Source organism: Neobacillus sp. S1115 (genome assembly GCF_055385565.1).
This window is the reverse complement of record NZ_AP038275.1, coordinates 2656104-2713774: the sequence shown is the minus strand read 5'-3', so window position 1 is coordinate 2713774 and position 57671 is coordinate 2656104. Positions and strand designations below refer to the sequence as shown.

The window sequence follows — 57671 nt, the reverse complement described above, 5'->3', positions numbered from 1 at the left end:
TTTGCCTCAACAAAATCCCTCACTTCAAATTGGAATTGTTTAATGAGATAAGTTATCGAATGTATGCGCTTACATAATATGAGACAAACCGGGGGATTAGACTATGCTCATAGTAAAAACTTATTAAATGGAGACCCCCAAAAAAAGCAACGGACTAATCCATTGCTTTTTTGGGGTCCCATATTTTTATTTTGCCGCTGCCTTTGCCGCCTCCAAAGCAGCTTCATAATTCGGATGGTTGGTCACTTCAGAAAGATACTCTACATACGTAACAATATTTTCAGCATTTACTACGAAAACAGCGCGGCTGTTTAAACGAAGTTCCTTTATATACGTTCCATAAGCTGTACTGAATGACATTTCAAAATGATCAGACAATGTCTGGACGCCGCTGATACCGGCAGCCCCGCACCACCTGCTTTGGGCAAACGGAAGGTCGGCGCTGATGGTCAATACCACAACATTGTCGCCCAATTCAGACGCCGCTTCATTAAAGCGCCTCGTCTGCTGGTCGCAAACTCCCGTATCAAGTGAAGGTACCACACTGATCAGCCGGACCTTTCCATTTGAATCAGCAAGAGTAACAGGCGAGCGGTCATTTGCCAAAACCGTAAAGTCAGGTGCTTGATCACCTACTTTAATTTCTGGGCCAAGCAAGGTTACAGGATTACCCGCCAATGTTGCGGTTCGAGTCTGTTCTTGAATCATTTCTTGTTCTCCCCCTTTAACACACTACACATCTATCTATAAATCAGCTGCCACGATAAGTGCTATAGCCGCCCGGTGCCACTAACAGTGGAACATGATAATGGGAACTCGTGTCAGCAATTCCAAACCTAATCGGAACTTTATCTAAAAAAGGCGTTTCACCAACTCCCACACTTTGTTCCCGAAAGTAATCCGCTACATAAAAGACTAATTCATATTCCCCTGATTCTACCTGTCCTTCAGCAAGCAACGGGGCATCCACCCTGCCATCGCTGTTTGTAGAAACTGTCTTTATAAGTGACCGCTCAGGTCCTAACCGCCAAAGTTCTATTTTTAAATTTTTTGCTGGAAGGCCCTTGGATATATCAAGGACATGTGTGGTTAATTTTCCACTCATGCTTCTACACTTTCTGTTGGAAATTCTAAGCCTTCATTTACAAGATCTTGGCGGTTAACGACAAATCCCTGGAAGCCGTATGGAGGTCTTGGTTCTGTGAACACCGCACCCTCCGAATCCGGAATCTCCACAATTGTTTCCCATGTACGGTTATTTGATAAAAATTGAACTTCAGCAAGCTGTGGGAAACGCTGTAATACACGGCAGCCAACTCGATAAATTAAATCTTGGATTGATAAGGTTTCAGCTTCATGGAAGACAGATGCTGCAATATCACGGACTTGTTCAGCAGGTACATAAACAGCAGGATTATCAGAAACAGCATCCTCTTTATCATTATAGCGGTAGAAAATATCAAGATAGATATAAAGCGGACGGTCCTTAGCTTCTGGAAGAGTTGTGTACTCATCTTGGATGAAGCCATAGAAGGAGCTGCCGGTTACCTTAATTAAGTGAAGATTTTTAATGCCGCTCTCTTGCTTCACAAGCTGATTACCTTGTTCAGTCCGTGCAACTTTGACAGTTGTTGTAATTAATTCATTTCTTGAGTGACGATAAACTAACGGGCTTGCCTCCAGTCCATTTTGTCCTGCCACTTGGACTGTTTCAAAAGGAACTTCATCTGCGGTGATTTCTACGGATGTTATGTGTGAATACGTATTAAGGAAGCGATTACAAACAAATTTTAAAAATCCTTCAAAGGTTGGTCCATGATACTGCGCTGCTTGACGAAGAATGAAATTTTTCATGGAATCCGTAGCGACGACACAGCTGTTATCGGCTTTTGTGAAAGAGTGAAGGAAGTCTCCCTCAAGGGCAATTTTGGCATTCATTCCAAAAATAACATTGTTGCGGCCAGTAAAATTGGACTCCGGAATTGTCTTGATTCCTTCTAGCGGGGTTTGATACGTACGAAAAACAAAAACATCACCTTTACCATAATAGCAAACTCTCTCTTGTGAACTCATTTAAATTCCTCCCTAAAATTTTATTATTTTAACCCTGAATCGCCGAAGTGCTGCTCCTGCGTTTCAAGATATAGGAACCAAAAATGATACAAACTTTAAGCCGTCAAGTCTTTTACTTGATGATAAAATTCTCTAGGCGGAAGAAGGCGATTTTATAAATCTGGGTGAGTGCTTCCTGCAGTTCCTCTGCCGGATCATTATTCACCCGTTCCTTCATATTGCCTCGAATCGTGTCTTTCGTTTGTCCTTTTACTGCCATGATGAATGGGAATTGAAATTTTGATGTGTATTCATTGTTGAGGGATAAAAATTCTTCATGTTCTTCTTTGGTGAGCTGATCTAGGCCTGCACTTGCCTGTTCCTTGACTGAGGCGTCGGCCATTTGAACCCTTGCCGCGAGATCTGGATGCGCCCTTAACAAGGCGAGCTTTTCTTCCATTTTTGATTCCTTTACCGTTTCCACCATCGCTTGATGAAGATCACCGACAGACTGGAATGGACGGTTCAACCAGGCCCGTTCTGCAACCCATGGCGAATGTTCAAACACCCAGCCAAGAACTTCTGTGAACGCCGGCTGATCTAAACTATTAAGCGTTTCCAGCTTCATAGTCATTCTGCTTCCTTCCTTTCTTCTCTATAACCCTTCCAAAAAGACTTGTGTAAATTACTCTCACACCTTGCTATTGGATTAACTTTATTTTACCTTCGATAATGGGGGAGGTCATTAGCCATAAGTGACAAATATCACGCTAATGGAGTGTGCTTTGTGCACACTGAATTATAAACGATCTTCCCCAACCAATTAAAATAAACGAATTGTGCGCAATGCACATCATAAAGTAAACTACTATTAAACAACTAAAAAAGGAGGGAACGTTTCCATTGAAGTTGACTTTAGCAGAAGCATTAACAATTCCACTACTTCAGCAATGTGAAATGATAGCTGGTAACCAAGGGCTTGGCCGGTCCATTATGTCAGTAAATAGTTTTGATGCACCAGATGTGATGAGATGGTTAAAGACTGGGGATTTAGTATTAACAACGGGATATATTTTTTTAAATAATGAACAAGCGTTAACTAATTTAGTGTATGATTTGGCAGAAAGAAATTGTGCCGGATTAGGGATAAAAACTGCTCACTTTCCAAACTCCCTGCCTCAAGATATGATCCTGGCCGCGAACAAGATGGCATTTCCTATTTTTAGAATCCCTAACGAATTATCAATTGCCGACCTAATCCAAACCATATTGCGTGAATTACTAACACAACAAACGAAAACTGGAACAAACCTTCAAAAGTTAGCCGTTAATGACAGTCATGATTTTTCAACTTATTCCGTGCTTCAGCATATTCCAAAAGAAATTCTTAAAGAATACTATTCTGCCTTTTTATCACCATTAATTTCTCACGATCAAGAAAATCATACGGATTTTTTAAATACCCTCGAAGTTTATCTTAATTGCGGCGCAAAGACAACCGAGGCCGCGCAAACAATCGGCGTTCATCGAAACACCATCCACCAGCGAATCGGCAAAATAAAAGAACTTCTCGGTAGTGACCTTGACAATGGTAAAACAAATTTCAGATTACAATTAGCTATTAAGATGTTTCATTTAAATAAATATTAAAAAGGGCCCAACTAGGGCCCTTTAATTAAATATTAATAATGAGTTGACCTGATCTGTGATTCCGAATAACCAGGCAACATTCCCAGCAATCTAGCAATTCGCATCGCCAGCAGCAGGCGAAATTGAACCTGATTATCTGTTAAATCCAATCCCAATAATTCCTCAATCCGTACAATCCTGAATTTTACGGTGTTTCTGTGGACAAAAAGGCGATTAGCCGTGTCTAACAGTTTCCCGCCGCATTCCAAATAGGCTTCTAAAGTAAACAGCATATTGGATCCGTTTTCCTGATCATACTCTAAAAGAGATTCCAGGATACTTTGAAAATAATTTTTCAAGGCATGTTCCGGTAATTGCTGCAGTAATCCCTCTGGTGCATAGTTCCTATATTCAAAAACGGTATCCTTTACTTCCTTTGAAAGTTTTTTCCCTAACGAAATGGCCTCCACTGCCTCCTTATAGCTTCGTCCAACCGTCCCCAGCCCGGCACAAGGTAAACCAACACCTATCTGGACCTGGTGTTTAGGAAATTTTATATGTATTTGATTTGCCAAGAAATTGGCTGATTTTCTCGCAAGATTCGCTAACTCATGTGACTTATTCGCCGTTACCGATACCAGCACCGCAAATCCCTGTGGAAGAGGAATACTAATTAATCTAGCATTTGCCTTCTTCTCCGCCGCACTGACTAGTTGGGAAAAAACAGAGTGAATCATTTTCTGTTCCTCACCACTTAAATATAAAAGGACAAAGTGGTTATCATGCCTTATGTTAAGCTCATCAGCAATCAAACGGACCATCTCTTCTTCCGTTTTTTCTCCCGTCAGCAATATTTTAAAAGCCTCATCCTTATCACATGATTGCCGTTGTTCATCTTGAAGAATCTCTTTTGTAATGGATAAAAGAGAATCAGACAAGACATTTTCATAGGGGAGCTCGATCAAAGGCAGACCTAAGCGATCTGCCTCCTCAAGCATACAAGCAGGAATTTCCGTCAAATAACGTTTTACTTTAATGGCCAAGCCCGCGCAGTTACGTTTGGCCAGGTCATTGAGCAATTTTATTTGAGTCGCTTGATGATCTTTAAAGACATAACCGGTTGTCAGGAGCAAATCACCCTGTTTTAACCAAGAGGTATCTGGCTCATCCATGATACTGACAGAACGAATGTTGCGGTTTAACCCACGGATCCCTGCCACTACACGACATCCGGGAATCAGCCTTGTCTTTAAAATATCAGATACTGTAAATGCCATTGCTCAACGCCTCCATTCAAAAGAATAGTTTTAATGGGACTCCTTTGCAGCAGCCATTTCTGCATTTTCAATCCCATGACCGGCATGACTTGCCTTCGATGATGTACCATTTAAAATCATATTCAAGACAACCAGGACAAGTGAACCCATTACTACCCCGTTCCCTAACAGTAAGCGGGCAGTACTCGGTAAATCAACGAAAGCACCAGGGACCCCTTTAATCGCTAAGCCAATTCCTACTCCTACAGCAACAATGAGTTGATTAGCTGGAGAAGCCAAATCTTCCTTCGCAATTATTTTCAGGGCCGCGGAAATCAACATCCCAAACATTGGAACCATGGCCCCTCCAAGCACAGCTGGAGGAATCATCGTTGTTAAAGCACCGACCTTTGGCACAAGCCCCAGCACAATCAGGATACCGCCAGCGGCAGTCAATACCCTTAAATTGGTTACCTTTGTCAAAAGAACAAGACCGACGTTTTGCGAGAAGGTCGAATGGTTAAAGGAATTGAGGAATCCGCTGATAAATCCTCCAAGACCTTCAGCACGCAATCCCCGTTTAATATCATCTGATTTAATGTCTCTTCCTGTGATATCACCAAGAGCGAAAAATACACCAATACTTTCAATTGCAATAATAAAGGTGATAATGGTCATCGTAATGATTGATGAAGTATCGAATGTTGGTACACCGAAATAAAATGGCTGAGGCACATTAAACCATTTTGCTTCTAAAAAGACGTTAAAATTAACCATTCCGAAAAAGCTTGCAACAATCGTACCGATTACCATCGCTAAAAGAATGGAGATAACTTTAATAAATCCCTTAAACATGGTGTTGAATAATAAAAAGCATAATAACGTAAAAAGTGCTATCAGCAAGTGCTTTGGATCACCAAACGTTTTAGAGCCCGCCCCGCCTGCAGCATTGTTCATAGCTACTGGCATCAACGAAATACCGATAATTAGAATAACCGAACCAGATACGATTGGAGGGAAAAACCTTACCAGTTTCCCTATGAACGGCGCACACAGGGCCACGAGCAATCCTGCTACAATAACGGCCCCAAAAACCCCCGTTATCCCATGAATTTTCCCTATCGCAATGGCCGGTTCAACATTAATGAAGGAAACTGCCATAAGAGCCGGCAATTTGATCCCGATATGCTTCCCGCCCATAACCTGGAGCAAGGTTGCAATGCCACATGCCAATAAGTCAAAGGAAATTAGATATACAAGTTGTGCCTGTGTCAGACCTAATGCACCAGCAACAATAATTGGTACTGCCACTGCTCCGCCATACATAACGGCAATATGCTGGAATCCTAATGCCAGCGTTTTCCCTGTTCCTAATCTTTCCATCTATATTCCTCCCAAATTCCAAAAAGTTTATTGGTGGTGAAGCCGCTTCTGTTCATTCATGAAGAGTTAGAGTGGTGTTGGCAAAAAACGCCTATTCTGAATATGAATAATATTCAGATAATTTTCTTCATACAGGGATGAATGTGTCTATATAGAAGCTAGTTCTATTGTGGGATGGTTTCAGTGTTTTCTTGTGGCAATATTTCTCCATTTCGATAAACAATTGATCCTTTTACGATGGTGATTCTATTTTTCCCCCTAAACGTTTTTCCAATATAGGGAGAATGGGCATGGCGGTAAAAAAGGTCATCTGCTTTCAACGTAAAGGATTCATTTAAACTAATCAATGCCAAATCGGCATCGCTTCCCTCGGCTACTGCCCCTTTTTGCGGGTAGAGGCCAAATCGTTTCGCAGGGTTGGTGGCCATGGAGGCTGCAATCTTTTGCAAGGATATGTTTCTTTTCCAATATCCTTCTTCCAATAGAACGGATAAACTAGTCTGCGCACCGCTTATTCCCCCCCATGCTGCAAACATATTGCCGTCTTTCGAACTCTTCATTTCCGGCGGGGCAGGAGAATGGTCAGAGCCAATTACATCAATCTCACCGTTCGCAAGCGCTTTCCATAATGCCTCTACTTCTTCTGAGCTCCTTAATGGCGGTGCGCATTTTGCGATTGGTCCCAGCCTCGCGAAATCATCATTAGTAAGTGATAAATAATGCGGGCATGTTTCAACTGTTACATCAATTCCCTTTTTCTTCGCTTCTGTTATTAATTCCACGACTTTACTGCTGCTTGCATGAACAATGTGGACCTTGCATCCGGTCAATTCAGCATAGGATAACAGCCTTCTGACAGCCTCCATTTCCGATATAATCGGACGGGATTCGCAGTAATCCAGGGCCGAAAGCTTTCCTTCTTTAATCTTACCTGCAGCTAGTAACTCCGTCATAACAGTGCTTTCTGCATGGACAGCCAAGATCGATCCAAGTCTTGCGATTTCACCCATTCCTGCCATTAGCGTGGCATCATCCGAATGATGAAATTCGTCAATTCCGCTTGGTGACATAAAGGCTTTAAATCCAATTACACCGAATTGAATCAGTTCCTCGAGCAATTGTACATTTTCCGGAACGAGGCCTCCCCAGAGCCGGAAATCTGTGACAGATTTCTTAATCGCTTGCTCCTGCTTTAATCGGAAACCGTAAGCATCAATCGTTGGAGGGTTGCTGTTCAATGGCATATCAAAATATGTTGTCACTCCTCCCGCCGCAAGACTTTTACTTCCGGTCAAGATGCCCTCCCAGTCCGTTCTTCCAGGTTCATTAAAATGGACATGAGTGTCAATTAATCCAGGAAAAATGTGAAGACCGTTCGCATCTATTTCCTCTTTAGCTTTCCCTTCTATCGGAATATCTCTTGTTATTTTAATTATTTTTCCATTCTTGATCCCAATTTCACCTGTAAAACATTCTTCAGGACCAACAACCATTCCATTACGGATAATTAGATCATATAATAGCATAATAGACTAATAACCCTTCCTCTCTAAACCAAGGTCCGCATAGTGAAAACGCTGCCATTAATATTAATTCTTTGTTAAACCATTAATTCCTCCCGTATTTTCTTATAAATTTAGAAAAGTTCTTATTAAAGAACCTTTTTATTTCATCCTCTCCCGAAAATGTATGAATACGGGAGAGGAATCATTCCCAATAAAATAGATGGATTTAGAGCCGTGCCCATGCTTGGATTAAGGTTCGTTTCGACTGTGCAATAATCGCATCGGAATCCTCATTTCCAACCGGTTTTACCTCAAATGCGACCACATTTCTAGACCCTTCCCCGATGTAACCTATTTCTAATAGCATTCTTAAATATTCCGTTAATTCCTCGACGTCATTCTCACTTCCCGGGTAGCCGAATCGAGGATGCTGATCACCATAGGCAGGATCATTTTTATCCTTAATATAGCAATTTCCGATATGAGCGTGATTAATATAATCACGGGCAATGGTTAAGGCATCCTTTGAGGTTTCCCGCTGCATCGGAAGATGGCTCAAATCCAGCATTAAGCCAAAGCTTGGGTCTACTTTTCTTACTTCCTTCGCAATTTCAACCGCCAAATGATTTGGTCCAATTAGGCATTTTTTATCGGTTTCATCATCAAAGGTTTCTAATGAGAGTACTAGATTACCCTTCTGTCTAGCATACTGGGATAATTCAATTATCGATTCAGTAAGCAATTGGAGGGCTCTATCCATATCCTGATCTGGTTTAGGACCGCTTAAGAATCCTAATTTCGAAGCATTTAACTCATAGGCTTGATCAATCCCGGCCTTGACAAGATCAATTGCCGCCTTCCGTTTTTCCGGGTCAAACGAGTTCAAATCGCCTTTATTGCTAAGCAGGATCGGCTGGGCACCAAAACCAACGGCCATCCGCCCGGATTTCAATAAGGAAGCAACCTTTTGTCTTTCTGCAGGATCATTGACCCTTGTCACTTCAATTCCTGAAAAAAAGTCATCCGTGACGATTTTCCGAACTGTGTCTGAAATTTCCCCCTCACCCTTCATGGCTTCTGGATAGGCCATAAAGTGAACAATACCAACCTGCATAAAATGTTGAAGATCTGTTTTCATATGCAATACCGGAATAAATCCGGAACTTCCCCCTTCCCCAAAGGAAAAAAGAGTCCACTGCTCTTTTTTCCTTTTTTAATAGATTGATTATTTGTTAGAATATTCAAAGCCAGTTAAGCTACCGTTATTGGAGAACCCGCAAACTGCCGTTGGGTCGACAACCACTTCAATCAAATATGGTTTGCCGCTGTCCACCGCTCGCTGCAATGCTGGTTTAATGTCATCATAGTGGGTAACAAGTTCCCCGCGGACGCCCATTCCGGCAGCGGTTTTCACAAAATCAATACCGCGCTCTTCATTGTCGCAGAGTTCATTTTTGTAAATCAGGTCTGTAGAGATATCGCGCTCATCATAAAACCAATTTTGTTGCTGGCGAATCAATCCAAGTAATGAATTATTCATAACGAATACGATTACCGGAATATCATGCTTAGCGGCAGTGGCAAGATCCTGCAGGGACATTCCTAGACTTCCGTCGCCAAGAATATTGACGCTTTGGCGCTCTGGGAAGGCAAGCTTCGCTGCCATAGCAGCCCCTAATCCCCAACCCATCGTACCTGCACCACCTGTTAATAAATAGCTGCGTGGAACATAAGTTTCAAACAACTGACAGGACCAAATTTGGCTGATTCCGCAGTCATGCGATGCAAAAGCATCACGGTCTAAGAATTCGCGAAGCTCTTTCAGGGCGCGTTCCGGACGAATCGGAAGTGTATCATAATCTTGTTTACGGGCATACTTCTTTCTTTCCTCAGTTAAATCAAGCTTCTTAATGCCTGGCTCAACCGCTGCCGCGATGCCCACATCCAAAGATTTATAAACCTCAGTTAAGCCCGCCATAAAGGATTTCACATCGGAAACGATTCCAAGCTCCGTCTGTACGGTTTTGCCAAGTTCTTTAGGATCCAGGTTAATGTGGATAATTTTTGCATCGCGCTTAAAAATATCCACTGCGCCGGTGCTGCGGTCTGCAAAACGGCCGCCTAAATTAATGATTAGATCCGAATTTAAGATGGTCATATTTCCGTATGGTGTATCTAGCATTGTACCCATTCTTCCGGCAAACAGCGGATGATCGTTCGGGAAAGTATCCATGCCCATACCAGTTGTAACTACAGGGATTTGCAAGGTTTCTGCCAGTTCCTTTAACTCTTCCGTGGCATTTGCAAGGTTTACTCCGCCTCCGGAAATTAGAACAGGTTTTTTGGCATCCTTTAATAGGTTTAGAACTTCATAGAGTTCCTCCTTTGATGCAGAAGGCAGTACCTCTGGTTCATCCACAAACTCATCCCAATCAACTTCAAGTTCAACCTTTTGCGTATTGATAGGAAGGTCAATTAAGACCGGACCCTTTCTTCCGGTTGTTGCAGTGGTCCATGCTTCATGAATCATTTTTGCTGCGTCTTTGCCGTCCGTTAATTGGTAGACTGCTTTACAGACCGGCTTCGCCATTTCACAAATTGGTGCTTCCTGGAACTGCATTGTTCCAATAAGTGTAGATTTTTGCTGTCCTGTAAATGCAATCATTGGGATGGAATCCATCCATGCTCCATATAGTCCAGTCAGGAAGTTTGTTCCCCCAGGACCAGAAGTGGCCGCACATACACCAACCTTGCCAGTTGCCCGAGAATAGCCATCTGCCATGAACGCTGCGGTTTGCTCGTGGCGGACAACATAAGATTTTATGTTTGTCTTCTCACGAATCGCATCATACAATGGAAGAATCGCAGCCCCTGGTACACCATATAATTGTTCCACGCCTTTTCGAACTAGATAAGCTGCAATTGCTTCAGCAGCGGTCATTTTTTGTTTTGCCATGTTAATCCCCCAGTTCACTGTCTATTTTTTTAAATATTTCCGTAATCGTGTTTTTCTGACCTACATTCCCTGGAAACACAATATAAGTTGTATTTTTCATTCTCGCTTCTTCACCTGTGAGTAAAACAGGAACCCCTGCAGCAGCCTGGCCGAGTATTTTAGCCTTCTTGATTCCTAAACCGCTCGTGGCAATATCACTGGAGGTGATTCCCCCTTTTGCCATAATAAATTTTGGTTTTACCGTTAAGGAGTGGACTAATTCTACTAGAGCTTGGGAGATGATTTGACTATACTGTAAATTCTCCTCCTTGCTTACCGCTTTGATGACAGTTCTGCTTGTATAAAGGACTGTATTGTCACCATTTTTAATGGAGGCTTCTAGTAATTGGGCGGCCCTTTGGATTTCGTCTTTTCTTTGGTCCTTTTCTAAAATCATTTCCACATTCAATTCAATTGGTCTTATATGAACCTCCGAAACTAAGTCGGAAAGCTGCTCTGTGGTCAATTTAGTATGGGAGCCTACTACCAGTAATCCGCCAAAATTCTTACCGTCAGATCCTCGAGCCATTTCCTTTGCTTCAAGATATGGTTTATGAGAAAACCCACCTAATGACTTTACTAAGGAGGCGGCGGTCCTAAACAGGAAGTGCTTCCCTCCTTCAATGGCCTTTAACAGCGCCAGAGAAACGACATCCAAATCCTGATAATTGATGGCGTTCACCACAATTGGCACATTGCCGGAAGCTTTATCTAAAATTGAAAAAACTTGATCGACACCGCCGCAGCGAATATCTTCAATGGAAATGGATAATACCTGGTCCGAAGTAAACTGTCCTTCCGATTTCTCCTGTACATAATCCGGCAGATAAGCCGTTGAGTAGCCAAATACTGCATCCTTGGCGAATTCTGTATTGTTCACCGGAACTAGATTTTGATTGACCAAAAGATAATGAGTATTATCGACAGTATATCGATTCCCTTCGAAAAAGGCTGGTATGATAAGGTGCCCATCAATGTTCCAGTCCAGCTTTTCGGTCAGTGCTTTTTCCAAAACGGAAATTTCTAATGGATAATGGCCGCGTAAAGTTGAGTCGCTCCGGCTGATGATCGTGAAGGATACATTCAATTCCTTTGACACCACCGCTAAGTTTTCAATAATTTCCGTATTGATTCTGGCGGCTTTTTCCGGCTCATAGCTTCTTGTATTCGTTAAAATATAGAGAACTTGTGTATCCTCCTCGAGGCCTTTACGAATCCAGCGTTTATCCCAATCTGTGATAACGAAAACATCATGGACTGTCTGGACTCCAGTTGGGTCATCATCTAGAACAATTAGCTTATGATTTAATTCTTTAAGCTTGGAAAAGATGGTTTTCCTTAACGGGGTTTCCCCCTGTAAGGTGGAAGAATTGCTGATTATTTCTTGAAAGATCATATCGGTTTTGGTTGTCAAGGCCGACGCCACCTCCTAGGTCTATTTGATTAATGCTGAATCGACCAGTTTTTCCGCAGTTGCAGTAATGCGCGCCGCTCTTAGTTCAAAGAAATCCAAAAGCTCATGCATTTTACCGGATACTCCGAAGCGGTCCTGTGTGCCAATCCGTTTTAATGGCACTGGGCAATGTTCGGAAAGTACCTCCGCCACAGCGCTTCCTAATCCACCGATTATGGAATGCTCTTCTATTGTTACGACCCTCTTTGTCTTAGCAGCAGAGGTCGCAATCGCTTCAACATCAATTGGTTTAATGGTGTGGATGTGCAGGACATCTGCTTGAATCCCTTTTTTGCCAAGCGCTTCGGCTGCCTTAAAAGTTTCATCAAGCATGATTCCTGTACTGATTAAAGTGACATCGTTCCCGTCACGGTATTTTATTGCTTTTCCGATTTGGAAACGGTCTTCTTTTTTCGTGACAATTGGAACAGGCAGCTTCCCAACCCGTAAGTAAACCGGACCTTCATGGTAATATGCTGCTTCTACCGCCTTTTCCATTTCCAGGGAATCAGCTGGAACAATCACCGTCATTCTTGGTAAGGACCGCATAAGCGAAATATCTTCAAGCGGCAGGTGTGTCGCTCCTTCCTGTGCAGCCGATGTTCCGGCATTGTGGCCGACAATTTTCACATTATTGTTCGAGTAGCATACTGAAATCCGCATTTGGTCATAGGCACGGCCTGTTAAAAAGTTGGCGTAAGCATTGGCAAAGGGGATTTTCCCACCAATGGCCAATCCAGCTGCCGTCCCGACTAAGTCGCATTCAGATATCCCGACATTAAAGAATCGGTTTGGAAATTGATCCTTGAAAAAATTTGTCATATTGGATTTAGCACAGTCTGCATCAAGTACAACCAAATCTTCATGTTGATGTCCAAGTCTTATTAATGCTTCGCTAAAGCCTTCGCGTGGTGCTTTTTGTACTGCCATTTAAACCAACTCCTTTAGTGCCAATTCTAGTTCCTCATCATTTGGAGCTAACCCGTGCCACTTGTGGGTATTCTCCATAAATGAGATTCCTTTTCCCTTCACCGTGTGCGCCAGAATGGCCGTCGGCTTTCCTTTCACCGTCTTCGCCTGTTCGAACGCTGAATGGACGTCTTCAAGGTTATGACCGTCAATTTCGATCACATGCCAGCCGAATGCTTCCCACTTGGCTTTGAAATCCTTCATGCCTTTTATGTTTTCTACGTAATCATCCAGTTGGATTTTGTTCCAGTCGATAATCGCGCAAACATTATCCAAATTAAAGTGGGCTGTTGTCATTGCTGCTTCCCAAACTTGCCCTTCCTGTGACTCTCCATCACCAATCATCACGTAGGCTCTTCTTGGCTTGCCATCAAGTTTGGCAGCCATTGCTACTCCGTTCGCTAATGACAGCCCCTGCCCTAGTGAACCAGATGATGCATCGACCCCTGGGATATGCTCACCGCATGGGTGGCCATGAAGGCGGCCGTCCACATCTCGGAAGGTCATCAGTTCTTCAACTGGGAAGAACCCTTTTTCGGCCAAAACCGAATAATAAACTGGTGTACAGTGCCCCTTGGATAAGAAGAATACATCCCTTTCCTCCCAATCAGGCTCATTTGGGTCGACATTCATATGTTCAAAAAATAAATCTGTTAATAATTCGGTTGCTGATAAAGATCCACCTGGATGCCCACTACCCGCATGATGGGTCATTTTGACAATATGACGGCGGATTGTTTTCGTTAATTCCTGTAAATATTCTTTACGGTTAGATTCAAGCTGCATTATTCCTTCCTCCTTTGTTGCTTATTATGAAACACAGTTTCTTTTAATGTGCAAAAAAATAATTATGCCATCTTTTTTGGACCACTCTTCCTGTTCGTTGCTTATTAGGAAACGCCGTTTCAGTTAATACTTAAAAAAAAGAGCAATTAATTATTTTAACACATCTCAACTTAACGTTGCTTATTATGAAACCGCGTTTCTAATATGTTTTATTTAAAGAAATCATAACATCGCTTTCAAATGTTTTCAATAACCTTTTTATGAATTTTCTAATTATTTTTTCGACAAAAAATGTCATGTTTCTCGCAAAACCATGTCTTCTCACGTTTATTTAAAAAGACATGCTCGCCTGGAGTCATGTCTTTATTTCACTTATTCTCCTTTATACCCAAGGCGTCTTGAAATCGATGAACCGACTTCAATTAACTTGTCCTTTAGTTCATCCAGCCTAGCTTCCGTCATTCTCATGGAAGGACCGGAAATACTTACGGCACCAATCACATTTCCAAGATGATTAAAGATTGGCGCAGCCATACAAGTAACACCGGGTTCATTTTCTTCCCGCTCTACTCCATAGCCCTTTTTACGGATTTTTTCCAGAATATCCAATAATTCGTCTTGGTCCGTTATCGTGTTGTCTGTGTGTTTTGGCAGCCCTTTTTCCTCGATCATATCCATGACCTCTTCAGTCGGCAAATATGCCAATAAAACTTTCCCAGCACTGGTGCAATGCATAGGAACACGTCTGCCAACCTGCGAGTGCATTCGCAATGTTTCACTGCCCTCTAATTTTTCAATATAGACCGCTTCTTTTTGTGAATAAATGATTAAATGAATCACTTCATTTGATAGATCTACCAATTCTTGCAAAAATGGCTTTGCTTCTTTTCGGATATCAATGGAATCTAACAGCTTGGCGCTCAATTCCAAATATTTATAACCTAATTTATACTTCTTCGTATCTGGGTCCTGTTCAATGTAGCCGTGGGAGGCAAGGGTGGCTAAAATCCGAAATATAGAACTTTTATTTAATCCTAATTTTTCGGCCAGCTCCGTTACACCTAAACCGCCCTTCTGTGAACTGACATAGTTAACAATGGTTAAGGCTCTATCAATTGATTGTACCATGTTCCGACCCCTCTATCTTTGCTATTAATATTTATAAGGAGAATCAAATGCTGTACTTTTCATAGAATCTATTCTGTTCTCATTATATCACTATATTTTTAAACGAAGAAAGGATATTCTCAAATGAAGAATACCCTTTCAATATCCCTATTATTGTTGAGTTAATAAATCATATAAAGCTAATGTGACAATTTTGGTCGATTTTAACAGATCATCCACCTTAATATGCTCGTCAGCACGATGTCCATTAGCCTCAAGGAGTGTACGCGGACCGGCTCCAAAGAGGACGACAGGAATGCCTGCTTCATAAAAATGACGGGCATCCGTATATAATGGCACTCCGTTCACCGGCAGTTCTCCACCCATAATTGTTGTCCAGTTAGTAGAAATTGATTGTACTAAAGGAGAATCAACTGGGACCGGCCCGAAAGCGCGCGCCAGCAGAATTTGATTGATGTATGCCTCCACCCCTGCATAGCTTTCCAGTGCTTCAGCGATGACGTTACGAATTTCAAGCTCAGCAACCTGAGGATTTTCCTCTGGAATAAGCCGTCTGTCAATGCGGATGGTCGCCTCATCTGGTACCACGTTTGTATTAATGCCGCCAGAAATTAACCCTACTACTAGATTAGGAGAATCGATTCCAGAGACATTTGATTTAATTTTTGAAAAACCTTTTCTGTATTCGTATAATGCACTTAATACGCCGGTCATGGCTTCAAGGGCATCGTGGCCATATTGCGGTTCAGCAGCATGGGCAGATTTCCCCTTCAATTTTACCTCCAGATGAAGACAGCCGTTATGGGCATTCACCAACGAATAAGTGAATCCTGGGCAAATTGCCATATCCGGGTTAATTAGTCCTTTATCAAGCAGCCATTTTGGCCCAATGTCACCGCCAGTTTCTTCATCGAAAGTGAACGCAAGAGAAATTTTGCCCTTTAGGTTAGCCTGCAGCTTTCTTAAAGCTAGAACAGCAAATGTATAGGAAGCAATGTCCGATTTTGACACAGCAACGCCGCGGCCATACATTTTTCCATCGACCACGTTACCGCCATACGGATCTTGGGTCCAGCCAAGTCCCGGTGGCACTACGTCGCCATGAGAATTTAGGGTAATTTCAGGACCTTCGCCGCTTCCGAACGTGGAGTATGCGACCACATTGGATGCTCTAATCATTCCAACTGCCTTCACTTTTTCTTCTTCTACTTCATTAAGTGATACGTTTTCCAATCCAAAGCCATCGAGGCGCTTATAGATATGTTCAGCAATTGCTTGGCAATCTCCTGGGGGATTATCAGAAGGGATTGAAACAAGCTCTTGCAAAAACTTAATTAGTTCAGCCTGGTTTTCCTCAATATAATTGATTAATTGCTGCTTCTCTGCACTTAATGTGTTTGTTTTCAATTTACTTTCTCCTTTTCCATATTTGAATTTTTAACTGTTAATTGGATCACAGTATCCAGCAAGACTTTGGCACCCATTTCAATGTCTTTTACGGCTGCGAATTCAGCAGGGTTATGGCTGATTCCTTCTTTGCAGCGGACGAATATCATTCCTACCTTTGTAAGATCTGCCATCGCCATGGCGTCATGACCTGCTCCGCTTATTAAAGAAATGGTCCTCATCCCATTTGAGAGAATAGACGATTCAATGGCAGCGATAATGTTTGCGTCACATAGTGTAGGATCGGTTTCCATTATTTTTTCAACCTGGAAAGAGAGATTGCGTTTCTGGCAGATGGTGTTCGCGGCATGAAGAATTTCGTCAATCACCCTTGATTTTCGGACTGCATCGGTATCACGAATATCAAGCGTTCCTGTCACTTCCCCTGGGATGACATTGCTTGCCCCCGGATTTACCTGAAGCTTTCCGACAGTTGCGACAATCGGCGCGTTTTCTTTAGCTAATTTTTCTATTGCTAAAATGATTTCTGCCGCTCCAGAAAGAGCATCCCTGCGAAGGTCGAGGGGCACGGTTCCCGCATGACCAGCAAAACCGGTAACTTTAAAAGAAAACCTGGAGGCACCGGCTATTCCGGTTACCACTCCACATGGAAGGCCTTCTTTTTCTAGTACAGGACCTTGTTCAATATGAAGTTCTATGTAACCAAGAACATCATTTGCATGTCTTGCCGCTGATTTGTATTGATACGGTTCTAAGCCCAATTCCTCAAGAGAACTTGCCAGGGTGATACCTGTTTCATCTGTAAGCTCTAATGTTTGTGGAGAAAAGGTTCCGGCGATGGCTTTGCTTCCAAGGAAGGTGGAGTGAAATCTGACCCCCTCTTCATCGCTAAAGCCGATGACCTCGATTGGGTGGTCCAGCCGTGTGTCATTTTCATAAAGTACCTGAACAATTTCGATTCCGGCAATAACACCTAACATCCCGTCATATTTTCCACCGTTAATAACGGTATCAAGATGGGAACCAATCATTAACGCTGGTGCGTTTGGTTTTGCACCTTCGTAGCGGCCAATTATATTATTGAGATTGTCGACACGAACCTTCATGCCGGCATCACTCATCCATTTTTTCACCAAATCTTGGCCTCTTTGAAACTCTTTTGTAAATGATAGTCTCGTTACCCCATTTTTTGTTTCAGAGATTTCAGCTAATTCCTCCAGCCTTTGTGATATTCTTTGGCCACAAATCTGTCCTTTTTTTATCTCCAAACAAATCACCCCTTGTCTGGTTAATTTTCGTTGCTTATTACAAAACCTCGTTTCATATTGTTCGTGATTTTATTTTATCATCACAAAATTAAAATAGCAAGATTTTTCAGATAACTAATTTTATATAAAAATTGTGCTTTAAATGTTAATATTATTATTCTATTTGATTCAATAATTTCCCTTTTGCTACAGAAAAATGGGGTTATTTTACTGTTGAGAACTATCAAACTTTTAGGCAAAAAAACACCGCCATCATCGACAGCGGCATTAATTTATGCAATTTTCGTTTCAAAAACCAATAGCTTAAGTTTTTTTCTGGCCCGGTAGATCTTTGTTTTTACCGTATTAGGGTTCAATTGGAGTACATTTGCGATTTCCTCTTCTTTTAAACCTTTTGTATACTTAAGCATCAGTAACTCCTGCTGCTCATATGGCAGTGTCCCAATTGCCTCATTGATCTCTTCAAAAAGCAAACCTGTCTCTACTTCCTGCTCTACATTCTGTTTTGTTTCTTTGCCCATCAGTTCCAGAAAATCGTGTTCAAAAGGGACAGCTTTTTTTCTTTTCTCTCGTCTGATAAAATCAATGGCAGTTCTGGCTGCAATCACCGCTAGCCATGCTCCCATTTTCCCTTGCTCCTCAATCGTTCCCGCCTTATTCAACGCTTTAATGAACGTTTCTTGAACGACATCTTCGGCGTGAAACCGGTCCCTCGTAATGGAATAGCTAATCACAAACAACCGTTTATAATAGAGCGAATAAAGCTCTGTGAAATCAAGTTCCATCTCCCTTTCCCTTTCTAACGCTATTTTTTTCCTGCGTTTAATCCACAAGCCGCAAAGTAATAATCACCTTAAATAAATCGCCGTCTGCTTCAATATCCAATTTCCCATCATGCAGGTCGATAATTGATTTGACAATGGCAAGACCGAGTCCAGACCCGTCGGTATGGCGGGAAGTATCGCCGCGCTTGAAGCGTTCATACAACTCATCGACATTATCGCTCAGTTCATATTTGGAGACATTTTTAAATGTGATGAGGGCTTGGTGTTCCACAGTTTTAATAGAAATATAGACACGAGTATTTTCATGCGAATATTTCAGGATATTGCCAATTAAGTTATCAAAAACTCTCCACAGCTTCTGGCCGTCGACAAGGGCATAAATCGGCTGCCCTGCTTGGTTAACCCGGAATTGCAGGCTGGATGAACGAATCGTTTCATCATATTCTGCGAGGGCCTGCTGCAATAGCTGGTCGAGATCCACTTTTTCCTTTACCAACTCAACACTGCCGCTTGCCATTTTTGAAACCTCAAACAAGTCATCGATCAGCACCTTTAATCGCTTTGATTTTCGGTCAATTATTTCCAGGTATGCTGATTTTTCCTCCTCCGATACATCATTGCCCTTTAATATTTCCGTATAGGTAATGATGGAGGTCAGAGGCGTCCTAAGATCATGGCTGACGTTGGTAATAAGTTCCGTTTTTAATCGTTCACTCTTGGCCTGCTCGGACTGTGAGTGCTTCACACCCTGCTTCAGGACATTAATATTGCCTGCCAATGTAGCCAAAACGGATTTCCCGGTTATTTCAAGGTCCTCCCCAAGTTTTCCAGCCGCCAGCTCATTTGTTTTTTGGACAATCCGATTAAAATATCCCACTTTTTTGACCAAAAACATTCCAAGTGGAAACCCTGCGCCTGCTAACAGAAAAATATACAAGATAACAAATATAGGATTCATCGCCACCATCAACGCCGCCGCACCAATGAAAAACACCCCAGCAAGCAGAATGAACACCTGCGTTCCTGTGCTTTGATCAAGAAACGCTTCGACTAAGGCCGCACGGACGCTTTTGAAAACCTTTTTGCCGCCCTGCCATGTTTTTACCGATAAACTCTTCTTCCATTCTTCTTTCACATTGGTCCAACTTTTCAGATCCACCTGTAAAAATTTACGCTGCACATGGGTGATAGCCACAAAAATGGCGGTCCCAAGCAAGGCGAATACGATTTCGCTTGCTAATATATAAAGATTGTTATAGATATTATAAAAATTGTCATTGACTAGAAAAATAAATATTAGGGACAATAGGGCGGTGATCAGAAATAGGCCCACTCTAATATCAATCGGAAGCTTGTTATAGATAGGCCGCCAGCTTTCCACTTGCGCATTTACAGCCGTCATTTTTTTTGAAAAATAAAGGCTTAACAGCAATCCAATAATGCCTGCCAAGCAGTAACTCAGGATAATGAGCTGATTGCGTTTAAAATCCTTGTACTGCTCCATCAGAGGGGACGATGCAGAAAGCGTTTTGGCAATTCCGATTTGGCCTTCAAGTGTTTTTCTTGTGTTGACTCCTAACACATCGGCCAAGTCCTCATATCCACCGGGACCATAGTGAATAAAGTAATCATTTGATATGCTAAAATCGGTTAAATAAAGCATATCTTTTTGTTTAAGCTGATTATCATTATTTTGATTACTATAAACTTTTCCGGTTTCCGGGTCTTTAAAATAGTAGGTAAATTCTTTTTGGTATCTTAAAAAATCATACTTGAATTGGTCTCTTTTCTTAAAATACTCGTCAATTTTCGTTTCTTTTTCTTTGACCACCTTTGGCCTGACCCAGTCATCGCTGGCAAAATTGTTGCTGATGTCCTCTATTTTTGCATCTCTTTCCTTTATCAAGGCATTGGCTACCTCTTCGTTTTTCGCTGCTTGAGCATCTTGAATGCGAGATTCATATTGAGCCCGGATGTTGGAGATTTGCTGATCTAAACCACCATAGCGGAACCGATGCTCATCTATATCGTCTTTCGTAACGGTGATCGCGGCTTTTGCCTTTTCAGGCGTAGTTTCGTTTAACTCAAACATGCTTAAATATCCTGCGAATTGATCAAGCTCACTGTGAAATTCCGGCGTATGGAAAAAATCGCGATTCATATATTTGGTACCCGTGGAAAATAGGGCCAGAATGCCGCTTAACGAGAAGGTTAACAGAAATGCCCAAAGATAAATCAAAATACTACTTTTCCATTTTGTAGCCAATGCCCCACACCACCTTTAAAAATCTTGGATTCTTCGGATCAATTTCAATTTTTTCACGGATTTTCCGGATGTGAACAGCCACAGTGTTTTCCGCATTGTAGCCTGGTTCCTTCCACACCCGCTCGTAAATTTCATCAATGGAAAAGACCCGGCCGGCATTGGTCATTAACAGTTCGACAATCTTATACTCTATCGGCGTCAGCTTGACCGGCTCCCCATGTACCGTCACTTCTTTTGCTTCTTGGTCTAGGGTAAGACCGTTTAAATCGATTACTTTTTTAATTCCGCCATATGTACCTAATGTGACATACCTGCGCAGCTGGGATTTCACGCGGGCGACAAGCTCCATCGGGTTGAACGGTTTTGTGACGTAATCGTCAGCCCCTACCTGGAGCCCCAGAATCTTATCTGTGTCCTCACTTTTCGCGCTTAAAATAATGATCGGGATATTTTGTTTTTCGCGGATTTTAAAGGTTGCGGAAATCCCATCAAGCCGAGGCATCATAACATCAAGGATAATCAGGTGAACGGTGTGTTCATTTAATATTTCGAGCGCCTCAATCCCATCCTTTGCCTTGAGGACGATGATCCCTTCATTTTTGAGGTAAATTTCGATGGCATCGCGAATTTCCTTTTCATCATCCACTACCAGCACAAAATAATTGTTCATATCTCTCGCCTTCTTTCTTGCTTCAACATGTCTATATCGTAAACAGCAAATCTTAAATTCAAGTCAGGATAAATCTTAAGAATTTCTTAAGGTTTTATGATTATTCCTTTTTAGGGAAAAACTGCAAAATCTATCATTCTTAGAATAGCAGTGTTCGTTCAAAGAATAAACCTGTTCTTTGTTGCAGACTTTGATTCAATCACCCAATAAAAAAAGCTGCTTCCATGACAGCTAATATTTAATATGCATTTGTAGAGTTATTCGTAATGACTAGGGTGAAGAAGAATTGAACTCCTCAGGCGCCATTAACACTTCATAACGACCGGAACGGCATTCCATCTGATGCTTCGGGCATTATGAACCTTTCATAACGACCGGATTGGCAATCCATCTAATGCTTCGGGCGTTTTGAACCTTTCATAACGACCGGAACGGCAATCCATTTGATGCTTCGGGCATTATGAGCCTTTCATAACGACCGGATTGGCAATCCACCTGATACTTCGGTCGTTATGAACCTTTCATAACGACCGGAACGGTAATTCATCTGATGCTTCGGGCATTATGAGCCCCTTCATAACGACCGGAACGGCAATTCATCTGATGCTTCGGGCGTTATGAACCTTTCATAACGACTAGAACGGCAATCCATTTAATGGTTCGGGCGTTATAGACCTTTTATAACGACTAGAATGGCAATTCATTTACTGCTTCGGGTGTTATGCGCTTTTTTAACGAGCAGAATGGCAATTCATCTACTCGTTCATGCGTCGCTCTTTTTATAAAATATCATAATCAACCAAATTTCTTCAGCACTCCATAAACTACAAAAAAAATGATCTGTACAATAAATACCAATGATGGAACCACGAGTTCCCATAGAAGATAATCCCATCTGAAAATTGTAAATCCTGTGAGGTCGTTTTTATAACTAATTATTGAATAGATATGGTAAAGGACATTTTGTGCAGCCATTAGCGAAAACCATATCCAAAATAGAAATCTATTAGAGCTTTTCTTTAGCAGCTTAAAAGAGACTATTAAGGAAAAGATAACAACAAAATAGATAACTACCATGAGTTCCCTATCCCCGCTATGTTTCGGGATAAAGACTGTTCCTGCAAGGACAAGCCAGACCAAATACTTCACCATAATGTCCGCCAAAAAAATCAGCCAATATTTCAGAGCTTATTCCTCCAATAATTTCCTATTATTAATATAAAAATACCACAGTCAGCTTGTACTGTGGCATTAAAATTGAAATTATACCTAATCAAACAATTTCCTAAACTCGCCGTATCCTTCCTCTACTAGCTTTTCCTTTGGAACAAACCGAAGGGCTGCGGAATTTATGCAATACCTTGCTCGGTCAGGGCCGGGTCCATCATCGAATACGTGTCCTAAGTGGGAATCCGAGGTTTTCGCGCGAACCTCAATTCGCCTTAACCCGTGGGACGTGTCAAACCTCTCTTCAAGTTCGATGCGCCGTAATGGCCTTGTAAAGCTTGGCCAGCCGCAGCCTGCATCATATTTATCTTTCGAGCTGAACAGTGGTTCTCCCGAAATGATATCAACATAGATTCCATCCTCTATATAATCCCAATACTCATTTTTAAATGGTGGTTCGGTTGCGTTATTCTTTGTTACTTCGTATTGAAGCGGCGTTAATACCAACCTAAGCTCCTCGTCACTTTTCCGCTTTTTCCAATTTTCACGTATGAATTTAGCCCGTCCTGAAGCTTCGAAATAATGATTATAGTGAAAAGGTATTTTCTTATAATAATTCTGGTGTTTATCCTCAGCCGGATAAAACGGACCTGCCGGCAGAATCTCGGTTACAATTGGCATCTGAAAACGCCCGCTCACTTCCAATTCAGCCTTTGATGCTTCAGCCAATTCCCTTTGTTTATCATTATGATAAAAAATTGCCGTCTTGTAAGACTCCCCTCTGTCACTGAATTGCCCACCGGCATCAGTCGGGTCGATTTGCCGCCAAAAAATATGGAGCAATTTTTCATAGGGGAAGATTGACGGGTCAAACTGAATTTGAACTGCTTCATAGTGTCCGGTCGAATCTGAGCGTACATCATCATAAGTGGGATTTTCCTTGTGCCCGCCCGTGTAGCCAGATATGACCTCTTTAATCCCAGGTTGTTCATCAAACGGCGATACCATGCACCAAAAGCAGCCGCCCGCGAAGGTTGCCTTTTCAAGTTGTTGAGACATTTGGATTTCCCTCCTTGAGTTTATTACAATTATTAATTGTATCAAAAGGCCTAACAGTTTTTAAATTTACCGTTTTTTACCAATACCTTCCGGATATGCAGAAATACTTTCCGAATTAAGGCTTTTAGTTTCCAATTTGAAACATTTACTTCCCAAACTAACCACTTTACTTTCCACTTTTAACAAAATACTTTCCAACCGCTAAAAAAATAAAGAAAAGGCACCTAAACCAAAAGGTGCCTCCCTACATTAAATAGCCTTCTTTTCCTGTTCCTGACCGCTGCTCATTTGCCCCTGATTTGCTGGTCTCTTTGACCAATACGTAGCTAGAATTGGACCTGTAATATTGTGCCAAACGGCGCCGCAAACACTTGGGATAGCGGCTAATGGTCCAAAATGGGCAGTTGCCAGTGCCACACCCAATCCAGAGTTTTGCATACCGACTTCGATTGAAATTGCCCTGCGGGTCCCCTCATCAAGCTTCAAGACAAGACCAGTTAAATAGCCAAGAAGCAAACCAAATGCGTTGTGTATCATGACTGCAGCAAATGTTAAAAATCCAGCGGATGCGATACTATCGGCACTTCCCGAAACAACCGCAGATACAATCAAGATAATCGCAACAACTGAAATCAACGGTAACACAGAGTTACATTTCTCTACCACTCCAGGTAGGAATTTCCGAATCACAATTCCTAAGATTATTGGAAAAATAATGACTTGAACGATTGACATAAACATCGCCATCGGATCAACAGGCATCCATTTACCGCCAAGCAACAAGAAAATTGCTGGCGTTGCGATTGGTGCCAAAAGTGTGGAAATGGATGTCATCGTAATCGATAGTGGAACATTCCCTTTTGCTAGGTAAACCATGACGTTTGATGCCGTTCCGCCTGGGACGGATCCTAGAAGAACAAGCCCAGCAGCCAATTCAGCAGGTAAATTCATAAAATAGGCAATCAAAAACGCGGTAACCGGCATGATGATAAATTGGGCACATACCCCGATAATAACCGGGATTGGTTTGGTGATAACAAGCTTAAAATCCACTGCTTTTAAGGTTAGACCCATACCGAACATGACTACGCCCAACAAAATCGTAATATAACCTTTGAACACTAAAAATGGAGCAGGTGCAATAAATGCAATAGTAGCAATTAAAATTACCCACACAGCAAAATATTTTCCAGCAATCGAACTAATAGATTCCATTATTTTCATCAGACTAACTCCCGCTTCACTTTGATAAGTTTATTTGGATTCAAGAGGTTTTCTGGGTCCAGTGCTAGTTTGATTTTTTCCATCACCTGCAGCGCTTGTCCATGCTCCCGCTCCTGATATTTCTGCTTCCCTACTCCGACTCCGTGCTCTCCAGTACAAGTACCACCTCGTTCAAGAGCATCGATTACGATAACTTCATTGAATTCTTCTGATTTTCTAATTTCTTCAGGGTTATTCATATCAATCATGATGAGCGCATGAAAATTGCCATCGCCGACATGCCCCACGATGCCTCCTGGCAAATCTAATTTATTTAAAGCTGCTCTTGCGTTATCAATGGCTGCTCCCAAATCTGAAATGGGTACACAAACATCTGTTGTCATCATTTTTTTACCAGGATAACCGTGAATAAAGGCATAGGCCAAATTATGACGGGCTTCCCATAGCTGGTTTAACGCAGCCTGATCGGTTTCGTATTCAATGCCTTCACAATGATAGTCGGAGACGATTTCCTTCATAAATTCCACGTCCTGTTTTAAGCCTGCCTCATTTCCGTGAAATTCCATAAACAATGTGGGCTGTTCCTTATAATTCGTATCGTTAAACAAGTTTACTTGTTTCATAGAGGGTTCGTCGACAAGCTCCACTCGTGCTACAGGAATTCCAGCCTGTAAAATGCCAACCACCGCCGAGACGGCATCCTGGACGGACGGAAATGATGCGCGCGCTGCCATCACATATTCCGGAATACCGTAGACACGCAACGTTAACTCAGTGAAGCAGCCGAGCGTTCCTTCAGACCCGACAAACAATCCGTTTAAATGCAGGCCGGATGAAGATTTTTCCGCTAAGTTACCCGTATGTATCACCGTGCCGTCTGCAAGAACAACCTCTAAATCACGGACTTGGTCGCGCATTACTCCATATCTGACTGCTGTCGTTCCGCTGGCATTCGTTGCTGCCATACCTCCTAAAGTTGCATCCGCTCCCGGGTCAACGGAGAAAAACAGCCCATATTTTTTGAGTTCTTTATTTAATTGGGTGCGCGTAACTCCCGGCTGTACTCTCACGAGGAAATCATTTTCCCTTACTTCTAAAACCTTATTCATAAGAGAAAAATCTATCGTAATTCCGTGATCATATGGAATGACGTGACCTTCTAAGCTGGTTCCTCTTCCAAATGGCACGACCGGTACTTTGTATTGACTAGCCAGTTTCATTATCTTGATTACTTCTTCTGTCGAAGCAGGAAAAACAACTACATCCGGCATACTTGGAGTATGATACGATTCATCCTTGCCATGCTGCTCTCTAATCGTTTCATTGATGGATACTTGTTCAGCTGGTAACACACTTTTCAGCGAAGCTACCAATTCTTCATTTGTTAACATTACTTTCACCTGATTCCTCTAAAATTCCAAACAATAGGTCATACCAATTTTTAATCACTTGAAATTGGTCCAACCTTTAATTTATTATAGTGAATAGTCTGAAAAAATCAACCATTTTGAATTATAAAATTGTAACTATTGAAAAAATTTTTGTATGATAATATTATGATGATTGGTGAAATTGAGAGGAATGAAAAAAGACATGCAGCTGCCAAGGAAAAAAGCATATGAAGTGGTCATTGATCAAATAAAAGAATCTTTTTTAAATGGAAAACTTCCTCCAGGAGAAAAGCTGCCAACGGAGAGAGAACTCGCGAGTCTTTTTAATATCAGCCGGACATCGGTAAGAGAGGCATTGCGGAAGCTGGAGATTGAGGGCTTTATTGAAATTAGACAAGGCAGTGGGACCTTCTTAAAAGCAGACCCTATACCAGATACAAAGAGTGATTTTTCCTTCTCTATCGTAAATAATAAAAAAAAATTAATATTTGAAATGCTTGAGCTACGCCGCGTTTTGGAGGTAGAATGTGCCTTTTTGGCATCACAAAGAGCCACAACCGATGACCTGGAGCAAATCCTTGATTCACTGGAATTAATGAGAAATTCCAATGATGATGTGGAACTTGGGCTTCAAGCAGATGTCAATTTCCATAAGAATATTGTCCGCGCTTCCCATAATTCTATTTTTTTACAGTTGATTCAGTCGCTTAGCGAACGTATGGAAGATACTATTCGGGCTACACGAAAACTGCGTTTGACTGATTCCGAAAGTGTAGAAGATACGTTTGATGAGCATAAACAAATTTATTTAGCCATCGCCACAGGAGACTCCCTTCTAGCCAAACAGCTTATGGAAAAACATATTTCTCAGATACGAAAAGAGATGACTGAATTTTTCTTGGAGCAGAACCTTAAATAAACCTTCCAATCCACATGATTGGAAGGTTTATTTATGACTCATTATTTTACAATAAAACCATTCGAATCCGATTTCCAGACGGGTCACAGGTCTCTACAAATCCAACTTCTTCTCTTACCGGTGCGCCCAATTCACGAGCCCGCTTTACAACCTCTTCCCTCGCTGTTTCATCTGGAAAAACAAGAGTATACCAATTAAGTCCCACACTATTACGTGGTGGTGTCGGCGCCCCTTCCCCCTGCCAAGTATTGATTGCAATATGGTGATGATACCCTTCAGTTGACAGGAATACTGCTTGCGGATAATAACTTACAATTTCAAAACCTAAACCTTTTGTATAAAATTCCTCCGCTTTTTTCAAATCCCCAACATGAAGATGAATATGACCCATGATTGTTCCCGCAGGCAAACCAGTCCATTCCGCATTACTCTCAGCAAGAATACCATTACCATCCAGTTGTTCTGTGGCCATGGAAACTAGTCCGTTTTTCCACCTCCATTCACTCGAAGGACGGTCCCGATAAACTTCTATCCCATTTCCGTCAGGATCGTTTAAATACATTGCCTCACTTACATAATGATCAGCAGCGCCTAACGGGTAACCGGTCTCAAGCAAATGGCGTAAAAACACTGATAAATCTGAACGCGTTGGCAAAAGAATTGCAAAATGATAAAGACCGGAAGTACGTTCCACCTTCGGGATAACATCTTCAGGTTGCTCTAGTGTTAATAACGGTGTTTTTCCATCTGTTGTTAAAACTATACGACTGTCTGATCTTTCCAATATTTTCAAACCAATAATATTTTGATAAAATGTCAGCGAGTACTCCAGACTTTTTACGTTTATGCTAACTTCTCCAACATAAGTATTAGGTTTCTGATGGAATTTTTCCATTTGCCTCAATCCTTTTTTATTTATTTTAAGTTTTATTTTCAAAAATTATTATCTCAATTTGAAGATATTCTAAATCAAAATAAAAAGATGTGTAAAGGATAAATTCTATTCATTAAAAAAAGAGGAGGTATACCTCTCCCCCATTATTGTTTCCATACAATCATTAAAATTTTATTTATAACCACAACAATCCCTAGGAACCAAGCAATCTCATCTTTTCCAAGCAGAGCAAGCAATAAGACCGGCAGGCCAAACACAATGATTTCCAAGATAAAATGAAAAGGTTCAGATAATTTTATCGGGGCTTTTGGGGACCCCATCAATCCCCATATAACAGCCATAACTAAAGGACCTCCAACCGTGAGAATCCATTGAACAACACGACTGTCTCCTGTGTTATACCCCCAATAGCCCACTGCGAAAAGAGAACAAAGTTCTAATAAAAATCGCAACGCAACATTAAATGACTGCAGACCGGCAAGCATGCTCATTTACAAAATCCCCCGTTCCTTTGTTTTTTTCACTTACTCAAACCACAAAACTATTATCATTAATATTTTAACTAATTTAATTAGTTTTATCAAGAGATTTCCATCCAACAAAAAAGTAAAAATATTTAGAAAAATGTGATATTTTTAACGGTAATTTTAAATTTTATTTTGTATGATTTTCTCAGACTCCTGCTTTTTCTCCATCTCTGCCTCGTTAGTGTAAAGGAAAGCATTGATTTAAATAAGGGGGATTGGTTTATGTATCAACAAGCATCCTGGGTCATTACGCTGCTTACTAGTGCTTTTGTGATGGTTATTTTCCTCTTCGTCCTACTCAATTCCGGCAATAAAAAAGACTACTCAGGCATTCAGAAAAAAGGCTACTTTATTCGCAACATTTGGTTCCTAATTTTATTCTCAACATTTCTACTCGCAAGCTACGTTACCTTAAAAAACTTACCCTTTGAAAGGGCAGCAGCGAACGGAACTCCTCTCGATGTTGATGTTACGGCCATGCAATTTAGCTTCGAAGTCTCACAGGATAAATTTAAGGTTGGTGACTATATCGCCTTTCACGTCACAAGTAAAGATGTTAATCACGGTTTTGGTTTATATGACAATGCGATGAACATTGTCGCCCAAACGCAGGCGATGCCTGAATACACCAATACTGTTTATTATCAATTTACGGAACCCGGCACATATAGCATTTTATGCCTGGAATATTGTGGGTTGGCCCATCACATTATGAAACGTGAAATCACCGTCTCTGAATAAATTTGGGAGGTTGAACAAATGATGCATTCATTGAGTGCTGATATCGATCCAAAGACAAAAAGAATCGTTGTTTTTCCGCTAGCCTTAAGCGGAGCATTGGTCCTGCTTATGATGATCGTTGGCGTTCTCATGCTCCTCAGCCAAGGAAAGTTACTTGTCTTGGATACCAGTTTGTTTTATAAGATTATGACCCTTCATGGAACCGGAATGATCGGAGCAGCCGCACTCGCTGTTTCCTCCATCATGTGGTATTTCTTAAGCCAATATGTCCGTTTAAAAAGGGCTGTTTTCAGCTCTACCTTATTCTTTTCCTAGTTGGCGTTGCCATGGTGTTAGTTAGTATTTTCTCTTTTGATTTTGCTGGTGCTTGGACATTTTTGTATCCCCTCCCTGCCATTTCAGGGGGCATGTGGGGAAAAACAGGTGCTGCTCTTTATTTAGGCGGTATGTTAGTGATTGGAACAGCGTTTTTGATTTTTTTCTTAGAAGCCGCCCGTGCGATCATCAAAGTATACGGAAGTTTAGCTGCATCACTTGGTTGGCCGCAAATACTTGGGAGAAAAGATGGCTTTGGCCCACCCCCAACCATTGTTGCCAGCACCATGGTATGTATAGTTGACATCATTGCTCTCATTACCGGGGCTTCCGTCCTGGTCATGAGCCTCATAAACCTCGCCATGCCAAGCTTTAAGATCGACCCTCTTCTTGCCAAAAACTTAACCTATTCATTCGGTCATATTTTTGCCAACTCCACCATTTACATGGGGGTAATTGTGGTCTATGAATTACTGCCAAGATACACTGGAAGGCCATGGAAATCCAATAAAATATTTTTAATTGCTTGGAATTTTTCAACATTATTTACAATTCTAGTTTACCCGCATCATCTTTTGATGGACACCGTCATGCCAAAATGGATGTTGATCATGGGGCAAGCTCTATCATATTTGAATGGTATACCAGCCTTAGCCGTTACAGCTGTTGGAACATTAATGATCATTTACCGCTCCGGAATTAAATGGGACGTGGCAGCAAGCTTCCTCTTCCTTTCCATTTTCGGCTGGGTAATTGGCGTTTTCCCGGCGATCATCGATGCTACGATTGTAATCAACCACGTGATGCACAATACAAAATGGGTGCCAGGGCATTTCCATATGTACATGGGAATCGGAGCATGCTCGATGATTCTTGGATTCATGTACTACCTCACAAAAGTGGAAGGCGGACGAGTTGATCGCAAATTCGACTTTTTAACATTATGGCTTTTTGTTTTGACCCTGCTAGGTTTGACAGGTTCCTTCTTATTTTCTGGAAAAACCAGCGCTCCAAGAAGATGGGCTGAGCATTTACCGGAATGGATTCCTGCCGATGTGATCGCTGCCCTCTTCGGGATAGCTGTTACGCTAACGTTCCTTTTATTCGTTGTCCGGTTCCTTAACAATTCCAGTAAGATTGGTTCAAAGGTTACCAATACAGATGATTTTGGAACACCGACCGATGGATAATAAAAGTATTTTGATGTTGGTGGGGATTACAATCCTTGGCATTAGCTTTTTATTTTATACAACCGATCATTTTCAAGCCTTCACCGCTGAACAGGCACGTAGAATTGATGTGCTGAATAATCGCCCCCAAATTCCAAATGTCACACTTGAGGATAGCAAGGGAAAAACATTTACCTTTTCTGCCTTAAAAGGAAAATACGTTTTAGCCACTTTTATTTATGCTTCATGTGGAAAAGTATGTCCGTTAGTTGAAATCAACTTTAATAAAATTTATTCAAGCCTTCCTCCTGACATTTTGGGTGAAAAATTGCAGTTATTAAGTATTAGTTTCGACCCCGCACGGGATACTCCGATGATGCTAGAACACCACCGTGAAATGTACGAAGCGGATGGTGCAGACTGGAAAATGGTCCGTGTTCCTGACCAAAAGGAACTGGATTTCTTATTAAAGAAGGCGGGTGTCATTGTCATCCCGATTAAGAATGGTTTTGAGCACAATGCAGCATTTTACCTAATCAATCCTGAAGGCCGATTAATACGAATCTTTAATTACGATCCTGCTGAAAAAGTCGTAGAAGAACTTAAGCAAGAGATTTCATTTTAAAGGGGGAACGAAGATGAACTGGAAAATCTCCCTAAGCATTATATTAATAATAATATTATGTAAACCGTCGGTGAGAACGGGACTTGAGGATTCCATGATCGGCCAAATGCTTATCCAGATTCCATTGTTAGCCATTTCCGGCTATTTATTTGGAAGCGGGATTAGGAAACGTATCGATAAAATAGTTTCCAACTTTAATAGTTATGGGTCTCTCGGTCTGCTCCTTGTTGTTTTCACGAGTACCTTTTGGATATTACCAAGAGCTCTTGATGCAGCGCTTAACAGTGCCTTTTATGAAACGATGAAATTCCTTACCGTTCCTTTGCTCATCGGCCTTCCCCTCGCTTTAAGCTGGGGGAAGCTTCCTTCCATTGTTAAAGGGTTTGTCTGGGCAAATCTCATTTCCATGCAATTCGTCATGGGCTGGCTTTACTCCGAAGCACCAATCCGCCTGTGCAATAATTATTTAACTGGGCAGCAAGTCCAACTAGGAAAAACTCTAATGGCACTCTCCCTATTATTGTTATTTTTATTTTTTTGCAAAGCGTTTTTCTTTGGATTAAAAAGTAAGAATTAATCTCCGGAAGATGGAGGGATCAAGCTTGGACTATATTAAACCTCCCCAGCTAATTGAGGATGTTGCTAATACAGGTGCCTATAAATCCACATTATCGATAAAAGATCTGTTAATTAAGGGAATATTGTCGGGGGCCTATTTGGGATTTGCCACTACACTTGCATTTACGGCTGCAATTGATACTAAGCTAAGTATTGTCGGTGCTTTTGTTTTTCCAGCAGGCTTTGTGTTTATCTTGTTATTGGGGCTGGAATTGGTAACCGGCAATTTCGCGATGCTGCCGCTTGCTAAAATCAGAGGGCTAACCTCTACTTGGAACGTTATTTATAACTTCTTCTGGGCTTTTCTTGGAAATCTCTTAGGAAGCATTTTGTATGGCGTATTATTTTATATCGCCGCCACCAAGCTTGGTCATTTAACGGACGGACCGATGATTGAAAAGATTATCACCGTTGCCGAAGGAAAAACCCTAGCCTATAAAAGTATGGGCGGAGAAGGTATCATCCTATCGGTAACTAAAGCGGTTCTTTGTAATTGGATGGTAACGCTCGGAGCCTTTATGGCCTTTGTATCGAGTTCTACTATTGGAAAAATTGCCGCCATGTGGCTTCCGGTCTTTCTCTTTTTTGCCCACGGCTTTGAGCATGCTGTCGTAAACATGTTCCTTATTCCAACAGCCATGTTAATGGGCGCGCATATTTCGTTTGGGGACTGGTGGCTTTGGAATCAAATTCCTGTCACAATCGGAAACTTTATTGGCGGCTTTTTCTTTACTGGATTAGTGCTTCATTTGGTATATAAAAAAGGAAAAAGGATTCAATAAGCCAAACTGTATCCGCGGAAGGATTTGAAACGAGAGGTTAATAATTATAAAGGAAGATTTTTGCTTGTTTCGTTCGGACACTTTAAAGAGAGCTCCACCATATTTTGATGGGGCCCTCTTCCTCTCAATTATCTTTCATCAATAAGAAGAAATACATCTTCCCCTTCTATTATTGTTTGATAGCTTTTCACACATCCAATATCGGGCTTTTGAACTTTACCATCTTGCAAACAAATTTTCCAATCATGCATCGGACAAAAGACAAACTCACCGCTTACGATTCCTTGACTTAATACTCCGCCGCGGTGAGGACACCGATTTTCAACTGCCCGAAACATCCCGTTTGATAATTTGAAAACCGCCACTTCTTTATCCCCTATTTGAACCGTTTTACCTAAGCGCTCCGGGAATTCATGAACATAGCCAAGCGGAATTTTTGATATGCTTTTATTCACAGGAATTATTCCCCCCTCCACCTATTATCATTCTTACGACATGACCATGCTTTCAAACAGCTCTTTTCGCACTTTTTGATCCTCAGTAATTTCTTTCCAAGGGTCCCTAATGACTGATATAGCCTCTTCCATTCTGGCATTTAATGCTGCACGTTTTTCCTGATCATCTAACACAGCGCGGACATGCTCCAAACCAACACGCTCAATCCAGGCCGATGTTCGTTCTAAATAGTTGGCTGTTTCCCGATAATATTGCAGGTAGGCGCCCGTAATCCCCATAACTTCTTCTTCCGTTTTTACTTTGTACAATATGTCTCCCCCGCGAATGTGGGTTCCCCCATTTCCGCCGACATAAATTTCCCAGCCACCATCTATTCCGATAAAACCAATATCTTTGAATCCCGACTCAGCGCAGCTTCTAGGACAGGCGGATACGGCCATTTTTACTTTATGAGGAGTTTGCAGCCCTTCAAATCTCTTTTCCAGCATGGTTCCCAGACTGATTGAATCCTGGGTGCCGAATCGGCAAAACTGATCTCCGACACAGGTTTTTACCGTCCGAAGCGATTTTCCGTAAGCAAACCCGGACGGCATGTCCAAATCCTTCCATACTTTTGGCAGGTCTTCTTTTTTGACCCCAAGCAAGTCAATTCTCTGTCCCCCTGTTAATTTGACTAATGGAATATCATATTTATCAACCACGTCTGCAATCCTCCTTAGGTCATGTGAATTTGTCACACCTCCATACATCCGTGGAACGACTGAATATGTTCCATCTTTTTGAATATTCGCATGCATACGCTCATTCACAAAACGCGATTGTTTTTCATCTTCATAACCGGTTGGATTAACCATTCCCAAATAGTAATTTAGAGCAGGGCGGCATTTCGAGCAGCCTTCTTCCGTGCTCCAACCCAGGACAAACATAACTTCTTTTATGTGGGTCAACCCTTTTGTTTTAATTTCTTCAATCACTTCATCTCTTGATAGTGATGTACAGCTGCAAATCGGTTCTTTTTGCAAAGAGACATCAGCCTCGGATCCTAAGGTAATCTGTAAAATCTCTGCTACAAGTGGTTTGCAGCCTCCGCAGGAACGGGATGCACTCGTACATTCCTTAATATCATTGACGGTCGAACAGCCTTTTTCCTGAATCGCTTCGATGATAGTACCTTTTGACACGCCATTGCAGCCGCAAATAATTTCTTCATTGCTCATGGCAGCAGTCAGACTGTCTCCGGAATCCTCACCATTTTGGTTTAAAATGGCCACTTTTGTTAAATTGGAAATGTCTGTTTTCTTTTGAATCATGGAAACTAAACGGTTTCCTTCGCTGCTGTTACCAAATAGAACAGCACCGACAATTTGATCACCCGATAAGACGATTTTCTTGTAAATGTTATTTTGTTCATCAAAGACTTTGATGGCTTTTTTGTCTTTCTCCTCATAAAAGTCACCGGCTGAAAAAACTTCAACACCCGAAACCTTCAACTGGGTAAATAAAATAGAGCCTTTATAAGGTTCCGTTCTTACCTTGGAGATTTGTTTGGCTAAAATTTTTCCTTGTTCGTACAAAGGTGCCACTAAACCATAAGCAATTCCGTTGTGCTCTGCACACTCACCAACCGCATAAATATGAGGGATATTCGTTTCCATATAGTCATTGACAACAATGCCGCGATTGACAAGGAGTCCGCTTTCTTTTGCCAGGTCAACATTTGGTCTGATTCCGGCTGCCATCACCACTAAGTCCGCTTCAAGGTCTGTCCCATCACTGAACCTTAATCCTTTTACCCGTTCTTCTCCCAAGATTTCCTGTGTTGGTTTTTCTAATAAGAAGTTCACGCCTTGTTTTTCTAATTCTGTTTGCAGCAGTTTCCCGGCGGTTGGGTCTAATTGGCGTTCCATCAAATAGGGGGCAAGATGGATGACCGTAACATCCATTCCTAAGTTTAGTAGTCCCCTTGCCGCTTCAAGCCCCAGCAGGCCTCCTCCAATTACTGCTGCCTTTTTAAATTGTTTGGATGTTTCAAGCATGACTTCTGTGTCTTTAATATCACGAAAAGCAGTTACCCCATCTAAATCCTTACCCGGTATTGGAAGGATGAAGGGTAGCGAACCCGTTGCCAAAATTAATTCATCATAAGGTTCTATCCTCCCTTTATCTGTAATGACTGCATTCCTGCTGCAATCAATTTTGATGACTGTTTCACCCGTATATAACTGAATATTGTTAGTACGATACCATGCCCAGTCATTTAAAGTTATATCTTGAACACTTGTATCACCCTGCAGAACCTTCGAGAGCAAAATTCTATTATAATTCGGATGCGGCTCGCTTCCGAAAATAGTAATCTCAAACAATTCTTTTGAAATACTCAGGATTTCTTCAATGGTTCTTACACCAGCCATTCCATTCCCAACTAGAACTAGCTTTTTCTTCTCCACCTGGCATTCCCTCCTTGTTAAGTTTTTTAAAATATATCACACCCTTTTCAACTTGTTACCATTCATGTAAGGTTTCCTAACGTAGTTTTTAAATTAAAGCTTTCATTCAAAAAAGCGGGCTTACTTTAACCGCACTCAATTTATAACCCGGCATTTTGCAAATCGGATCCAGTTCCTTTGCTACGAGCAAGTTAACATTTTGCGAATCCGCCCAATGAAAAGGAACAAACACCGTATCCGGACGTATTGTTTCCGACCATTTGCTTCTCACAACAATACTCCCCCTTCTAGATTCGATTTTCACCAACTTTTCATCGCCGATTCCGTAGGCCTTTGCCGTTGAAGGGTGGATTTCCAGAAAGGATTCAATGTTTCTTGCGGCTAATGCCGAGCTTTTTCTTGTTTGCACACCTGTTAAATAATGCGAAACGACTCGGCCTGTTGTTAGATATAACGGATACTCTTCGTTTGTTTTTTCTTTGGAAGCGGCCAATTCATTTGGCACTACCGCCATAACCGCTTTGCCATCCGGATGGGCAAAAGAAGTTTCGAACAATCTATTTGTCCCATTGCTGGATTCATCCGGACACGGCCATAACAAACCGCCTTCCTTTTTTAAACGATCATATGTTATGCCGAAATAATCAGCGATTCCTCCACGGCTCGCCATTCGTAATTCATTAAAAATGGCTTCCGGAGATGAATAGGAAAAATGTTTCTCCTGACCAAGAACTCTAGCGATGTCACAAATTATCTCCCAATCATGTTTCACCTCTCCAGGACTAGGAAAGCTCGCTTCCCTTAACAATACCCGTCCCTCTACATTCGTCATTGTCCCTGTATCTTCAATATAAGAAGAACTTGGTAAAATTAAATCTGCTAATCTAGCAGTCTCGGACACAAATAAATCAACGGCAACGAAGAATTTTAATTTTTTTAGAGCTTCTTGTACGAAAACGGCATTCGGATTGGAAACAATCGGGTTGGAACACATGAGCAGCATTCCCGTTATTTCACCTTCATGAATTTTTTCCATCATTTCATAGGCTGAAATGCCCTTTCCGGGCAATTCCTCCACAGGGATTCCCCAGACACGGGCCATAAATTCGCGATGTTCCTCATTTTCAATTGAGCGGTAACCTGGAAGCTGGTCTGCTTTTTGACCGTGTTCTCTTGCTCCTTGGCCATTTCCCTGACCGGTAATCGCTCCATAACCACAATTTGGCTTCCCGATTTTACCAGTAACAAGCAGAATATTCAGGAAATTACGCACAGTAAATGAGCCATCTATTTGCTGCTCCACTCCTCTAGCGGTAAAAATCATTCCTGATTCTTCTTTTCCAAACTTTCTCGCCGCTGTTCGAATTTGCTCGACGGATACTCCTGTTTGGTCTGCAATTTGGTCCAACTCCAAGCTGAGGACGTAGTCTTTAACAGCTTCAAAACCCTTTACCCGCTTCTTTAAAAACCCATGATCCAAATATCCTTCTTGGATGATGACCTTTAATAACCCGTTGGCTAGTACCGCATCAGTACCCGGTTTTAGCTGTAAATGTAAATCAGCCATTTTCGTTGTCGCCGTTTCTCGAGGGTCTATGGCAATGATAAAAGCACCGTTTTCTTTTGCCTTCTCAAAATATGGCATGATAGTAGGCTGACATTCGGCAATGTTTGTTCCTGCTAAAATAATGCACCGTGCAAACGGAACTTCGGATAAGCTGTTGGTGAAGCCTCTGTCCATTCCAAACGTTTGGTTGGCGGCGGAAGCTGCGGCAGACATGCAAAAACGGCCATTATAATCAATGTATTTGGTTTTTAACGCTACCCGTGCAAATTTACCCAGCAGGTAGGCTTCTTCATTTGTTATTGACGCACTTCCGTAAACGGCCAAGGCATTCTGACCATCCTCCTCCTGAATTTGGGTAACCTTTTCTTTGATGTGGTTTAATGCTTCCTCCCAGGAAATGCGCACAAATTCCCCATTTACTTTTAATAACGGGTATTTCAAACGGTCGCGATGGAAGGCATGTTGATGGGCATTTGCACCCTTCATGCATAAGCGACCCTCGGAAGTTGGATTATCCTTCCCCACTGTCATATATTTTTTCCTAGAAATAATCGATTGTTCGATCAACTGCATCTTACATTGCATGCTGCAAAATGGACACTGTGTATCGTACGTTTTTTCCTTTTCCGCTTCCTGCTGCTTCGTTCGAAAATACTTTAATAATAACTCAGTCATGGACGCCCACCCTTTTCTTCCCTCTCTTCATCCTCTCTCAGCCTTTCCAGCAGTTGCTGGCGAAGCTCATCGTCAAACAATACTTCTCTTACATGGATTAAGCCCGCTCGTTCTAACCATTGCCATGTCCTCTCACGGTAATTGGCTGTTTCTCTGTAATATTGGATAAAACCAGAAACCATTTCGATTGCTTCTTCCTTGGTTGTTGCAATACATAATAATTTTCCGCTTCGAGGGATATGCCCAGCGCTGCCGCCTACATAAATTTCCCAGCCCCTGTCAATTCCAATCAGGCCTATATCCTTTGTTACAGGAACCTCTACATTATGCATACATGGGGCAATATCAATTTTTATAGGATAGGGTGTTAAAAGCCTTTCAAATTTCATTTGGAGGCAAGTCGATATTTGAGGAGCGGGATGCCAGTCACATTTACATGTTTGTTCCCCGATATTAGTTTTGATGTTACCTTGCATGTTGGCTTGTTTATTCTCATATTGCGAATCTATCATGCTTAAATAATATTGAATCGCTGGGGTACAGGTTGGACAGCCAATCGCATTTGCCCATTTGAGAACCGCTCTTACCTCTTGGACAGTAGTTAATCCCCTTAATTGCATCTCCTTAACCGCTTCTTCTTCTGTTAATGATGTGCAAGAACAAAAGGGTTTTAATAAATTCACTTCAACAAATTGATCACTCTGAATTAAGGATAGGAGATCTGCTACTAGCGGTTTACATCCCCCGCAAGAACTAGATGCTTTTGTGCAAGTTTTTATTTGTTCAACGGTTGTTAACCCATTCTTTTGAACCGCCTCCAAAATGGCTTCTTTCGTTACTCTATTGCATTTGCAAATGACTTTGTTTAGAGGCATGGCAGCTGCTTTCAAGCCCCCTTTAGTCATTCTGTTTCCAACTAGGGCTGGTCTTTCCATAACCAAATAACACCTCCACTAGTGATGAAATAATTGAATATCCCACATTATTTCATAAAAATCGAAAAAAGAAATTGAACACGTTACATTTTCTAACATAAAAAATTCTGTGTCAGATGACCTTACAGGTTTTGAGACAAAACAAAATTGACCTATTATTCTTGAAAACAGCAAGGGAATTATCTAAAGCACTTAATGAGCAATGGAGGAATGGAGATGAGATTAATAGAATTAAGAAAAAGTGGGCATGCCCCCTCGCTGCTGTCATCGTTTTTATACTTTGATGTCAGTTTCATGGTTTGGGTAATGTTAGGGGCTCTAGGAGTGTATATTGCAAATGACTTTAATCTATCACCTTCTGAAAAGGGATTCATCGTCGCCATCCCGATTCTTAGCGGCTCTTTTTTCCGCCTTATTTTCGGGGTTTTAACAGACCGGATTGGTCCGCGAAAAACGGCCATTTTCGGAATGGTCATCTCATTGATTCCCCTCTTGTGGGGATGGCAACTCGGAAATACATTAACTGAACTTTATTTAATAGGCATCTTACTTGGCGTAGCTGGAGCAAGCTTTGCTGCAGCCATTCCGATGGCGAGCCGTTGGTATCCACCGCATTTGCAGGGGTTGGCAATGGGGATTGCAGGTGCCGGAAACAGCGGTACACTCTTTGCTACATTGTTCAGCCCTCGTTTGGCTGAAGCTTATGGCTGGCATAATGTAATGGGACTGGCCTGTATCCCGCTTTTAATTGTTTTCATCGTTTATATCATTTTGGCGAAAGATCCTCCTTCCCAACCAGAATCTAAACCAATAACGGGATATTTGCGAATTTTCAAACAAAAGGACACTTTGTATTTTTCCTTGTTTTACAGCTTTACTTTCGGCGGATTCGTGGGACTATCCAGCTTTCTGGGCATCTTTTTCGTAGATCAATACCACTTATCAAAAGTTCAGGCGGGCGATTTTGTAACCCTTTGTGTAGCTGCCGGTAGTTTTTTTCGCCCAATCGGGGGTTATATTGCGGATAAAATAGGCGGGGTTCGGCTGCTTACCTTTTTATTGATTGCAGCAGCACTCAATATGTTCGGTGTAAGCCAGCTTCCTTCCCTTTATTTGGCGATAACTTTTTTATTTATCGGCATGCTTTGCCTCGGAATGGGCAATGGCGCGGTATTCCAATTAGTTCCTCAACGGTTCTCAAAGGAAATTGGTATGATAACCGGCATTGTCGGGGCAGCTGGAGGGGTTGGCGGATTTTTTGTCCCGAATATTCTTGGTACACTCAAACAAGTAACCGGAACATACCAAATTGGTTTTATCGTTTATGCAGTCTTGGGTGTGACTGTACTGATTGTCCTTGCCAATGCTCAGCAATCATGGCGAAAAAAATGGATTTCAAATGATGCTTCAATAAAAATTTAATCCTTTCGTTAAGGGAGGTAACCTTTGATAAAAGAAATAAGCCAGTAATATCGGATTTCGATATACTGGCTTTTAAATTATACCGCATCCCTGGAAACTTTTTTCCCTCCGCTTGGAGCTACGGTGATACCTGTTGACTCTTCAAAATTGTACAAGCTGGCAGGCAAATCCGCGAATCGCTCTAATTCGTTATAGGCTGGAATACCGTGATAGGACATATCCAATCCTTCTTCTTCCTCTCGTTCCGTCGCCCGGAGTCCAACCGTTTTCTCGCATACAAAAGCCATAAACGATCCGCAGATAAGTCCCCAAATAACTACTGCTGCAGCACCCAATAGTTGAATTTTAATAAGAGAAAAATCCCCTGAAGTGAATAACCCATGAGACTGATCAAACAATCCAACCGCGATGGTGCCGAATACACCATTAAACCCATGAACCGCCACTGCACCTACAGGGTCATCTACTTTTAAATAGTCCACTATTAACGTTGCGTATATGACAATGATACCGCTGATAATACCAATGATGATTGCACTCCATTGAGAAACAAAGGCACATCCTGCTGTTATAGCCACTAACCCAGATAATACCCCATTGATCATCATACTCGGATCCGCTTTACCAAACTTCTTCATCGTCATAAAAAGAGCCGCTGTTCCGCCGCTCGCTCCTGCAAGCATCGTATTAATAGCTATAGAAGCAAAGGCTTTATTAGAAGCATCCAAGGTGCTGCCAGTATTAAAGGCAAACCAGCCAAACCACAAAATGAACGTTCCGGCTGAAGCTAAAGGTATGTTACTTGGAGCAAATACATTCGTGCTTCCATCGGAATTGAATCTTCCTTTCCTCGGCCCCAGCCATTTCGCCATAGCAAAAGCTGCAAAGCCACCTACCGCATGAATAGCGGCCGATCCGGCAAAATCCTTCATCCCTAGTTTCGCAAGCCAGCCGTTTGCGCTCCAAATCCAATGTCCGGAAAGTGGATATACAATGATACAGATTAAGGCAGCTGTTAAAATATAGGCTTTAAAGTTCATTCGTTCGGCAACAGCACCAGAGACAATCGAAATACAGGCAACCGCAAAGCCCATTTGAAACAACACGAAGGCCGTGCTCGGCAGGTCAATGGAAAGGGTAATATTTTGCGGATGTCCAAAAAGTGTGGTTCCAAAAAATCCATTAACATCCTTCCCAAACATCACACCAAATCCAATCAGCCAGAAAGCTAAAGCACCAACCGTTAAATCCACAAAAATTTTCATGGTCACGTTTACGGCGTTTTTTGTTCGAACCAGGCCAGCTTCGAGTAGACTAAATCCGCCTTCCATAAACAGCACCATTGCCGCTGCAAGGACGACCCAAACCGAATTTAAGTAGATCAGTTCCATGATACTCATCCCTCCTTTTTCTGCAAGTCATCAATATCATCATCCGTTTCACCTGTCCGGATGTTATACGCCTCTAAAATCGGATAAACATAAATTTTTCCGTCCCCATCTTCTCCAGTTTGCGCAGCGCCAACAATTGTCCGAATGGTCCGTTCCACCATGTAATCGGAAAGGATGATCTCCAATTTTACTTTTGGATGGAGGGTCACTTTGTAATTTTTCCCGCGGTATACACCTTGAGTATCTTTCTGCTTTCCTCTGCCAACCACCTGCGAAACGGTAAACCCAGTAATACCTATACTCTTTAGCCCTTTTATGGTCTCAGTAAGTCTTTCAGGCCTGATAATGGCTTCAATTTTTTTCATTAAGGTGGACCGCCTTTCTCTGTGTTAGCTTTTATAACATATAATGATAAATAATATAACATTTGCAAAATTACTGTCAATTAAAATATAAATATTACAGTCTTTAACTCAATTTAATAGAAAAAGGAGCATCCCTTTTTTCCTAAAAAGAAAATGCTCCTCAATATTTCACAGCTTATTGGTTTACCTCTTTCAAGCACATTACCAATATACAAAATGTGTAAAGGATAAATTCTATAAAATAACCAGTCAATCAAAGGATTAACTGGTTTCTTTCTTTTTTATAATTATGCCCCGACCTCTGGCATTTCCAGGCTCTGTTGGCCATTTAGTCCTTTATATATTTGTTCAATTTCATCTCCGGTTAAATCGCCCCGCTTAAGCAGTTCTCCTGCAATCGCGTGGACGAAGGCAGCATTCTCAAGAACCAGCTTTTTCACATTGGTCATTTCATCCTTTAACAGCTGGTTTATTTTTGTACGAAGAGCCCTTAGGCCATCGGCTCGCGACCCCAAGGCAAGCCAACTGAACAATTCATCTCCCATCCCAACAATACCGAGGTATGCACCGGCAAGCTCTGTTGCCTGCCGCAGATCAGATGTGACGCCATTTAATTTTTTCCCAAGGAATTCTTCCTCCACCGCCCTGGCGGCAAGACAAACTTGTATTTCTGCAAGAATTTCACTGTCACTGCGGTTATATCTTTCATGGGTTGGTTTCGTGGCCGCAAGACCGAGGGCTCCACCACGGCGAATGATAGTAACCTTCCAAACTCGTTCATGCGGTTTCAACAGGTACTGTGCCACAGCATGACCAGCCTCGTGATAAGCAACATTGCGTTTTTCATCTTCGCTCATCGAACGAAGCGGCTGTTTGAGCCCCCATTCATATGTTTCCATTGCATTTCGGAAATCCTCATAGCTCGAAACCTGTGCCCCGCGCTGGTGAGCGATGACAATTGATTCGTTGACAATATGCTTAATTTGGGCTGGACTATAGCCGATGGTGTCTAATGCAGCACGTTCTGGAGTCAGCGACTTATCACGCTTGATTTTTTGAAGATAATAGAAGAAGACGTCTACCCGACCATCATAGTCAGGTGAATCAACCCAAAGCTTTCGGTCGAAACGGCCGGGTCTGAGCAGCGCTTGGTCAAGAACATCCGGTAGGTTGGTCGCTCCAATCGTCAAAACCGGAGGTCGTTCAGCCTTTTTACGCCTTAAGCCTAGCGTGCGCAGTAGCTTGGCAAACCAGGAGCTGTCAATATTCGGGGGATCCATTTGCAGGAGGAGCTCATTTAAAAGGCCGGCGCCGCCCATTCCCATCATCCCTCCCATCATTCCGCCGCCTCCGCCGCCTGATTGACGGCTCATTCCGATGGCATCGATTTCGTCGATGAAGATAATACAGGCGCCATATAATTTTGCAAGTTTTCTAGCTTTTTTATATAAACCCATGACTTTAAGGTTTCCTACACCGAAGAACATATTTTGAAAGCTAGGGGCAGATGCATAGGCGAATGGTACTTGTGCTTCATTCGCTATGACTTGGGCCAAGTAAGATTTTCCTGTCCCAGGGGGTCCGCAAAGCAATAATCCCCTTATAGCTTCGCCCCCCATTTCCTTAAATTCCTTCACACCTTTAAGGAGGGTGACAATACGCTTGGCATTTTCTACAATTTCAGGGTTTCCTCGATAATCATCCCAAGAGGAACCTGTTTCACCTGGCAAGATCCAATAGGTTCGCCCCCTGGCCAGAAACCAAAATAGAGCAACAAACTGAATAATCATAAACATCATGGCAAAAAACAATTGGAAGACAAAACCTAAAATAGTTATCGCGATATTCCATGCTGCAGGTCCTCCTTTTACCAACAGCATGACTAAAAACACGAAAACCGCAACCCAGAGGATAATTTTCCGCCATTTGACCCACTGATAGTTCCTCAAGGTCTCACATCCCTTCTTAAATTTGTGGAATATTCTATGAAAAATAGGCTTCCTTGTTGACAAGAAAGGTGTCAGGCATGAAGAAATATTTTCATCAAAAAAGCCCTCCACAAAGGAGGGTTTCTATAAACCAGATTATTTAAATTTCTTATAAATATCAAATAAATACTTGAGAGAAATGGCGATACCGCCAATAAAATAGAAGGTTACCAGTATCCATCCTGACGGGTCTATGGAGAGCATTGAAATGAGGATATTTAATGGGAAGATGAAGTAGAGGACATCCTTAAGATAGTCTAAAACTAATGTTGGGCTGAATGAGCCTTTCCAAAATGATTTTACAAAAGCTATCAGAAAATCAATAAGCATAAGTCCGAATGCAGCCCACAACGTATAGAGCATCCAATCTGCAAGTGCAAAAGACATTATTCATCACCTCCTTACTACATAATATTCGTGTAGAATTAGCTGGTGAGAATAGTGAAAAATTTTATTATAAACAAAATAGTTTAAAATTAGACAAGATATGAGCACAATAAACGAGAAAAATTTATATTTACTATATTTAACTAGAGAAGAGGATGAAAATGGATGGGATTAAATAAAGATTGCATGTATTGCATGGAGGATGAAAGACGAGACAATCTTATGATTAAAATAGCTAATCTTGGTGTTTCCACAGTTTTTCTCTTTAAAGAGCAAACCTATAAAGGCAGATGTAATGTAGTATATAAGGATCACGTAAAGGAACTTTTTGAACTTAGTGACCAGGAATTATCTTTATTTATGAACGATGTAAAAAAGGTAGCAGCTGCTATTGACAGGGCTTTCCAACCAAATAAGATAAATTATGGTGCATACGGTGATACATTACATCATTTACATTTGCATGTCGTCCCAAAATATGAAGGAGAAGATAATTGGGGATCAACCTTCGTAATGAATCCCGGCAAAGTTTATCCGACTGACAAAGAATATTCAGATATGATCAAACAGATTAAAGCCAATTTAGATTAATCCAGAAAACAATAATAAAGCCGCCCACCTTGTGAGCGGCCTAAAAGTTTATTTTTGTAAGCCGTTTAGATTTTTCTGAAATTCTATGAAATATTGTAAAGTATCAGGATTCGCTAATGAGCCTGTATTCACTGCCTTTTCAACAGGCGTTCCCATCAAAATTTTCTTGATCGGTACCTCTAGCTTCTTTCCGTTCAACGTTTTCGGCAGTTCCTCAACTACAAAAATTTCATTTGGAACATGCCTAGGGGAACAATCTTTACGAATAGCTTGATTAACTCGGGACCTCACATCGTCAGACAGCTCAGTTCCTTGTTTTAAAACTACGAATAAAGGCATATAGGATTGCTCGGCACTTAGCGGCAGATCGACAACTAAGCTATCAAGGACTTCAGGCACCTTTTCTAGTGCACTATATATTTCACTTGTCCCCATCCGGACTCCGCCGCGATTAATCGTTGCATCCGAACGCCCGTATATGATGGCGCTGCCCCTTGAAGTGATTTTAATAAAATCACCATGGCGCCAAATGCCTGGGTACATGTCAAAATAGCTGTCGCGGTAACGCTCGCCGCTTTCATCATTCCAAAAATAAATCGGCATCGATGGTGTCGGCTCGGTAATGACGAGTTCTCCTATCTCATCTGTCAGCTCTTCGCCCTGTTCATTAAATGACTTTACAGCAGTACCAAGCGCTCGGCACTGCAGTTCACCAGTATGAACTGGCAGGGTAGGTGCACCACTAACGATTGAGGTACAAATGTCAGTTCCGCCACTTGTCGAAACGAGCCAAAGGTCTTCTTTCACCTGTTCATACACCCATTCAAATCCGCTGACAGGAAGAGGTGACCCCGTTGACCCGATACTTTTTAAATGGGAAAGGTCAAACTGTTCCTTCGGCTTCAGGCCTGCCTTCATGCAAGCCGTAATGAAGCCCGCACTTGTTCCGAACATGGTCATTTTCGAAGATTCGGCAAATTTCCACAATGTATCATAATTTGGATATGCTGGATTACCATCATATAATAGAATCGTTGAACCCACCAGTAAACCGCTTACAACTACATTCCACATCATCCAGCCAGTGGTGGTATACCAGAAGAAACGGTCATCTTTAGAGATATTGCTTTGCAGCGCCATCATTTTAAAATGCTCTAATAAGATTCCGCCCTGGCTTTGGACAATCGCTTTTGGTTTGCCAGTAGTACCGGATGAATATAAAATCCACAGTGGATGGTCAAATGGCACTGCCTCGAATGATAATTCTGCCCCTGTTGTAATTTCAAGTGGATGATTCCACAAGACAGCGTTCGTTAACTGTCCGATATTTGGCTCTTCATTTATGTTTGGGATAATGATTGTTTGCTGTAGAGTTGGCAGTTCCGCTTGGATTTTTTTCACCAGTTCAAGGCGATCAAAGTCTTTTCCTCCATACCGGTAACCATCAACGGCAAACAATACCTTAGGTTCAATTTGCTTAAAGCGGTCAATTACGCTCATGATCCCAAATTCAGGTGCACAGCTTGACCAGACGGCCCCGATGCTGGCACAAGCAAGAAAGGCTGTAATCGTTTCATGAATATTGGACGCATACGCTACTACACGGTCTCCCGGCTGAACTCCAAGTGATTTAAGATATTCGGCAATGGCCGCGGTGTTCTTTTTCAATTCAGCCCAGGTTATTTTCCCCTGCGTTCGGTTTTCACTTTCGTATATAATTGCATCTTTTTCAGGGCTTTCATTCCGAAATACATGCTCTGCATAGTTTAAAGTAGCTCCAGGAAACCACTGAGCCCCTGGCATTTTCCTTACCTTTAAAACCTCTTCATATGGCGTTTTCGCCTGAATGTCAAAATAGTGCCAGACGGCAGACCAAAAGCCTTCAATCGAGGTAACTGACCACTTCCATAACTGTTCATATGTATCAAAGTGCAGTCCCCGTGTTTCTTCCAGCCATATCATGAATTTTTTCAAGTTCGATTCATCCTGGAATTGTTGTGAAGGCTCCCACAACAACTTTCCTTCCATTTTTTCAATCGTCATTGCTATTCCCCCAAATGTCATGTTCGAATTATTTTAGCTACACTTACCATATACGAGTTTAGTATAGTGATTTCCTTCTTAATTTTTCAAAAAATGAAAAAACTCATCTGAAAAGAAATGTTGGGTATTTTTCTAAAGAATAGACTTCAAGAAATGGAACCTTCGGAAGAAGCACCTAGTATCCACCATGAAAAATAGATTGAAAAAGTATACAATTATTTTTATTGGAACTAAATTATGTTAAAGGATGTAGCTAATGGATTGGAAACCTAACAGAGAATCTAAAATACCGATTTATAAACAGCTTGCAGTATATATCGAGAACGGGATTGCGGATGGGACTTTTCCACAAGATAAACCTTTACCTTCTGAACGGGGCATGGCGAAAAATCTCGGTGTAAATAGAAGCACCGTCATTGCGGCGTATGACGAATTGGAATCAAATGGACTGATAGAGCGAAAAAAAGGCAGTGGAACAACCATAAGCAAAGATATCTGGGGCATGTCTAAGAATCGAATTCCAAGTTGGAACAGATATATAGAGGCAGGCTCGTTTCTTCCCAATTTGCCCGTAACGCAACGGATACATAAAGAAATGGCTGAACAAAAGTTGATTAATTTAGCCAGCGGTGAATTATCTCAGGATTTATTTCCTGTAACGTCTCTTAGGGAAATTACAATGAACAGGTCCTTTATCGGGACCTTGGGATATGACCACCCACAGGGTAATTCGATATTCAGAGAAACACTTACTAAGCATGTGAAGGAGTTCCGAGGGATAGAAACGAATCCTTCATCTATATTGGTTACTTCGGGAGCACAGCAAGCTTTGCATCTTGTGGTGCAATGCCTGTTAAAACCAGGAGACGCAGTTGCCCTCGAGAATCCTTCCTATCATTACAATCTGCCAGTATTTAAATCCGCAGGAATCAAAACCTATTATTTAAAGATTGGTAAGGAAGGCATTAACCCGAACGATATTGCCGATTTATATAAAAAACATAGAATTAGGATGATTTTCTTAAATCCAATATTTCAAAATCCTACGGGAACGCTTTTGTCCCTAGAGCGCAGGAATAAAATTCTTGAAATATCGTCTGAATTTGGAATACCAGTGGTGGAGGATGATCCCTATAGTTTATCCGCTTTTTCAATGAAAAAAATCCCAACTCTAAAATCATTAGACGATCATGGAAATGTTTTATATATTAGTTCTTTGACAAAAATAGTTGCATCGGGGCTCAGAATAGGATGGATTATTGGACCAAAGCAGGTCATTGAAAGGTTAGCAGATGCCAAACAGCAGGTCGACTTTGGACATGCCAGCTACTCTCAATGGATTGCAAATGATTTTTTAGAATCTGATGGTTTTGAATCACATATGAAAAAGTTAGTTAAGAGGTTGGAAAGTCGCAGGGATCAAATTGTTGAAAGCCTGGGGACGTTTTTAAAAGATCAAGTCGATTTTTATATCCCGCAAGGCGGCATTCACTTGTGGTGTCGAATTAAAAATGAATGTGATGAAATTCAATTATTAGAGGAATCAATAAAAAGAGGAGTAATATTTGTCCCCGGTTCAACAATGGGGACTGAAAAGGGATTCGTCCGTTTTACCTTTGCAAGGGAAAACGAGGAAACAATTAATGAAGGAATTCGAAGGTTTGCTGATGCACTAGAGATTGTTTCAAACTAAATGAAGAAAAAAATAAGACCATCCTTCAAGATGGTCTAATCTACTCCAATATAGATTCCGAGTGAAATTAAAGCGATACCGATAATAACAACATATATTAAAGTTAAATTGGTTGTGTTTCTTTTTGTTGAACCGCTGTAATCTTCATCAGGTTTCCTGGTGATTAATAGAGTTGAAACTACAGAAAAAATAAGGATTAAAATTACTAAACCGACCATTATATTCATATCGCACCTCGAATTATAAAGCTTTTGCTAGCTATATAATATCGAAAATGCATTGATTAATGACCATCCAATTCAGCTAAAAATAGACCATCCAATTTTCAATAACATTTTACAACACTGCTTTTTTTATCTTAACTCTGTTTCTTCGTATTGAAAAGTAGGATAAAATAACCGATTAGCCCAATCGTCACCACTACCAAAAAGATGATTTTAAGGGGCATGGGGAGGAATAGAAATGCTATTGCAAACCACGCGAACATCAGTGCCAGTGGACTAGTTGCCCTTAGCACTTTATAGAAAATTTGCATTCCTCCTGTTCGGATATACGGTGTCGCTTCCAATAACAAGATTGTAGGGTTCATGATAGTGCCATAAATTAGCGGGAAAACTACATACAGGGGAATTTCTGTTTTGAAGGATAATTCCAACAGGTAAGCCAACCCTAATGCAAATGCTTGCATGAAAAAGTCAAGGTGTGCCGATTTAAGCTTTCTAGCATTCGTAAAAACCTTTGCCAAAAATGTTTCTTTCTGATAAAAAACTGCCGCAAGCGGCAATGATAAAATAATGCCAATCATAAAAGAGAACAATCCCCACTCCAATAAAAGAGAGTTCATACCACTCTTCCTTCCACATCATTCTAATAAAACCTGAAAACGAAAATTGCCACTATAAAATCAAATGCAGCGCACAATGGCGGGAACCATCTTACCACTTTCGTTTTAATTATTTTGGGATGATGGAGCATATCCCAGATTCCATGAAGGATAAAACCAATGCCAACCCAAATGGGAGAGTACAACAGTCCCCAGACAGCACAATTAAAAAACAGCAGCGCCATCACAGATTCAATAGAGAGCCAAGTTAACCGCCCATCCGACAATGCAGCACCAGCATACACACAAGCAGTAAAAGCCAGAAATAATGTGAACAGTTGATATGAAACTGGAACAGTAAAACTGTAAAAAAGTCTAACAGTCAGCAGTGACAATAAGACACCAGCAACCATATTCCTTACATTGGATTTCATCTTAATATCTCCTCTCAATATACTTATTTGGTATGCTTTCATCATATTTCAGTTTGGTCATCTTCTAGCCGCAAATTATGTAGTCTTCCCCGCAAAAAAATGAGGGCTCCCTGCAATCTTTTTCTTTCAATAAAAATGGCCGGATTTGCACCGGCCTCTTTCATTAGTTATTATATTTCTTATACACTTCTTAACGCGTCAATTGGATTTAGCCTTGAGGCCTTCCGTGCTGGGGCAATGCCAAAAATAATCCCAATGGCAGCGGAGAAGCCAAACGCAAGCACAACAGTAAATGCCGAAAGTGTAAAACTTGCCCCAATCAAGATACATACAGCGTAAGCTATTAACACACCTAGCAATAAGCCAATCGTTCCACCAAAGAGTGATAAAAATACCGCCTCCAGGAGAAACTGCTGTTGAATCCGCTTAGGCTCTGCTCCAAGGGCTTTTCTTAGCCCGATTTCGGTCGTTCTCTCTGTGACAGAAACAAGCATCATATTCATTATCCCAATGCCCCCAACGATAAGAGAAATGGAGGCAATCCCGCCCAGCATGAGTGACATCATGGTTGTTACCCTATTGATGGACGACAGCATATCCTGCATATTGATAATGGTAAACCCGTCTTTATTGTAGTTAAATGCCTGGTTTAAAACAGCTTCGATATCACTAGTTATTTTTTCAGAGTCATTGGCATCGCTCATAAACACGTCAACATTGTTAATATATCCGGTTCCTAGCAGGCTCATCGAGGTGGTATAAGGAATAATGACCGCATCGTTATTTGACGAATCCGAAAAACTGCTTGATTCTCGAAGTGTTCCGATCACCGTATAGGTTACACCGGCAATTAGCATTTTTTTACCGATTGGGTCTTCCCCCCAAAACAGTTCTTGTGCAATATTGGCCCCAATAAGGCATACTTTATTTTCATTATCAATATCCAAAATGTTGAGACCCCTGCCAGATTCAATCAGGTCTTTTGTCTTAGAAAAATACACATCATTTTTACCTTGAACGTACACATCCTTTTTTTCATTTCCGTTATAGACCACCGTTGTGTTTCCAGTTAGAGTCGGGGATACTCCGGCAACATTCTCGATTTCTGATAGTTTTTGAATATCGCTGTCGTGTAAGCCTTTTTTTAGAGGTGTTCCGATGGCTTGAACAGTTATTTTATCGGCCCCAAAGGAAGAAAACTCGCTTGTCATACCGTCCATCGCACCTTTCACAATTGTAATCAAGGCAATGATGGAAGCAACGCCAATCACAATCCCTAGCATGGTTAAAAACGAGCGCATTTTGTTATGGACCAGATTCATCCAGGACATTTTGATATTCTCTTTAAACATAAGCAAACTCTTCTCTCAGTTTGCCGTCTAATATGCGGACAATTCTACTGGCATTTTTCGCAATTTCGATATCATGTGTAATCATGATAATCGTTTTTCCTTCTTCATGAAGCTCATGAAATAGCTCCATGATTTGCTGACCGGTTTTTTGATCGAGTGCACCGGTTGGTTCATCGGCCAGCAATATGGTTGGGTTGGTCACCATTGCACGGGCAATGGCTACCCTTTGCTGCTGCCCCCCCGAAAGCTGATTGGGACGATTTACCAATTTATTGCCAAGCCCGACTCGCTCAAGCATTTCCCTGGCCCTATGTTTTCGATCCTTTTCAGGCATGCTGGCGTAAACAAGTGGAAGCTCCACATTTTGTATCGCATTAAGCCTTGGAAGCAGCTGGAATTGCTGAAATATAAAGCCGACCTCCTTGTTGCGGATTGCCGCCAGAGATGATTCATCCAGTTCATCAACCTTTTTATTCGACAAATAATAATCACCGCTCGTCGGGGAATCGAGGCATCCTATTATATTCATCAGTGCGGATTTCCCAGACCCAGATGGTCCTAAAATAGCTACAAAATCATCTTTATTTACTGTCAGATTAATATTATCTAAAACAACCTGCTCTTCCTCACCCATCACGTACGTTTTTGTAATTTGATTCATATTCAGAATTTGTCCGTTCATTATGGATTACCTCCATGCATCATCGCAGGAACGGCATTATCTTTATCGATGATCATCACTACATCACCCGCGTCAATACCTTCTTTAATCTCAATAATTGTTCCGTCGTTAATGCCCGTTTGAACATATTTTTTGACTTGGCCACCTTTTTCTGAAGGTATTAAAACATACGGCTTATTTTTGCTGTCAAAATTGATGGCTTTCATGGAGAGCGTAATGATTCCCGATACATTTTGTTTCAAAATTTTTGCCTCTGTACTCATCCCTACTTTAATCACATCGTCATTGTTGAGGTCAATCGTAGCAGAAAAATAGGAAACACCGTTTTCGTTTGCGGCTTCCTTTGAAATGGCGGAAACCGTACCTTTAATTTCTTTTTCCAGCGCATTTACGGCTACATTCACTTCTTGACCAACTAATAGATATTTAAGGTCGTATTCGTCAACTTTAACGGTTGTTTGTAATACAGCATAATCGACGATGTCGACTAATTGCGCCCCTGCCATGAGCTCCGCGTTTTTTTCAACATAGATTTTTGTGATTTCTCCGTTAATTGCTGCTTTTATTTTTTTACCATCCTTCGTTTCTAACAAGACATCGCCGCTTTTCACCATGTCGCCTGTTTTCACCTTTACTTCCTTAATCTGCATTGGAGCATCACTTGTAATTGTCTTTCTGTTTTTAGCTTCGACCGTACCGGAGAAGGTGTAATAGGTAGTAATGTCGTCAATTTGGGCTGTTTCCTTTTCGAAAGTCCCTAATCCCTTTGGCGTAAAGATTACTGCTGAAATGATGGCAATTGCTAATAGTCCAACTATTGACCAAATTACTATCTTCTTTTTACCTTTCTTTTTTTTGTTTGTATTCATAAAATGAATCCCCTCCCTTATTCGATAATTTCATTTTACGGCGATTCCCTCTCCTTCTAACCGCAGACTTTTAGATAACCCACCGCAGATATTAGGGGTACCTCCGCATGATTTTGGGGTGTGGATTTTTAAAAAAATGGTTGTCACAGTAAATTAATGAAGGATCTTCCGGGTATATTATGAACATCTGAATGTATCGGGAGGAAGAAAAAGTGAGTAACAATACCCTATCCTTTTTTGCTTTAGGCGGCATTAATGAAATTGGCAAAAACATGTATGTGATTCAATATAATGACGATATCGTGGTGATTGATGCCGGCGGAATGTTTCCTGATGAAAGCTTGCTTGGAATTGATTTGATCATCCCAGATGTGACCTATTTGGAAGAAAACCGTGAGAAAATCCGCGCTCTAGTTGTCACTCATGGACATGAAGATCATATCGGCGGAGTTCCTTATTTTTTAAAAAAATTAAATGTTCCCATCTATGCAACTCGTTTTACTCTCGGTTTGATTGAATTGAAATTGGATGAGCACCGGCTGAAACGGGATACGAAACTCGTACCGATTGATGCAGATTCAGAGTTAGAGTTTGGTGAGATTAAAGTCTCGTTCTTTAAAGTCAGTCACAGTATTCCGGATTGCTTGGGGATTGTGTTTCAAACCCCGGAAGGGAATGTTGTTCATACAGGGGACTTTAAATTTGACCTCACCCCGGCTAATAGCGATCAATATTCCGATATACATAAAATGGCTGAGATTGGCCAAAATGGCGTTTTGGCATTAATTTCTGAAAGTACGAATGCAGAACGAAAAGGGCTCACTCCTTCCGAGCAAATGGTCGGAAGCCATATGTTGGAGGCTTTTCTTCGAGCTCGAGGAAAAATTTTCGTTTCGACTTTTGCTTCCAATGTTAATCGCGTGCAGCAAGTCGTGGAAGCCTGCATTGAGACGAATCGAAAGCTAGCCTTGCTGGGCCGAAGTATGGTGAATGTAGTAGATGTTGCCATTGAACGCGGTTATTTGCTTATACCTGAAGGGATGCTGATTGAGGCAAGCGAAATCGAAAAACTTGCCCCCGAACGTGTCGCCATTCTATGTACCGGAAGCCAGGGCGAACCAAATGCCGCTCTCGGACGGCTGGCAAGCGGAAGCTATCGGGATGCTTCGATTTATCCCGATGATACTGTTATTCTAGCAGCGTCCCCTATTCCCGGGAACGAAAAGGATGTTTCTCGGATTATCGATAACTTGTTCCAAAGGGGCGCCCATGTGATTTACGGCTCGGGAAGCTCAACCGGGATGCATGTATCGGGCCACGGCTATCAGGAAGACCTAAAACTGATGCTTACATTGATGAAACCCACCTACTTTATTCCGATTCACGGGGAATACCGGATGCTCCACCATCACCGCATGCTTGCGGAATCGGTTGGAGTGGAAAAAGGAAATACCTTTATTATCCGGAATGGGGATGTCGTGGATATTCAAGACGGGGTTGCGAGGCAGACAAGATCCGTACCTGCCGGTGATACTTATGTAGACGGCGTGAGTGTCGGTGATGTGGGAGAGATTGTGCTTCGTGATCGGAGGCAACTGTCTGAAGATGGCATGCTAGTAATCGTTTTAACGTTGAGCAAACGGGACCAAAGGATTATCCAAGGACCCGACACGATTACGCGCGGATTTGTGTATGTGAAGGAATCTGAGAATTTGATGAGGGAAATTAACAGCCTTGTCAAAAAGACAGTCAATGACTTACAAGAAGAAAACATTCGGCAATGGAATGTCATCAAACAAAACATCAAGAAGACTGTAGGACAGTATCTCTTTAAGCAAACAAAAAGAAAACCGATGATATTGCCGATTATTATTGAAATCTGAATTAGAGTCAGGCACCCTTGTAGGTGTCTGACTCGTTTTTTAAAGTGTTTTCACATGTTCTGTCAACTCAGCAATATACGAATCACTTAAAAACCCGGTGCCTCCCCTGATAATTTCCTCGAGATAATGGTCAGGCGGTGCTGTTTCGGAGTCTTTCGAAACGACGATGAATGTTAGTACATCTTGGACTGTCTTGCCATCCATCTTAACATCAATTAATGCAGGCCGGTAGAGACGAGTATGAACGCCCTCGCGCCGGTATAAATATTCGAGACATTCATATGGAATCTCGTAAACCTTCCCTTCCACAACGCCGCCCTCTTCCACAATATCTGCCCGCCCGCCGTCAGGCAGCTTTTTTGTAAACCGAAGGGTGTAACCCTTAAGCTCTGCAACCCCTGCTAATTTTTGAAAATAATGATCGACCCCAGCTAGCTTAAACCTGGCATGGTCCAAACAGCTGCCATATGCAAAATACAGAACGTACCCACTTTGTTTTTCAAACTGATACACCTTCCAGTCACCTAGTACGATTGGCGTACTTAACATGCTTTCGTTGTGTTTGGCAACCATGTAGATATAGGCTTCCGTCTTCCTATTGTCATGAAAAATGATTTGTTTTTTACGGTCGTATAAATTGTCGTGACTATGTTCCTCATATTCTTCCAATTCGTCCAGGCAGCATAGATGATTATCTGAAACTAGGTATAATTCCCCATATACCGTATCCGATTCTGATTCTTTCACCGCAGGATATCCTAGTCCGGTATCGAAAAGTCTTCCGTTTGTCCAAGCCTGCTCAGCTACAAGCTCTGCCCCCTGCAACAAATGATGATATTTTTCATTCTTTCTCAATGTTCCATAAACGAAAACGTAATGTTTGTTCATTTTTTTCAGCAATCCCTTTCGTTGAACTAAATTCATCCAATTCTACCCTTATCTTTACTTCGGCATAAAAATCCTAGATTCCTTTTACAGTTAGAGTAATTTTTATTGGATTCCTTTCTATACATGGACTACTGGTTTACTGGAAATAATAGCATTTAGTTAAAGTGAAGGGGGCTTTTTAATGGATCTCAATATTTTTAGAATAATAAATAAAATGGCTGGCCGTTCTCGTTTTTGGGATATGATCATGATAACCATTTCGAAAAAAGCTCGTTATGTATATGTATTATTATTAATTATCTTGTGGTTTCGCAATAAGAAATTCTCGCTATTAACGGGGGTATCGGTTGGGGTTACCTATATTATTACTTTCATAATAAAATTTTTCAATTATCAACCAAGGCCTTTTGTGAACCATGAGGTGCATTTATTACCTCCTATTCCAGCAAAAAAGGATTCATCCTTTCTAAGTAAACATACAGCATTGGCTTTTGCGGCAGCTGTTTCAGTGCTTTTATATCAACGAATATTTGGAAAAATAATGTGGTATTTGGGTATATTTATCGGAATCTCTCGGATTTGGATGGGGCACCATTACCCTTATGAAATTATTAGAAGTGCTGCACTCGGAAGTATAGCTAGTTTCATGGTTCACCTTACGAAAAAGCTGTGGGATCCATTCTTATCCCGATTTATTTATTCATATAATCGTTTTTGCTCCTTTTTAAAATTCTAATTAAAATAATGTTAGCGGGAGCAGCCTTTAGGATTCCTCCCTCTTTTTCATATTTGTTTTAATTATGTTGTTGAATAAACCTGCTGATTAGTTGGTTTAAGTTAGGAGCTGACTTCGTTGGTATCTGGTGCTTTTCATATATAAATTTTAATTCATTATTAGGAAGCTTTTCATTTAAAATTTTGGCATATTTATGAAACGATTTATCTTTTTTTCCATAAATCAATAAAACCGGATGATTAATGGTATGTAATTGATTGGTACAATTGTATTGCAAGCTATAATTGTAATATTGTGCGATGTTTCTTGTATCACCATTCAGGGCTTCTTGATACATAGCTTTGAATATTTTTTTATCATCGGAATTGCCCCAGGAAATCCCTAAAGCCAACAAACGTTTGGCTCCTGCTTCGGCAAGTAGCCGTGCCAGAATAATTCTTTTTTCATTATACCAATCATAAACCTCGGACATTCCGCTTATAATAATGGCTCCCATTGCCCTGTCCGGGTTTGTCAATAAAAATTCCAAGGCAATGGAACCTCCGGTGGAATATCCGCAAAGATACGCTTTTGGGATTCTTAGATGGTCCAAGAGATACAGTATGTCATCCGCAATTAATCGATAGGTAAGAGGCTGCTTGGAATAAGAACTGTGGCCATGTCCGCGAATATCAAAACAAATGACTTTGTAACTTTTCGATAAATTATCCATCTGGTATTTGAAATTTGCACTAGTAAGTAAAGGCGGATGGATAAACACAATAGGTACTCCCTCGCCTTTCACGGTATAGTACAAGTTGATTTCTTCCTTTTCCATAAAAGGCATCGTTAACACCTCCTTTATTTCATATTTCAACTGGCTTTAATATTCAAAGTCACTATTTAGGTTTACTCCTTCATGAAGCCATTATTCCCAAAAGTATTGCTTTAAAATATCAAGGATCAATAAATCATGGTAAAATGATGATAATAGTGGAGTATTTGAACATCACACCTTATATATTTCCAGAATGAAGGGTTATCGTTGACAAAATTTCTGAACATTAATAACAATAAAACA

54 protein-coding genes (2 of these 54 cut by a window edge) are annotated in these 57671 nt (G+C 41.4%); 14 read left to right on the top strand and 40 right to left on the bottom strand.

Features of this window, described 5'->3' with window-relative positions:
- From ACZ5B7_RS13150 to uraD, 5 genes are all read right to left on the bottom strand, one after another.
- Positions 1–10 carry the 5' portion of an MFS transporter gene (locus ACZ5B7_RS13150; RefSeq protein WP_464494081.1) on the bottom strand. Its footprint begins 1358 nt before the window's first position, so only the first 10 of its 1368 coding nucleotides appear in the window; it begins with the start codon at positions 8–10; its stop codon lies beyond the left edge, outside the window.
- A gap of 176 nt (positions 11–186) precedes the next feature.
- The gene (gene tpx / locus ACZ5B7_RS13145) at positions 187–708 is read right to left on the bottom strand and encodes a thiol peroxidase (RefSeq protein ID WP_423802220.1); all 522 of its coding nucleotides are present in this window, start codon (positions 706–708) and stop codon (positions 187–189) included.
- A gap of 43 nt (positions 709–751) precedes the next feature.
- Positions 752–1105, bottom strand: a complete 354-nt coding sequence (gene uraH, locus ACZ5B7_RS13140; protein WP_464494080.1) for a hydroxyisourate hydrolase — start codon at positions 1103–1105, stop codon at positions 752–754.
- Entirely contained in the window at positions 1102–2073 is a 972-nt protein-coding gene (pucL, locus tag ACZ5B7_RS13135; protein WP_464494079.1) for a factor-independent urate hydroxylase, read from the bottom strand. Before pucL ends, uraH begins: the two co-directional genes overlap by 4 nt.
- A 112-nt stretch (positions 2074–2185) precedes the next feature.
- Positions 2186–2686: a 2-oxo-4-hydroxy-4-carboxy-5-ureidoimidazoline decarboxylase gene (uraD, locus tag ACZ5B7_RS13130; protein WP_423802217.1), complete on the bottom strand. Its 501-nt coding sequence runs from the start codon at positions 2684–2686 to the stop codon at positions 2186–2188.
- Between the two features lie 269 nt (positions 2687–2955).
- Between uraD and ACZ5B7_RS13125 the strand changes: the two genes are divergently transcribed.
- Positions 2956–3702 (top strand): PucR family transcriptional regulator, encoded by a 747-nt coding sequence (locus ACZ5B7_RS13125; protein WP_464494078.1) that lies wholly within the window; start codon positions 2956–2958, stop codon positions 3700–3702.
- 32 nt (positions 3703–3734) lie between these two features.
- Here ACZ5B7_RS13125 and ACZ5B7_RS13120 read toward each other — a convergent pair whose 3' ends face one another.
- The 17 genes from ACZ5B7_RS13120 to ACZ5B7_RS13040 all read right to left on the bottom strand — a co-directional run bounded on the left by ACZ5B7_RS13120 (position 3735) and on the right by ACZ5B7_RS13040 (position 26393).
- Positions 3735–4958: a PucR family transcriptional regulator gene (locus ACZ5B7_RS13120; protein WP_464494077.1), complete on the bottom strand. Its 1224-nt coding sequence runs from the start codon at positions 4956–4958 to the stop codon at positions 3735–3737.
- 30 nt (positions 4959–4988) lie between these two features.
- Complete coding sequence (locus tag ACZ5B7_RS13115) at positions 4989–6320, bottom strand: nucleobase:cation symporter-2 family protein (RefSeq protein ID WP_464494076.1); 1332 nt, start codon at positions 6318–6320, stop codon at positions 4989–4991.
- A 164-nt stretch (positions 6321–6484) separates the two neighbouring features.
- Positions 6485–7846, bottom strand: coding sequence for an allantoinase (locus ACZ5B7_RS13110; protein WP_464494075.1), 1362 nt, complete (start codon positions 7844–7846; stop codon positions 6485–6487).
- A 205-nt stretch (positions 7847–8051) separates the two neighbouring features.
- A complete protein-coding gene (locus ACZ5B7_RS13105) occupies positions 8052–8963 on the bottom strand; it encodes a sugar phosphate isomerase/epimerase family protein (RefSeq protein WP_464494074.1) in 912 nt (303 codons plus the stop codon).
- Positions 8964–9050: 87 nt separating this feature from the next.
- On the bottom strand, positions 9051–10781 hold the full coding sequence (locus ACZ5B7_RS13100) for a thiamine pyrophosphate-binding protein (RefSeq protein ID WP_464494073.1): 1731 nt from the start codon (positions 10779–10781) through the stop codon (positions 9051–9053).
- 1 nt (position 10782) lies between these two features.
- Positions 10783–12234, bottom strand: coding sequence for a four-carbon acid sugar kinase family protein (locus ACZ5B7_RS13095; RefSeq protein WP_464494072.1), 1452 nt, complete (start codon positions 12232–12234; stop codon positions 10783–10785).
- A 21-nt stretch (positions 12235–12255) separates the two neighbouring features.
- Positions 12256–13203, bottom strand: coding sequence for a transketolase family protein (locus tag ACZ5B7_RS13090; RefSeq protein ID WP_213140216.1), 948 nt, complete (start codon positions 13201–13203; stop codon positions 12256–12258).
- On the bottom strand, positions 13204–14028 hold the full coding sequence (locus ACZ5B7_RS13085; protein WP_464494071.1) for a transketolase: 825 nt from the start codon (positions 14026–14028) through the stop codon (positions 13204–13206).
- A 372-nt stretch (positions 14029–14400) separates the two neighbouring features.
- Positions 14401–15156: an IclR family transcriptional regulator gene (locus ACZ5B7_RS13080; protein ID WP_213140218.1), complete on the bottom strand. Its 756-nt coding sequence runs from the start codon at positions 15154–15156 to the stop codon at positions 14401–14403.
- Between the two features lie 150 nt (positions 15157–15306).
- Positions 15307–16563: an ArgE/DapE family deacylase gene (locus ACZ5B7_RS13075; protein ID WP_464494070.1), complete on the bottom strand. Its 1257-nt coding sequence runs from the start codon at positions 16561–16563 to the stop codon at positions 15307–15309.
- Positions 16560–17831: an allantoate amidohydrolase gene (locus ACZ5B7_RS13070; protein WP_464494069.1), complete on the bottom strand. Its 1272-nt coding sequence runs from the start codon at positions 17829–17831 to the stop codon at positions 16560–16562. The genes ACZ5B7_RS13075 and ACZ5B7_RS13070 overlap by 4 nt, the downstream gene beginning before the upstream one ends.
- Positions 17832–18103: 272 nt before the next feature.
- Complete coding sequence (locus ACZ5B7_RS13065) at positions 18104–18616, bottom strand: RNA polymerase sigma factor (RefSeq protein ID WP_464494068.1); 513 nt, start codon at positions 18614–18616, stop codon at positions 18104–18106.
- Positions 18617–18653: 37 nt separating this feature from the next.
- Positions 18654–20882: a sensor histidine kinase gene (locus ACZ5B7_RS13060; protein WP_464494067.1), complete on the bottom strand. Its 2229-nt coding sequence runs from the start codon at positions 20880–20882 to the stop codon at positions 18654–18656.
- A complete protein-coding gene (locus ACZ5B7_RS13055) occupies positions 20860–21552 on the bottom strand; it encodes a response regulator transcription factor (RefSeq protein ID WP_213140222.1) in 693 nt (230 codons plus the stop codon). The genes ACZ5B7_RS13060 and ACZ5B7_RS13055 overlap by 23 nt, the downstream gene beginning before the upstream one ends.
- Before the next feature lie 1269 nt (positions 21553–22821).
- Positions 22822–23778 (bottom strand): peptide-methionine (S)-S-oxide reductase MsrA, encoded by a 957-nt coding sequence (gene msrA, locus ACZ5B7_RS13050; protein ID WP_464494066.1) that lies wholly within the window; start codon positions 23776–23778, stop codon positions 22822–22824.
- A gap of 249 nt (positions 23779–24027) precedes the next feature.
- Positions 24028–25002, bottom strand: coding sequence for a bile acid:sodium symporter family protein (locus ACZ5B7_RS13045; protein ID WP_464494065.1), 975 nt, complete (start codon positions 25000–25002; stop codon positions 24028–24030).
- Positions 25002–26393, bottom strand: a complete 1392-nt coding sequence (locus tag ACZ5B7_RS13040) for an FAD-binding oxidoreductase (protein ID WP_464494064.1) — start codon at positions 26391–26393, stop codon at positions 25002–25004. The genes ACZ5B7_RS13045 and ACZ5B7_RS13040 overlap by 1 nt, the downstream gene beginning before the upstream one ends.
- A gap of 190 nt (positions 26394–26583) precedes the next feature.
- On the opposite strand from ACZ5B7_RS13040, the gene ACZ5B7_RS13035 reads away from it, so the two are divergent.
- Positions 26584–27312: a FadR/GntR family transcriptional regulator gene (locus tag ACZ5B7_RS13035; protein ID WP_464494063.1), complete on the top strand. Its 729-nt coding sequence runs from the start codon at positions 26584–26586 to the stop codon at positions 27310–27312.
- Positions 27313–27358: 46 nt separating this feature from the next.
- Here ACZ5B7_RS13035 and ACZ5B7_RS13030 read toward each other — a convergent pair whose 3' ends face one another.
- Positions 27359–28207: a VOC family protein gene (locus ACZ5B7_RS13030; protein ID WP_464494062.1), complete on the bottom strand. Its 849-nt coding sequence runs from the start codon at positions 28205–28207 to the stop codon at positions 27359–27361.
- A 143-nt stretch (positions 28208–28350) separates the two neighbouring features.
- The gene (locus ACZ5B7_RS13025) at positions 28351–28698 is read right to left on the bottom strand and encodes a YrdB family protein (RefSeq protein WP_464494061.1); all 348 of its coding nucleotides are present in this window, start codon (positions 28696–28698) and stop codon (positions 28351–28353) included.
- Between the two features lie 258 nt (positions 28699–28956).
- On the opposite strand from ACZ5B7_RS13025, the gene ACZ5B7_RS13020 reads away from it, so the two are divergent.
- The 6 genes from ACZ5B7_RS13020 to ACZ5B7_RS12995 are packed head-to-tail and all read left to right on the top strand — an operon-like array spanning position 28957 to position 32984.
- Positions 28957–29475, top strand: coding sequence for a cupredoxin domain-containing protein (locus ACZ5B7_RS13020; RefSeq protein WP_464494060.1), 519 nt, complete (start codon positions 28957–28959; stop codon positions 29473–29475).
- An 18-nt stretch (positions 29476–29493) separates the two neighbouring features.
- On the top strand, positions 29494–29790 hold the full coding sequence (locus tag ACZ5B7_RS13015) for a hypothetical protein (protein WP_464494059.1): 297 nt from the start codon (positions 29494–29496) through the stop codon (positions 29788–29790).
- 11 nt (positions 29791–29801) lie between these two features.
- The gene (locus tag ACZ5B7_RS13010) at positions 29802–30980 is read left to right on the top strand and encodes a cbb3-type cytochrome c oxidase subunit I (RefSeq protein WP_464494058.1); all 1179 of its coding nucleotides are present in this window, start codon (positions 29802–29804) and stop codon (positions 30978–30980) included.
- Entirely contained in the window at positions 30973–31584 is a 612-nt protein-coding gene (locus tag ACZ5B7_RS13005; protein WP_464494057.1) for an SCO family protein, read from the top strand. Before ACZ5B7_RS13010 ends, ACZ5B7_RS13005 begins: the two co-directional genes overlap by 8 nt.
- 13 nt (positions 31585–31597) lie before the next feature.
- Positions 31598–32161, top strand: a complete 564-nt coding sequence (locus ACZ5B7_RS13000; protein ID WP_464494056.1) for a hypothetical protein — start codon at positions 31598–31600, stop codon at positions 32159–32161.
- A 25-nt stretch (positions 32162–32186) separates the two neighbouring features.
- On the top strand, positions 32187–32984 hold the full coding sequence (locus tag ACZ5B7_RS12995; RefSeq protein WP_464494055.1) for a formate/nitrite transporter family protein: 798 nt from the start codon (positions 32187–32189) through the stop codon (positions 32982–32984).
- Positions 32985–33112: 128 nt separating this feature from the next.
- Here the strand turns inward: ACZ5B7_RS12995 and nirD are convergent, their stop codons facing one another.
- From nirD to ACZ5B7_RS12975, 4 genes are all read right to left on the bottom strand, one after another.
- Entirely contained in the window at positions 33113–33439 is a 327-nt protein-coding gene (nirD, locus tag ACZ5B7_RS12990; RefSeq protein ID WP_464494054.1) for a nitrite reductase small subunit NirD, read from the bottom strand.
- Between the two features lie 33 nt (positions 33440–33472).
- On the bottom strand, positions 33473–35887 hold the full coding sequence (gene nirB, locus ACZ5B7_RS12985) for a nitrite reductase large subunit NirB (RefSeq protein WP_464494053.1): 2415 nt from the start codon (positions 35885–35887) through the stop codon (positions 33473–33475).
- Positions 35888–35993: 106 nt separating this feature from the next.
- Entirely contained in the window at positions 35994–38129 is a 2136-nt protein-coding gene (nasC, locus tag ACZ5B7_RS12980) for an assimilatory nitrate reductase catalytic subunit NasC (protein WP_464494052.1), read from the bottom strand.
- Complete coding sequence (locus tag ACZ5B7_RS12975) at positions 38126–39064, bottom strand: (2Fe-2S)-binding protein (RefSeq protein WP_464494051.1); 939 nt, start codon at positions 39062–39064, stop codon at positions 38126–38128. The genes nasC and ACZ5B7_RS12975 overlap by 4 nt, the downstream gene beginning before the upstream one ends.
- 216 nt (positions 39065–39280) lie before the next feature.
- Between ACZ5B7_RS12975 and ACZ5B7_RS12970 the strand changes: the two genes are divergently transcribed.
- Positions 39281–40486 (top strand): nitrate/nitrite transporter, encoded by a 1206-nt coding sequence (locus ACZ5B7_RS12970; RefSeq protein WP_464494050.1) that lies wholly within the window; start codon positions 39281–39283, stop codon positions 40484–40486.
- 77 nt (positions 40487–40563) lie between these two features.
- On the opposite strand, the gene ACZ5B7_RS12965 is transcribed toward ACZ5B7_RS12970, so the two are convergent.
- From ACZ5B7_RS12965 to ACZ5B7_RS12950, 4 genes are all read right to left on the bottom strand, one after another.
- Entirely contained in the window at positions 40564–41877 is a 1314-nt protein-coding gene (locus tag ACZ5B7_RS12965) for an ammonium transporter (RefSeq protein WP_464494049.1), read from the bottom strand.
- A 5-nt stretch (positions 41878–41882) separates the two neighbouring features.
- Positions 41883–42242: a P-II family nitrogen regulator gene (locus ACZ5B7_RS12960; protein ID WP_378581639.1), complete on the bottom strand. Its 360-nt coding sequence runs from the start codon at positions 42240–42242 to the stop codon at positions 41883–41885.
- A gap of 287 nt (positions 42243–42529) precedes the next feature.
- On the bottom strand, positions 42530–44191 hold the full coding sequence (locus ACZ5B7_RS12955; RefSeq protein ID WP_464494048.1) for an AAA family ATPase: 1662 nt from the start codon (positions 44189–44191) through the stop codon (positions 42530–42532).
- A 135-nt stretch (positions 44192–44326) separates the two neighbouring features.
- The gene (locus ACZ5B7_RS12950; RefSeq protein ID WP_213115825.1) at positions 44327–44617 is read right to left on the bottom strand and encodes a hypothetical protein; all 291 of its coding nucleotides are present in this window, start codon (positions 44615–44617) and stop codon (positions 44327–44329) included.
- 165 nt (positions 44618–44782) lie between these two features.
- On the opposite strand from ACZ5B7_RS12950, the gene ACZ5B7_RS12945 reads away from it, so the two are divergent.
- Positions 44783–45208: an HIT family protein gene (locus tag ACZ5B7_RS12945; RefSeq protein WP_464494047.1), complete on the top strand. Its 426-nt coding sequence runs from the start codon at positions 44783–44785 to the stop codon at positions 45206–45208.
- Between the two features lie 48 nt (positions 45209–45256).
- On the opposite strand, the gene ACZ5B7_RS12940 is transcribed toward ACZ5B7_RS12945, so the two are convergent.
- Positions 45257–47251, bottom strand: coding sequence for an acetoacetate--CoA ligase (locus tag ACZ5B7_RS12940; protein ID WP_464494046.1), 1995 nt, complete (start codon positions 47249–47251; stop codon positions 45257–45259).
- A 256-nt stretch (positions 47252–47507) separates the two neighbouring features.
- Between ACZ5B7_RS12940 and pdxR the strand changes: the two genes are divergently transcribed.
- Positions 47508–48944 (top strand): MocR-like pyridoxine biosynthesis transcription factor PdxR, encoded by a 1437-nt coding sequence (gene pdxR, locus ACZ5B7_RS12935; protein ID WP_464494045.1) that lies wholly within the window; start codon positions 47508–47510, stop codon positions 48942–48944.
- Between the two features lie 358 nt (positions 48945–49302).
- On the opposite strand, the gene ACZ5B7_RS12930 is transcribed toward pdxR, so the two are convergent.
- The 5 genes from ACZ5B7_RS12930 to ACZ5B7_RS12910 all read right to left on the bottom strand — a co-directional run bounded on the left by ACZ5B7_RS12930 (position 49303) and on the right by ACZ5B7_RS12910 (position 53104).
- Positions 49303–49788, bottom strand: a complete 486-nt coding sequence (locus ACZ5B7_RS12930; RefSeq protein ID WP_464494044.1) for a hypothetical protein — start codon at positions 49786–49788, stop codon at positions 49303–49305.
- Between the two features lie 23 nt (positions 49789–49811).
- Positions 49812–50201, bottom strand: a complete 390-nt coding sequence (locus ACZ5B7_RS12925) for a DUF6010 family protein (protein WP_464494043.1) — start codon at positions 50199–50201, stop codon at positions 49812–49814.
- Positions 50202–50380: 179 nt separating this feature from the next.
- Positions 50381–51553, bottom strand: coding sequence for an ABC transporter permease (locus ACZ5B7_RS12920; protein WP_464494042.1), 1173 nt, complete (start codon positions 51551–51553; stop codon positions 50381–50383).
- The gene (locus tag ACZ5B7_RS12915; RefSeq protein WP_464494041.1) at positions 51546–52235 is read right to left on the bottom strand and encodes an ABC transporter ATP-binding protein; all 690 of its coding nucleotides are present in this window, start codon (positions 52233–52235) and stop codon (positions 51546–51548) included. Before ACZ5B7_RS12915 ends, ACZ5B7_RS12920 begins: the two co-directional genes overlap by 8 nt.
- A complete protein-coding gene (locus ACZ5B7_RS12910) occupies positions 52235–53104 on the bottom strand; it encodes an efflux RND transporter periplasmic adaptor subunit (RefSeq protein WP_464494040.1) in 870 nt (289 codons plus the stop codon). The genes ACZ5B7_RS12915 and ACZ5B7_RS12910 overlap by 1 nt, the downstream gene beginning before the upstream one ends.
- A gap of 191 nt (positions 53105–53295) precedes the next feature.
- Between ACZ5B7_RS12910 and ACZ5B7_RS12905 the strand changes: the two genes are divergently transcribed.
- Positions 53296–54987 (top strand): ribonuclease J, encoded by a 1692-nt coding sequence (locus ACZ5B7_RS12905; RefSeq protein ID WP_464494039.1) that lies wholly within the window; start codon positions 53296–53298, stop codon positions 54985–54987.
- A gap of 39 nt (positions 54988–55026) precedes the next feature.
- On the opposite strand, the gene ACZ5B7_RS12900 is transcribed toward ACZ5B7_RS12905, so the two are convergent.
- The gene (locus tag ACZ5B7_RS12900) at positions 55027–55911 is read right to left on the bottom strand and encodes a gamma-glutamylcyclotransferase (RefSeq protein ID WP_464494038.1); all 885 of its coding nucleotides are present in this window, start codon (positions 55909–55911) and stop codon (positions 55027–55029) included.
- 145 nt (positions 55912–56056) lie between these two features.
- On the opposite strand from ACZ5B7_RS12900, the gene ACZ5B7_RS12895 reads away from it, so the two are divergent.
- Positions 56057–56611: a phosphatase PAP2 family protein gene (locus ACZ5B7_RS12895; protein WP_464494037.1), complete on the top strand. Its 555-nt coding sequence runs from the start codon at positions 56057–56059 to the stop codon at positions 56609–56611.
- A 58-nt stretch (positions 56612–56669) separates the two neighbouring features.
- Here the strand turns inward: ACZ5B7_RS12895 and ACZ5B7_RS12890 are convergent, their stop codons facing one another.
- On the bottom strand, positions 56670–57437 hold the full coding sequence (locus ACZ5B7_RS12890; protein ID WP_464494036.1) for an alpha/beta fold hydrolase: 768 nt from the start codon (positions 57435–57437) through the stop codon (positions 56670–56672).
- A 198-nt stretch (positions 57438–57635) separates the two neighbouring features.
- Here ACZ5B7_RS12890 and ACZ5B7_RS12885 point away from each other — a divergent pair, with 198 nt between their 5' ends.
- Positions 57636–57671: the start of an AbrB family transcriptional regulator gene (locus tag ACZ5B7_RS12885; protein ID WP_464494035.1), read on the top strand. It continues 1071 nt past the right edge of the window; only the first 36 of its 1107 coding nucleotides appear in the window; its start codon is at positions 57636–57638; its stop codon lies off the right edge, out of view.

What these genes read in the sequence shown, in the direction of transcription:
- tpx (WP_423802220.1), bottom strand. Translation starts at nt 708, where the DNA reads ATGATTCAAGAACAGACTCGAACCGCAACATTGGCGGGTAATCCTGTA.
- uraH (WP_464494080.1), bottom strand. Translation starts at nt 1,105, where the DNA reads ATGAGTGGAAAATTAACCACACATGTCCTTGATATATCCAAGGGCCTT.
- pucL (WP_464494079.1), bottom strand. Translation starts at nt 2,073, where the DNA reads ATGAGTTCACAAGAGAGAGTTTGCTATTATGGTAAAGGTGATGTTTTT.
- uraD (WP_423802217.1), bottom strand. Translation starts at nt 2,686, where the DNA reads ATGACTATGAAGCTGGAAACGCTTAATAGTTTAGATCAGCCGGCGTTC.
- ACZ5B7_RS13120 (WP_464494077.1), bottom strand. Translation starts at nt 4,958, where the DNA reads ATGGCATTTACAGTATCTGATATTTTAAAGACAAGGCTGATTCCCGGA.
- ACZ5B7_RS13115 (WP_464494076.1), bottom strand. Translation starts at nt 6,320, where the DNA reads ATGGAAAGATTAGGAACAGGGAAAACGCTGGCATTAGGATTCCAGCAT.
- ACZ5B7_RS13110 (WP_464494075.1), bottom strand. Translation starts at nt 7,846, where the DNA reads ATGCTATTATATGATCTAATTATCCGTAATGGAATGGTTGTTGGTCCT.
- ACZ5B7_RS13105 (WP_464494074.1), bottom strand. Translation starts at nt 8,963, where the DNA reads ATGAAAACAGATCTTCAACATTTTATGCAGGTTGGTATTGTTCACTTT.
- ACZ5B7_RS13100 (WP_464494073.1), bottom strand. Translation starts at nt 10,781, where the DNA reads ATGGCAAAACAAAAAATGACCGCTGCTGAAGCAATTGCAGCTTATCTA.
- ACZ5B7_RS13090 (WP_213140216.1), bottom strand. Translation starts at nt 13,203, where the DNA reads ATGGCAGTACAAAAAGCACCACGCGAAGGCTTTAGCGAAGCATTAATA.
- ACZ5B7_RS13085 (WP_464494071.1), bottom strand. Translation starts at nt 14,028, where the DNA reads ATGCAGCTTGAATCTAACCGTAAAGAATATTTACAGGAATTAACGAAA.
- ACZ5B7_RS13080 (WP_213140218.1), bottom strand. Translation starts at nt 15,156, where the DNA reads ATGGTACAATCAATTGATAGAGCCTTAACCATTGTTAACTATGTCAGT.
- ACZ5B7_RS13065 (WP_464494068.1), bottom strand. Translation starts at nt 18,616, where the DNA reads ATGGAACTTGATTTCACAGAGCTTTATTCGCTCTATTATAAACGGTTG.
- ACZ5B7_RS13055 (WP_213140222.1), bottom strand. Translation starts at nt 21,552, where the DNA reads ATGAACAATTATTTTGTGCTGGTAGTGGATGATGAAAAGGAAATTCGC.
- msrA (WP_464494066.1), bottom strand. Translation starts at nt 23,778, where the DNA reads ATGTCTCAACAACTTGAAAAGGCAACCTTCGCGGGCGGCTGCTTTTGG.
- ACZ5B7_RS13045 (WP_464494065.1), bottom strand. Translation starts at nt 25,002, where the DNA reads ATGAAAATAATGGAATCTATTAGTTCGATTGCTGGAAAATATTTTGCT.
- ACZ5B7_RS13040 (WP_464494064.1), bottom strand. Translation starts at nt 26,393, where the DNA reads ATGTTAACAAATGAAGAATTGGTAGCTTCGCTGAAAAGTGTGTTACCA.
- ACZ5B7_RS13035 (WP_464494063.1), top strand. Translation starts at nt 26,584, where the DNA reads ATGAAAAAAGACATGCAGCTGCCAAGGAAAAAAGCATATGAAGTGGTC.
- ACZ5B7_RS13030 (WP_464494062.1), bottom strand. Translation starts at nt 28,207, where the DNA reads ATGGAAAAATTCCATCAGAAACCTAATACTTATGTTGGAGAAGTTAGC.
- ACZ5B7_RS13025 (WP_464494061.1), bottom strand. Translation starts at nt 28,698, where the DNA reads ATGAGCATGCTTGCCGGTCTGCAGTCATTTAATGTTGCGTTGCGATTT.
- ACZ5B7_RS13020 (WP_464494060.1), top strand. Translation starts at nt 28,957, where the DNA reads ATGTATCAACAAGCATCCTGGGTCATTACGCTGCTTACTAGTGCTTTT.
- ACZ5B7_RS13015 (WP_464494059.1), top strand. Translation starts at nt 29,494, where the DNA reads ATGATGCATTCATTGAGTGCTGATATCGATCCAAAGACAAAAAGAATC.
- ACZ5B7_RS13010 (WP_464494058.1), top strand. Translation starts at nt 29,802, where the DNA reads ATGGTGTTAGTTAGTATTTTCTCTTTTGATTTTGCTGGTGCTTGGACA.
- ACZ5B7_RS13005 (WP_464494057.1), top strand. Translation starts at nt 30,973, where the DNA reads ATGGATAATAAAAGTATTTTGATGTTGGTGGGGATTACAATCCTTGGC.
- ACZ5B7_RS13000 (WP_464494056.1), top strand. Translation starts at nt 31,598, where the DNA reads ATGAACTGGAAAATCTCCCTAAGCATTATATTAATAATAATATTATGT.
- nasC (WP_464494052.1), bottom strand. Translation starts at nt 38,129, where the DNA reads ATGACTGAGTTATTATTAAAGTATTTTCGAACGAAGCAGCAGGAAGCG.
- ACZ5B7_RS12975 (WP_464494051.1), bottom strand. Translation starts at nt 39,064, where the DNA reads ATGGAAAGACCAGCCCTAGTTGGAAACAGAATGACTAAAGGGGGCTTG.
- ACZ5B7_RS12970 (WP_464494050.1), top strand. Translation starts at nt 39,281, where the DNA reads ATGAGATTAATAGAATTAAGAAAAAGTGGGCATGCCCCCTCGCTGCTG.
- ACZ5B7_RS12965 (WP_464494049.1), bottom strand. Translation starts at nt 41,877, where the DNA reads ATGGAACTGATCTACTTAAATTCGGTTTGGGTCGTCCTTGCAGCGGCA.
- ACZ5B7_RS12960 (WP_378581639.1), bottom strand. Translation starts at nt 42,242, where the DNA reads ATGAAAAAAATTGAAGCCATTATCAGGCCTGAAAGACTTACTGAGACC.
- ACZ5B7_RS12950 (WP_213115825.1), bottom strand. Translation starts at nt 44,617, where the DNA reads ATGTCTTTTGCACTTGCAGATTGGATGCTCTATACGTTGTGGGCTGCA.
- ACZ5B7_RS12945 (WP_464494047.1), top strand. Translation starts at nt 44,783, where the DNA reads ATGGGATTAAATAAAGATTGCATGTATTGCATGGAGGATGAAAGACGA.
- ACZ5B7_RS12940 (WP_464494046.1), bottom strand. Translation starts at nt 47,251, where the DNA reads ATGACGATTGAAAAAATGGAAGGAAAGTTGTTGTGGGAGCCTTCACAA.
- pdxR (WP_464494045.1), top strand. Translation starts at nt 47,508, where the DNA reads ATGGATTGGAAACCTAACAGAGAATCTAAAATACCGATTTATAAACAG.
- ACZ5B7_RS12930 (WP_464494044.1), bottom strand. Translation starts at nt 49,788, where the DNA reads ATGAACTCTCTTTTATTGGAGTGGGGATTGTTCTCTTTTATGATTGGC.
- ACZ5B7_RS12925 (WP_464494043.1), bottom strand. Translation starts at nt 50,201, where the DNA reads ATGAAATCCAATGTAAGGAATATGGTTGCTGGTGTCTTATTGTCACTG.
- ACZ5B7_RS12920 (WP_464494042.1), bottom strand. Translation starts at nt 51,553, where the DNA reads ATGTTTAAAGAGAATATCAAAATGTCCTGGATGAATCTGGTCCATAAC.
- ACZ5B7_RS12915 (WP_464494041.1), bottom strand. Translation starts at nt 52,235, where the DNA reads ATGAACGGACAAATTCTGAATATGAATCAAATTACAAAAACGTACGTG.
- ACZ5B7_RS12910 (WP_464494040.1), bottom strand. Translation starts at nt 53,104, where the DNA reads ATGAATACAAACAAAAAAAAGAAAGGTAAAAAGAAGATAGTAATTTGG.
- ACZ5B7_RS12905 (WP_464494039.1), top strand. Translation starts at nt 53,296, where the DNA reads ATGTATCGGGAGGAAGAAAAAGTGAGTAACAATACCCTATCCTTTTTT.
- ACZ5B7_RS12900 (WP_464494038.1), bottom strand. Translation starts at nt 55,911, where the DNA reads ATGAATTTAGTTCAACGAAAGGGATTGCTGAAAAAAATGAACAAACAT.
- ACZ5B7_RS12895 (WP_464494037.1), top strand. Translation starts at nt 56,057, where the DNA reads ATGGATCTCAATATTTTTAGAATAATAAATAAAATGGCTGGCCGTTCT.
- ACZ5B7_RS12890 (WP_464494036.1), bottom strand. Translation starts at nt 57,437, where the DNA reads ATGCCTTTTATGGAAAAGGAAGAAATCAACTTGTACTATACCGTGAAA.